The sequence below is a fragment of the Polynucleobacter necessarius genome, from assembly GCF_900095175.1.
Classification (GTDB): Bacteria; Pseudomonadota; Gammaproteobacteria; order Burkholderiales; family Burkholderiaceae; genus Polynucleobacter; species Polynucleobacter necessarius_I.
Window position 1 is genome coordinate 512,660 of record NZ_LT606946.1, and the last position, 57,195, is coordinate 569,854.

General features: G+C 45.3%; 58 protein-coding genes, 3 tRNA genes and 5 pseudogenes (1 of these 66 running past the window's edge). 38 read left to right on the forward strand and 28 right to left on the reverse strand.

Going from position 1 to position 57,195, the window contains the following annotated elements; all coding sequences use genetic code 11:
• Positions 1-49 precede the first annotated feature (49 nt).
• Positions 50-349, forward strand: a complete 300-nt coding sequence (locus DXE44_RS02730; protein ID WP_114652461.1) for a helix-turn-helix domain-containing protein — start codon at positions 50-52, stop codon at positions 347-349.
• A gap of 26 nt (positions 350-375) precedes the next feature.
• Here the strand turns inward: DXE44_RS02730 and DXE44_RS02735 are convergent, their stop codons facing one another.
• The 3 genes from DXE44_RS02735 to DXE44_RS02745 all read right to left on the reverse strand — a co-directional run bounded on the left by DXE44_RS02735 (position 376) and on the right by DXE44_RS02745 (position 2,000).
• Entirely contained in the window at positions 376-612 is a 237-nt protein-coding gene (locus DXE44_RS02735) for a hypothetical protein (RefSeq protein ID WP_114652463.1), read from the reverse strand.
• Positions 613-681: 69 nt separating this feature from the next.
• Positions 682-1,107, reverse strand: a complete 426-nt coding sequence (locus DXE44_RS02740) for a universal stress protein (RefSeq protein ID WP_114652465.1) — start codon at positions 1,105-1,107, stop codon at positions 682-684.
• A gap of 119 nt (positions 1,108-1,226) precedes the next feature.
• On the reverse strand, positions 1,227-2,000 hold the full coding sequence (locus tag DXE44_RS02745; protein WP_114652467.1) for a sulfite exporter TauE/SafE family protein: 774 nt from the start codon (positions 1,998-2,000) through the stop codon (positions 1,227-1,229).
• A 115-nt stretch (positions 2,001-2,115) separates the two neighbouring features.
• Between DXE44_RS02745 and DXE44_RS02750 the strand changes: the two genes are divergently transcribed.
• From DXE44_RS02750 to DXE44_RS10915, 5 genes are all read left to right on the forward strand, one after another.
• Positions 2,116-3,009, forward strand: a complete 894-nt coding sequence (locus DXE44_RS02750; RefSeq protein WP_114652469.1) for a pseudouridine synthase — start codon at positions 2,116-2,118, stop codon at positions 3,007-3,009.
• A gap of 7 nt (positions 3,010-3,016) precedes the next feature.
• Entirely contained in the window at positions 3,017-4,099 is a 1,083-nt protein-coding gene (gene dusA, locus DXE44_RS02755; RefSeq protein WP_114652471.1) for a tRNA dihydrouridine(20/20a) synthase DusA, read from the forward strand.
• A gap of 64 nt (positions 4,100-4,163) precedes the next feature.
• Positions 4,164-4,239, forward strand: a tRNA-His gene (locus DXE44_RS02760).
• Positions 4,240-4,301: 62 nt separating this feature from the next.
• The gene (locus DXE44_RS02765; protein ID WP_114652473.1) at positions 4,302-5,072 is read left to right on the forward strand and encodes an SUMF1/EgtB/PvdO family nonheme iron enzyme; all 771 of its coding nucleotides are present in this window, start codon (positions 4,302-4,304) and stop codon (positions 5,070-5,072) included.
• Between the two features lie 19 nt (positions 5,073-5,091).
• Positions 5,092-6,417 (forward strand): ATP-dependent DNA helicase, encoded by a 1,326-nt coding sequence (locus DXE44_RS10915; RefSeq protein WP_114652475.1) that lies wholly within the window; start codon positions 5,092-5,094, stop codon positions 6,415-6,417.
• Here DXE44_RS10915 and DXE44_RS02775 read toward each other — a convergent pair.
• The 10 genes and pseudogenes from DXE44_RS02775 to DXE44_RS02815 form a co-directional block, all read right to left on the reverse strand.
• Complete coding sequence (locus DXE44_RS02775; protein ID WP_114652477.1) at positions 6,414-6,758, reverse strand: hypothetical protein; 345 nt, start codon at positions 6,756-6,758, stop codon at positions 6,414-6,416. The genes DXE44_RS10915 and DXE44_RS02775 overlap by 4 nt on opposite strands.
• A 55-nt stretch (positions 6,759-6,813) precedes the next feature.
• The gene (locus DXE44_RS02780; protein ID WP_231970553.1) at positions 6,814-7,107 is read right to left on the reverse strand and encodes an ADP-ribosyl-(dinitrogen reductase) hydrolase; all 294 of its coding nucleotides are present in this window, start codon (positions 7,105-7,107) and stop codon (positions 6,814-6,816) included.
• Between the two features lie 332 nt (positions 7,108-7,439).
• Complete coding sequence (locus DXE44_RS02785; protein ID WP_114652479.1) at positions 7,440-9,029, reverse strand: gamma-glutamyltransferase family protein; 1,590 nt, start codon at positions 9,027-9,029, stop codon at positions 7,440-7,442.
• A 13-nt stretch (positions 9,030-9,042) separates the two neighbouring features.
• Positions 9,043-9,767: pseudogene (locus DXE44_RS02790) on the reverse strand (LrgB family protein).
• Positions 9,764-10,117, reverse strand: a complete 354-nt coding sequence (locus tag DXE44_RS02795; protein ID WP_114652481.1) for a CidA/LrgA family protein — start codon at positions 10,115-10,117, stop codon at positions 9,764-9,766. Before DXE44_RS02795 ends, DXE44_RS02790 begins: the two are co-directional and overlap by 4 nt.
• 23 nt (positions 10,118-10,140) lie before the next feature.
• Positions 10,141-10,995, reverse strand: a complete 855-nt coding sequence (gene purU / locus DXE44_RS02800; RefSeq protein WP_114652483.1) for a formyltetrahydrofolate deformylase — start codon at positions 10,993-10,995, stop codon at positions 10,141-10,143.
• A 45-nt stretch (positions 10,996-11,040) separates the two neighbouring features.
• Positions 11,041-11,346, reverse strand: coding sequence for a hypothetical protein (locus tag DXE44_RS02805; RefSeq protein ID WP_162785861.1), 306 nt, complete (start codon positions 11,344-11,346; stop codon positions 11,041-11,043).
• Positions 11,347-11,452: 106 nt separating this feature from the next.
• Positions 11,453-11,860 carry a surface-adhesin E family protein gene (locus tag DXE44_RS02810; protein WP_114652487.1) on the reverse strand — a complete coding sequence of 136 codons (408 nt, stop codon included), beginning with the start codon at positions 11,858-11,860 and terminating at the stop codon, positions 11,453-11,455.
• Positions 11,861-11,935: 75 nt separating this feature from the next.
• On the reverse strand, positions 11,936-12,226 hold the full coding sequence (locus DXE44_RS10535) for a penicillin acylase family protein (protein WP_231970554.1): 291 nt from the start codon (positions 12,224-12,226) through the stop codon (positions 11,936-11,938).
• Positions 12,223-14,229 carry a penicillin acylase family protein gene (locus DXE44_RS02815; protein WP_331851852.1) on the reverse strand — a complete coding sequence of 669 codons (2,007 nt, stop codon included), beginning with the start codon at positions 14,227-14,229 and terminating at the stop codon, positions 12,223-12,225. The genes DXE44_RS10535 and DXE44_RS02815 overlap by 4 nt, the downstream gene beginning before the upstream one ends.
• 304 nt (positions 14,230-14,533) lie before the next feature.
• Between DXE44_RS02815 and DXE44_RS02820 the strand changes: the two genes are divergently transcribed.
• Positions 14,534-14,621 (forward strand) — tRNA-Leu (locus DXE44_RS02820).
• Between the two features lie 21 nt (positions 14,622-14,642).
• On the forward strand, positions 14,643-15,089 hold the full coding sequence (locus DXE44_RS02825; RefSeq protein WP_231970555.1) for a hypothetical protein: 447 nt from the start codon (positions 14,643-14,645) through the stop codon (positions 15,087-15,089).
• On the opposite strand, the gene DXE44_RS02830 is transcribed toward DXE44_RS02825, so the two are convergent.
• The 6 genes from DXE44_RS02830 to DXE44_RS02850 are packed head-to-tail and all read right to left on the reverse strand — an operon-like array spanning position 15,086 to position 19,263.
• Complete coding sequence (locus DXE44_RS02830; RefSeq protein ID WP_114652489.1) at positions 15,086-15,499, reverse strand: ExbD/TolR family protein; 414 nt, start codon at positions 15,497-15,499, stop codon at positions 15,086-15,088. The genes DXE44_RS02825 and DXE44_RS02830 overlap by 4 nt on opposite strands.
• Before the next feature lie 2 nt (positions 15,500-15,501).
• The gene (locus tag DXE44_RS02835; RefSeq protein ID WP_231970556.1) at positions 15,502-16,068 is read right to left on the reverse strand and encodes a MotA/TolQ/ExbB proton channel family protein; all 567 of its coding nucleotides are present in this window, start codon (positions 16,066-16,068) and stop codon (positions 15,502-15,504) included.
• A gap of 3 nt (positions 16,069-16,071) precedes the next feature.
• Positions 16,072-16,194, reverse strand: coding sequence for a hypothetical protein (locus DXE44_RS10920; RefSeq protein ID WP_269460666.1), 123 nt, complete (start codon positions 16,192-16,194; stop codon positions 16,072-16,074).
• 4 nt (positions 16,195-16,198) lie between these two features.
• Complete coding sequence (locus DXE44_RS02840) at positions 16,199-16,894, reverse strand: energy transducer TonB (protein WP_114652492.1); 696 nt, start codon at positions 16,892-16,894, stop codon at positions 16,199-16,201.
• On the reverse strand, positions 16,891-17,697 hold the full coding sequence (gene murI, locus DXE44_RS02845) for a glutamate racemase (protein ID WP_114652494.1): 807 nt from the start codon (positions 17,695-17,697) through the stop codon (positions 16,891-16,893). Before murI ends, DXE44_RS02840 begins: the two co-directional genes overlap by 4 nt.
• 42 nt (positions 17,698-17,739) lie before the next feature.
• Entirely contained in the window at positions 17,740-19,263 is a 1,524-nt protein-coding gene (locus tag DXE44_RS02850; RefSeq protein ID WP_114652495.1) for a fumarate hydratase, read from the reverse strand.
• A gap of 242 nt (positions 19,264-19,505) precedes the next feature.
• Here DXE44_RS02850 and acs point away from each other — a divergent pair.
• The 8 genes and pseudogenes from acs to DXE44_RS11335 all read left to right on the forward strand — a co-directional run.
• A pseudogene (gene acs / locus DXE44_RS02855) lies at positions 19,506-21,179 on the forward strand (acetate--CoA ligase); the annotation flags it as partial.
• Positions 21,180-21,462: 283 nt separating this feature from the next.
• Positions 21,463-21,553, forward strand: a tRNA-Ser gene (locus DXE44_RS02860).
• Between the two features lie 165 nt (positions 21,554-21,718).
• Positions 21,719-21,883 carry a hypothetical protein gene (locus tag DXE44_RS11315; protein WP_415065073.1) on the forward strand — a complete coding sequence of 55 codons (165 nt, stop codon included), beginning with the start codon at positions 21,719-21,721 and terminating at the stop codon, positions 21,881-21,883.
• Entirely contained in the window at positions 21,826-22,050 is a 225-nt protein-coding gene (locus DXE44_RS11320) for an acyltransferase family protein (RefSeq protein WP_415065075.1), read from the forward strand. The genes DXE44_RS11315 and DXE44_RS11320 overlap by 58 nt, the downstream gene beginning before the upstream one ends.
• A complete protein-coding gene (locus DXE44_RS11325) occupies positions 21,998-22,219 on the forward strand; it encodes a hypothetical protein (RefSeq protein ID WP_415065561.1) in 222 nt (73 codons plus the stop codon). Before DXE44_RS11320 ends, DXE44_RS11325 begins: the two co-directional genes overlap by 53 nt.
• Before the next feature lie 12 nt (positions 22,220-22,231).
• Positions 22,232-22,498 carry a hypothetical protein gene (locus tag DXE44_RS11330; protein WP_415065077.1) on the forward strand — a complete coding sequence of 89 codons (267 nt, stop codon included), beginning with the start codon at positions 22,232-22,234 and terminating at the stop codon, positions 22,496-22,498.
• Positions 22,499-22,736: 238 nt separating this feature from the next.
• On the forward strand, positions 22,737-23,111 hold the full coding sequence (locus tag DXE44_RS02870; RefSeq protein ID WP_114652496.1) for a hypothetical protein: 375 nt from the start codon (positions 22,737-22,739) through the stop codon (positions 23,109-23,111).
• A complete protein-coding gene (locus DXE44_RS11335) occupies positions 23,099-23,389 on the forward strand; it encodes a hypothetical protein (protein ID WP_415065518.1) in 291 nt (96 codons plus the stop codon). The genes DXE44_RS02870 and DXE44_RS11335 overlap by 13 nt, the downstream gene beginning before the upstream one ends.
• A gap of 509 nt (positions 23,390-23,898) precedes the next feature.
• Here DXE44_RS11335 and DXE44_RS02885 read toward each other — a convergent pair.
• The 4 genes from DXE44_RS02885 to DXE44_RS10250 all read right to left on the reverse strand — a co-directional run bounded on the left by DXE44_RS02885 (position 23,899) and on the right by DXE44_RS10250 (position 26,565).
• Complete coding sequence (locus tag DXE44_RS02885; protein WP_114652499.1) at positions 23,899-24,474, reverse strand: hypothetical protein; 576 nt, start codon at positions 24,472-24,474, stop codon at positions 23,899-23,901.
• 240 nt (positions 24,475-24,714) lie between these two features.
• Positions 24,715-25,329: a hypothetical protein gene (locus DXE44_RS02895; protein ID WP_114652500.1), complete on the reverse strand. Its 615-nt coding sequence runs from the start codon at positions 25,327-25,329 to the stop codon at positions 24,715-24,717.
• Between the two features lie 24 nt (positions 25,330-25,353).
• Complete coding sequence (locus DXE44_RS02900) at positions 25,354-25,998, reverse strand: tyrosine-type recombinase/integrase (RefSeq protein WP_197712814.1); 645 nt, start codon at positions 25,996-25,998, stop codon at positions 25,354-25,356.
• 87 nt (positions 25,999-26,085) lie between these two features.
• The gene (locus DXE44_RS10250; protein ID WP_197712815.1) at positions 26,086-26,565 is read right to left on the reverse strand and encodes a tyrosine-type recombinase/integrase; all 480 of its coding nucleotides are present in this window, start codon (positions 26,563-26,565) and stop codon (positions 26,086-26,088) included.
• 429 nt (positions 26,566-26,994) lie between these two features.
• Here DXE44_RS10250 and DXE44_RS02910 point away from each other — a divergent pair, with 429 nt between their 5' ends.
• From DXE44_RS02910 to DXE44_RS02945, 9 genes and pseudogenes are all read left to right on the forward strand, one after another.
• Entirely contained in the window at positions 26,995-27,567 is a 573-nt protein-coding gene (locus tag DXE44_RS02910) for a phasin family protein (RefSeq protein WP_114652501.1), read from the forward strand.
• 97 nt (positions 27,568-27,664) lie between these two features.
• Positions 27,665-27,970, forward strand: coding sequence for a YciI family protein (locus tag DXE44_RS02915; protein ID WP_114652503.1), 306 nt, complete (start codon positions 27,665-27,667; stop codon positions 27,968-27,970).
• Positions 27,971-28,037: 67 nt separating this feature from the next.
• A complete protein-coding gene (locus tag DXE44_RS02920; protein ID WP_231970557.1) occupies positions 28,038-30,416 on the forward strand; it encodes a DUF748 domain-containing protein in 2,379 nt (792 codons plus the stop codon).
• Positions 30,417-30,490: 74 nt separating this feature from the next.
• Positions 30,491-30,652 carry a hypothetical protein gene (locus DXE44_RS10070; protein WP_162785862.1) on the forward strand — a complete coding sequence of 54 codons (162 nt, stop codon included), beginning with the start codon at positions 30,491-30,493 and terminating at the stop codon, positions 30,650-30,652.
• 201 nt (positions 30,653-30,853) lie between these two features.
• Positions 30,854-32,656 (forward strand): annotated as a pseudogene (locus DXE44_RS02925) (NADH-ubiquinone oxidoreductase-F iron-sulfur binding region domain-containing protein).
• A 36-nt stretch (positions 32,657-32,692) separates the two neighbouring features.
• Positions 32,693-35,587 (forward strand): annotated as a pseudogene (fdhF, locus tag DXE44_RS02930) (formate dehydrogenase subunit alpha).
• A 214-nt stretch (positions 35,588-35,801) separates the two neighbouring features.
• On the forward strand, positions 35,802-36,731 hold the full coding sequence (locus DXE44_RS02935) for a DctP family TRAP transporter solute-binding subunit (protein ID WP_269460667.1): 930 nt from the start codon (positions 35,802-35,804) through the stop codon (positions 36,729-36,731).
• Positions 36,732-36,836: 105 nt separating this feature from the next.
• Positions 36,837-37,376, forward strand: coding sequence for a TRAP transporter small permease (locus DXE44_RS02940; RefSeq protein ID WP_114652507.1), 540 nt, complete (start codon positions 36,837-36,839; stop codon positions 37,374-37,376).
• Positions 37,373-38,662, forward strand: a pseudogene (locus DXE44_RS02945) (TRAP transporter large permease). Before DXE44_RS02940 ends, DXE44_RS02945 begins: the two are co-directional and overlap by 4 nt.
• A gap of 62 nt (positions 38,663-38,724) precedes the next feature.
• On the opposite strand, the gene DXE44_RS02950 reads toward DXE44_RS02945, so the two are convergent.
• Positions 38,725-40,278: a rhodanese-like domain-containing protein gene (locus DXE44_RS02950; protein WP_114652509.1), complete on the reverse strand. Its 1,554-nt coding sequence runs from the start codon at positions 40,276-40,278 to the stop codon at positions 38,725-38,727.
• Between the two features lie 9 nt (positions 40,279-40,287).
• Positions 40,288-40,791, reverse strand: coding sequence for a hypothetical protein (locus tag DXE44_RS02955; protein ID WP_114652511.1), 504 nt, complete (start codon positions 40,789-40,791; stop codon positions 40,288-40,290).
• Between the two features lie 135 nt (positions 40,792-40,926).
• Here DXE44_RS02955 and nadB point away from each other — a divergent pair, with 135 nt between their 5' ends.
• A complete protein-coding gene (nadB, locus tag DXE44_RS02960) occupies positions 40,927-42,588 on the forward strand; it encodes an L-aspartate oxidase (protein WP_114652513.1) in 1,662 nt (553 codons plus the stop codon).
• Positions 42,589-42,592: 4 nt separating this feature from the next.
• Here nadB and DXE44_RS11340 read toward each other — a convergent pair whose 3' ends face one another.
• Complete coding sequence (locus DXE44_RS11340; RefSeq protein WP_415065520.1) at positions 42,593-42,754, reverse strand: BrnA antitoxin family protein; 162 nt, start codon at positions 42,752-42,754, stop codon at positions 42,593-42,595.
• Positions 42,755-43,146: 392 nt separating this feature from the next.
• Between DXE44_RS11340 and DXE44_RS10540 the strand changes: the two genes are divergently transcribed.
• Together DXE44_RS10540 and DXE44_RS02975 are read left to right on the forward strand one after the other, a co-directional pair.
• Positions 43,147-43,377, forward strand: coding sequence for a type II toxin-antitoxin system RelE/ParE family toxin (locus DXE44_RS10540; protein ID WP_231970660.1), 231 nt, complete (start codon positions 43,147-43,149; stop codon positions 43,375-43,377).
• On the forward strand, positions 43,370-43,708 hold the full coding sequence (locus tag DXE44_RS02975) for a helix-turn-helix domain-containing protein (protein ID WP_114652515.1): 339 nt from the start codon (positions 43,370-43,372) through the stop codon (positions 43,706-43,708). Before DXE44_RS10540 ends, DXE44_RS02975 begins: the two co-directional genes overlap by 8 nt.
• A 4-nt stretch (positions 43,709-43,712) precedes the next feature.
• Here DXE44_RS02975 and nadC read toward each other — a convergent pair whose 3' ends face one another.
• Entirely contained in the window at positions 43,713-44,567 is an 855-nt protein-coding gene (gene nadC / locus DXE44_RS02980) for a carboxylating nicotinate-nucleotide diphosphorylase (protein ID WP_114652517.1), read from the reverse strand.
• A 49-nt stretch (positions 44,568-44,616) separates the two neighbouring features.
• Positions 44,617-45,744, reverse strand: a complete 1,128-nt coding sequence (gene nadA / locus DXE44_RS02985) for a quinolinate synthase NadA (RefSeq protein ID WP_114652519.1) — start codon at positions 45,742-45,744, stop codon at positions 44,617-44,619.
• A gap of 151 nt (positions 45,745-45,895) precedes the next feature.
• Here nadA and DXE44_RS02990 point away from each other — a divergent pair, with 151 nt between their 5' ends.
• The 10 genes from DXE44_RS02990 to DXE44_RS03040 form a co-directional block, all read left to right on the forward strand.
• Complete coding sequence (locus DXE44_RS02990; RefSeq protein WP_162785863.1) at positions 45,896-46,348, forward strand: ShlB/FhaC/HecB family protein; 453 nt, start codon at positions 45,896-45,898, stop codon at positions 46,346-46,348.
• A complete protein-coding gene (locus tag DXE44_RS10925) occupies positions 46,315-46,971 on the forward strand; it encodes a ShlB/FhaC/HecB family hemolysin secretion/activation protein (RefSeq protein ID WP_162785864.1) in 657 nt (218 codons plus the stop codon). The genes DXE44_RS02990 and DXE44_RS10925 overlap by 34 nt, the downstream gene beginning before the upstream one ends.
• A 4-nt stretch (positions 46,972-46,975) precedes the next feature.
• Positions 46,976-47,659, forward strand: coding sequence for a ShlB/FhaC/HecB family hemolysin secretion/activation protein (locus DXE44_RS10930; RefSeq protein ID WP_114652525.1), 684 nt, complete (start codon positions 46,976-46,978; stop codon positions 47,657-47,659).
• A gap of 41 nt (positions 47,660-47,700) precedes the next feature.
• Positions 47,701-48,537: a peptidylprolyl isomerase gene (locus tag DXE44_RS03005; RefSeq protein ID WP_162785865.1), complete on the forward strand. Its 837-nt coding sequence runs from the start codon at positions 47,701-47,703 to the stop codon at positions 48,535-48,537.
• A 1,560-nt stretch (positions 48,538-50,097) separates the two neighbouring features.
• Positions 50,098-50,904 carry a two-partner secretion domain-containing protein gene (locus DXE44_RS03015; RefSeq protein WP_114652531.1) on the forward strand — a complete coding sequence of 269 codons (807 nt, stop codon included), beginning with the start codon at positions 50,098-50,100 and terminating at the stop codon, positions 50,902-50,904.
• Positions 50,901-51,992: a hypothetical protein gene (locus tag DXE44_RS03020; RefSeq protein ID WP_114652533.1), complete on the forward strand. Its 1,092-nt coding sequence runs from the start codon at positions 50,901-50,903 to the stop codon at positions 51,990-51,992. The genes DXE44_RS03015 and DXE44_RS03020 overlap by 4 nt, the downstream gene beginning before the upstream one ends.
• 6 nt (positions 51,993-51,998) lie before the next feature.
• Entirely contained in the window at positions 51,999-53,222 is a 1,224-nt protein-coding gene (locus DXE44_RS03025) for a hypothetical protein (RefSeq protein ID WP_114652535.1), read from the forward strand.
• Between the two features lie 33 nt (positions 53,223-53,255).
• Entirely contained in the window at positions 53,256-54,530 is a 1,275-nt protein-coding gene (locus DXE44_RS03030; protein WP_114652537.1) for a hypothetical protein, read from the forward strand.
• Positions 54,531-54,659: 129 nt separating this feature from the next.
• The gene (locus DXE44_RS03035) at positions 54,660-55,628 is read left to right on the forward strand and encodes an autotransporter-associated beta strand repeat-containing protein (protein ID WP_114652539.1); all 969 of its coding nucleotides are present in this window, start codon (positions 54,660-54,662) and stop codon (positions 55,626-55,628) included.
• Positions 55,618-57,195, forward strand: the 5' portion of a protein-coding gene (locus DXE44_RS03040) for an autotransporter-associated beta strand repeat-containing protein (protein WP_114652541.1). The gene runs 5,646 nt beyond the window's last position; only the first 1,578 of its 7,224 coding nucleotides appear in the window; the start codon lies at positions 55,618-55,620; its stop codon lies off the right edge, out of view. The genes DXE44_RS03035 and DXE44_RS03040 overlap by 11 nt, the downstream gene beginning before the upstream one ends.

Below are 57,195 nucleotides of genomic sequence, written 5' to 3' on the forward strand. Positions count from 1 at the left end.
CCGATAAAGAACTAAGGCTAGCCAAGTTGAGAATGAGGGAAGTGAAATTATGAAGACAAAGACATTGACCCATAAACAAGCAGTTAGCAAGATGTTAAAAAATCCAGCAGTCAAGGCTGAGGTTGAGCGCTTAAATAAAGAGGAGTTTGCGATTCTTGATGAAATACTGCAGGCTCGTAAAGCCGCAGGTTTATCTCAGGCTGAAGTGGCTCGCAGAATGGGTACACAAGCTCCTGCAATAGCCAGACTCGAAAGCTCTTTGGCAACTGGAAAGCACTCCCCAAGTTTAAGTACGCTGCGAAAGTATGCTGCTGCCTTAGGTAAGAGGGTCGAATTACATCTAGTCTGATCCGACTAATTTTGGGCTATTGTTTGTTATGCCTTAAATGGCCTAACGAGATTCTCTAAAGCAAATGCATCATTAGTTTGCCGAAGTTCATCAATTGATACACGGAGTTTCTTGAGCTCTTTGCATGACAACTTACGCAATTTTTTGCGATCCATCCCATAGGTATCTACTAGATAGCGGACCCTGGATAGGCAGATCTGCAGGCGGATGAGCCAGACCAGGGCAAATAAGCCGGGTGCAAACAATAGAAGCAAAATACTCATTTATAAATCCATAAAAAGGCCGTCACACGGACGGCCTATTGAAGTTAATCCGATGATTAACCTTTGTGCTTATTTAACCAATAAAACAGGCTGCTTGACTGCATTGCTTACCTTTTGGGCGACAGAGCCCATGATGGCATCAACAATGCCGCTACGACCTTTTGACCCCATTACCACTAGATCAAATTTCTCTTTATTGGCCAAGGCAATAATTTCATTGGCAACATTACCGCGCTTAATTACCATGTTGTGTTTTACAGCCGCTGTATCAAGGGCTTTCTGAGCTGCCTTGAGCTCTTTTTCGCTGACTTCACGAAGGTAATCATCGATTACGCTATTGGCGACAAATTGCTTTACATGACCAAGCCCAATATCGTCATGAACGCTGATCAATGTGACTGTGCACTTGCTGCGTAAATCCTTAGCTAACTTTCCAACATACTTGGCCGCATTGAGCGAAGATTTGGAGCCGTCAACTGGTAATAAAATTTTCATTTGCCCCTCTATTTTTGTAGTTAATAAACTGCACCTGCATATGTCTAATTTACTATGAAAATCGCCATAAATCTACGAAAAAATGCCATATCCACTAAGGCTGTTGTCTAGAGCTTGATTTACTTCAGAAAGGCATCGTAGAAGGTTTTGATAATCAGTATGGTGACCAGAATGAAAAAGCCTTTGCGGATAAAGGTATTGCCGTGTTTGATGGCAATCTTAGTGCCAATTTGGCCGCCTACGAGATTAGCGCTAGCCATCAATAAGCCAAGCTGCCAGTCAAAAAAACCGAGATAGAAAAAGACGCAGAGTGCCCCTAAATTGGAGGCAATATTGAGGTACTTCGCAGGCGCTGCAGATCGTAAAAAATCAAATCCCAATACTCGGGTGTAGAAGAGTTTGTAAAACGCACCAGCTCCAGGCCCCAGAAAGCCATCATAAAAACCAATGATGCCTGCACCGGTAGAGGCGATTGCTTTTTGTTTGTGATGCTGACGCTTAGGTGCATGCACTAGACCGGCACTGGATTTGATATTAAAGATCAGCAGCGCAAGCAATAAAAAAGGTAGGGCGCCTCTGAGCCATTCAGTTGGTAATTGAGTGACGAGGTAAGCGCCTGCAACTGAGGCAAAAAATGCAAATGATGAAGAAATAATGACTAGGCCCCAAGGGCTTTTATTGGCCCGACTGTACTGAATGGCTGAACCAATAGTCCCCACAATCGAACCAAACTTATTAACTGAGAGCAGGGTGGCTGGCGGATAGCCTGGTAAAGCAGCAAAAAGGGCTGGCACTTGAATCATTCCTCCGCCACCAATAATGGAATCGACCAAGCCTGCAAATAAAGCGCACGCGAGCAATAAGCCAAGGTCAAATGCGGAGAGTTCAAGCATGTTGTCTATTATTTTCTAGTTCTTATGGGTGTTGCTGGCTCATTTTAGAGGGGTTTCTGGATAGTCGTATTGAGATTCTTTTATTTCTCCGGGTGGAGTGGATAATCTAGTCCAAATGAAAGTCAATTCTGAAGGAGTCTCCTCATCCAAGGTGTATTTGCCTGCCGGACAGGATTACGCCTGTCTGTTGGATTTCTTTATTGCCAATTTCCCGCATATTGATAGAGGTGAGTGGGAAGCTCGTTTTGAGGAAGGCCTGGTATTTAACCAAGAGGGTGAGGCGCTTGCTGCAGGCGATGCCTATCTTCCTAATACACATTTACTGTATTTCAGACGCCTGGCTCGAGAACCAGAAATTCCATTTGAGGAGAGCATTCTTTTTCAGGACGAACATATTCTGGTTGCAGATAAACCCCATTTTTTACCGGTGACGCCAAGCGGTCTTTATTTACATCAAACCTTGCTTAATCGGCTGAAGAAAAAAACTGGGATTCAGGACTTGAGTCCGATTCATCGGATTGATCGCGATACGGCAGGCCTAGTGATTTTTTCTGTGAATCGGCAAGAGCGAGCCCAATACCAAAATTTATTTAGAGATCGCGCAGTCAAGAAAGTCTATGAAGCAATCGCACCCTATTCAGAAGGTCTGATCAATCAATTGCCAATGACTTATCAAAGTAGATTGGAAGAGTCTGAACACTTTCTGCAAATGCAGGAAGTGGAGGGTATTGCCAATGCTGATACCTTGATTGAATTGCTTGAGACAAAAAAACCTTGGGCTAAATATCGCTTAACCCCTGGTAGCGGCAAGAAGCATCAATTGCGTTGTCATCTCAATAGCCTAGGCATCCCCATTCAGTATGACCAGATCTATCCCATCCTGACGCCTTATCAAGAGTATGATTTGGACTTTTCCAAACCTCTGCAGCTTTTAGCAAAAGAGATTTATTTCAAAGACCCGGTAACGGGAAAAGAGCGATCTTTTGTGACCCAGAGAGTATTGGCTTGATATTGGTATGACTGTAAAAACACCCAAACGCTTAGCGGTTGCCCCGATGATGGAGTGGACAGATCGTCACTGCCGTTCTTTCCATCGCACGCTCACCAAAGAAGCGGTTCTCTATACCGAGATGGTGACTACCGGCGCTCTTATTCATGGGGATGTGCCACGTCATTTGGATTATTCACAAGACCAGCATCCTGTTGTCCTTCAATTGGGTGGCTCTGAACCTTCTGATTTAGCTAAGGCTGCGGAGTTGGCGCAGCAGTGGGGCTACGATGAGATTGATCTTAATTGCGGTTGCCCTTCAGAGCGCGTTCAACGTGGCGCCTTCGGTGCTTGCCTCATGGCTGAGCCACAACTCGTTGCAGATTGCGTCAAAGCAATGAAAGCCGCTGTGGATACTCCCATCACGGTAAAGCATCGTCTTGGCTTAGATTCGATGGATGCCGCCAACTCTGAGGCGGACTATCAATTTACATTGAACTTTATTCTTGCTGTAGCAGATGTAGGCGCAAGCCAGGTAACCATTCATGCGCGCAATGCAGTGCTGAAGGGTTTATCTCCCAAAGAGAACCGCAGCAAACCACCATTACGTTATGAAGTAGCTGCAAAGCTTCGCTTGGATGCTCAAAAGCAATTTCCTGATCTCAAAGTATTGCTCAACGGTGGCCTGGAAACGAATGATCAAATTGCCGGTCATTGGGATAACTTTGATGGCTTTATGGTTGGAAGGGCGGCCTATCATTTCCCGGCATTGCTTTTGGGTTGGGATGACATGATTCATACCGATGGCGATGCGGCTGGCTACCTCTTTAGTGAAACTGAATGGCATCGCATTCAGATTGCACTGGTTAAGCAAGTACAAGCTTGGTTTGATGAGTGCCAAGCCAAAGGAAAGCCTTTTTATATTGGTGCATTCACCCGCCACATTCTGGGCCTGGCTCATGGCAGGGCAGACTCTCGCTACTGGCGTCAGCGTCTTTCTGATCACCATGCTCTAGCTAAAGTTCAAAGTAAAGCGGCCATTTTGGACTTCTTTATTGATGCTAGTCTGACCCTGGGTGATTGGGCAGCATTTGACTTTGAAAGCACCTAAACCCTGCATCTAAGCCATTTTTGACAGGGTTTTGGCTCAAAAGCTATAATCTAAGTCTTCAGTGGCGGACGTAGCTCAGTTGGTAGAGTCCCAGATTGTGATTCTGGTTGTCGCGGGTTCGAGCCCCGTCGTTCGCCCCACCGAATATTGCATTATCCTAAGGCTCCCTTCGTGGAGCCTTTTATTTTTTGAGATCATTCTGATGAAAAAATTCGATATTCTCCCAATTCTGTTTGGCTTGGCGCTATCAGCTATTGCTGCGTACTTTATGTTGCGATCTACGCCCGCCAATAGTGCGCCTGCATCAACTATTCTTGTAGTTAAAGTCGGATCTGTATCTTGGGATCAAACCGAGATGACTATTGCCGATGTCAAAACTTTTGCTGATGCCACTGGTTTTGTAAGTCAGGCCGAGAAGAATGGCGGTGGACTTTCTTATGAGTCTGGCTTTGTCAAAAAACCTGGCTGGACTTGGAAAACCCCCTATGGCCTTACCCCCAAATCCAGCGAGCCTGCGGTACATCTCAATCAATCTGAAGCCGCTTCTGTTTGTCGCTTCTATGAGAAGCGTTTGCCTACTGATGCTGAGTGGACCTCTGCAGCATTTGTGGAACAAAGAGAGGCTCCTCCAGTTGGCTATACCAAAGGTCAACATTATCCGTTTCCAGGTGGAACAACTCCGGTTGTCTCCCATTGCTTGAATGGTTGTGGTGATTACAAGGGTGTAGCACCACTAGGTGCATTAAATCGCGGTACTGGTCATGTTCCTGCTGGCACTACTAAGCCTGGCGTCAATGGCTTATTGGATATGGGTGGCAATGTTTGGGAGTGGACTGCAACTGAGCGCAATGGCGGTTTCATTACTCGAGGTGCTTCGTGGTGGTATGGCCCAGAGAGACAAAAAGAGTCTGATGTGGAGTCCAAGTCAGCAGATATCGGTGTGGTGTATATCGGCTTTCGCTGCGTTAGTTGATCCCATGAAACAATAGGGGATGACCAATCCCGTAGTAGACCCATCCGCCATTGAAATTACCCCTGAATACCAGGAGGTAATCGACGCCATTGAGCGTCACGACCCTTATATTTTTGTGAGTGGTAAAGCGGGTACCGGCAAGACCACCTTAATTGGCTATCTGCGCGAGAACATCCCAGGTAATGTCGTGGTGGTGGCACCAACCGGTGTAGCTGCATTACAAGTGAAGGGTGTCACGATTCACTCCTTCTTTCGCTTGCCGCCACGCTTGATCTTTCCAGAGAAGGATATCAAGCCTTTAAAAGATAAGCGCCTCTATAAAGATATCCGACTACTCATCATTGATGAGATCTCCATGGTGAGAGCAGACGTGATTGATGCAATGGATTTATTTCTGCGTGCCAATGGCCCTCATAAGAGCCAACCCTTTGGCGGCATTCAAGTGATGTTTGTGGGGGACTTATTTCAGTTGCCGCCAGTAGTATCTCAGGCGGATATGCAGGTGCTATCTGAGCGCGGCTATGAAGGTCCTTATTTCTTCTGTGCGATGGCTTTGCATCGTAAAGATGTGACGATGGTGGAGTTGTCTAAGATCTTCCGTCAGAAGGATGCCCACTTTGCAGGACTTCTCAATCAGATCCGTATTAATCAAGATATTGGTGAGGCACTCAATATTCTGAATGAGCAGTGTTTTGAAAATGCACCAGAGGTAGATGATCAAACAATTACGCTGACTACAACCAATGCGCGTGCCGATCAAATTAATAATGCAGGCCTGCGTGCATTAACTACTGATGCCAAAGTCTACGCCGGTAATAGCACCGGCAAGTTTAATGTTGACGACCGTAATTTGCCTTCACCCAATCATCTGACTTTGAAGGTGGGTGCAAAGGTCATGTTTACCGCGACTGATAGCAACTTTCCTAAGTGTTGGGTCAACGGCACAATCGGAGTAGTGCGTGAATTGTTACCCAATAGCGTGAAAGTCATGGTGCAGAATGGTCCTTACTCCAATACGGTTGAAGTAAAGGGCCATCAGTGGGAATCCTATCGCTATGACCATGACATGATATCTGGAAAGATTTCACCCAACATCATTGGTACCTTTGTGCAGATCCCATTAATGCTAGCTTGGGCTGTCACCATTCATAAGAGCCAGGGCAAAACCCTCGATAAGATTAAAGTAGATCTCTCATCGGGAGCATTTGCATCAGGGCAGGTCTATGTGGCCCTGAGTCGCTGCACCTCAATTGAAGGGATCACCCTAGAGCAACCCATACAGCCCAGGGATGTGAGCTGCGACCAAGAGGTGAAGCGTTTCTATTTGAATTGTTTGCTTGGCTAAGCCGCTTTTGTCATTCTCTTATTGCTTTTTTGCTTCTCGGCCCGCTGTTTTTCTAGTGCTTCGCTGGCAATTAGCTTAAATTCGCCCTCAATGAATCTTTTTAAGGCTTCGCGCATGAGAGGTTGATAGCCTATATCGTATTTAGCGCCCAAGAGCTTATAGGACTCAATTAAGTCTTGCTCTAGTCTGATGGAGATCATTTGTAATCCCAGTGCCTCATCAATTTGGCCCCCAATTTTTTTATCGACGGCTCTTGCATGCTTAAGGTCGTTGCCAAATTCGCCACGCTCCCAAGCTTCAGCCGAATTCTCAATTTTTATCTTCTTATTTTTTGCGATCATCGCTTCCCCCGCTTTTGAGTTTTAATATTTTGTCACTTTCTCAGAAATGACACTTTTAGTAAGGTATTGATATTGTATTGTATATACGAATTTCAGTTGAATTAGGTGGAAATGCGCTTTTTAAGTAGATCAGTCCATCATCAAAGATAAAAACTACTTTTATTAGAATTCCCCGATCATTTTCTGCGATAAACCATTCTGTGGGAGGCTCTGTTTGGTGATCAAGTCTATTATCTAGAAGATAAGAGCGAGTTCTGTTAATGAAACACTGCTCAACATCCTGGCGGGTAATTTGATGTTTGATATTTAATTTTTCTTCAATTGCTGGGATAATCATCAGATTTTTCACACTCTCTCCCCCCTGTGTTGTATATACACATTTTATCAAATTGATTAATCCATGATTGAAAGATTGGAATGTATTTAAAGGAGATTGAGTGGGAGCCCTCATTAAAATTCTTCATGTTGCTACTCTGTGCTCATCAAATGAAAAAAAGATCTTGGCGGAAGCGATGAGTTCACTGGCTCGACGAGCAGCGCTTCGAAGTTGCGGCATCAGGGCAAGGGGATGACCAGAGCTGATTGAGATGAGAGTTAAAAAATCATCGCCAGGGGCGGCGATGATTTTATTTTTAGTGAACTCCAGAATCTAGAAGATGAGAAACCAGAGTGGTTAACTGCTTAGAAGCCCGCTGCTAATCCATCGCGGCGATGATCGCTACCAGCAATATAGGCATCTTTAGTTTCTTCGCCGAGCAGTGCAATTGCTTGGGCGCTACCAAAATCCAAGCTGTTTGCTGGCATTACAGTCACTTCATGCCCCATCGCCTTTAAGCCTTCAACCACCGCTGTGGGCATAGAAGCTTCTACCGTGAGTTTGCCAAGATCATCAATTCTCCAGCGGGGCGCATCAGAGCAAGCTTGGGGATTGAGATACTCATCAACAAATCGCATGACAAACTGAATGTGTCCTTGTGGCTGCATATTGCCACCCATCACACCAAACGCCATAGTGGGTTGATTGCCCTTTGTTAGGAATGCAGAAATGATGGAGTGAAAAGGGCGCTTACCTGGCGCTAGTTGATTGGGGTGGCCATCTTTCAGGCTAAAGCTCATGCCGCGGTTATGGAGTGCAATGCCGCCGGGGGCAACAACTCCCGAGCCAAAGCCCTTAAAGTTCGACTGAGTGTAAAAAATCATCATGCCGGATTCATCTGCAGCACAAAGGTAAACGGTCCCACCAGCATGAGGATCCCCCGCACCATAGCTACCCGCTTGATTGTGATTAATGAGTGCAGCACGGCTAGCTAGATAATCTCTGTCTAATAAAGCACTAGCTTCCACCGTCATCGAGCTGGCATCAGATACGTAGGCATAGGCATCGGCAAAAGCAATGCGCATTGCTTCTACTTGAAGATGAATGCGTTGCGCAGAATTTGCAGGATATTGTTTTACATTGGCTGCCTGCAAAATACCCAGTGCCATTTGCGCAGCGATGCCCGAGCCATTGGGTGGAATTTCATGGAGAGTGTATTCGCCGTAATCAAATGCTAAAGGCTCAACCCATTCGGTTTGATTGTTTGCAAAGTCAGTCATGGTGAAACAACCACCAGTACTTTGTGCGAAGTCAACCATGCTTTGCGCTAACTTACCGGTATAAAAAGATTCACCTTCAGTATCAGCAATTTCACGAAGTGTTTTTGCTTGAGCCGGGTAGCGCCATATTTGGCCGGCAACCGGGGCTTTGCCATCGATCAAAAAAGATTCACTAAAGCCCGGTTGATTCTTTAGAATCGGAACTGCTTCGCGCCATTGGCGAGCAATCACCGGTGAAACTGGAAAACCATTCTCAGCATAATCAATTGCGCGCTTAAAGAGTTGCGCAAAAGGTAGCTTGCCAAATTTACGAGATAACTCAATCCATCCTGACACCATGCCTGGTACGGTTACGGTATTCCAGCCAATCAAATCCATTGCAGCTTTGCCTGAAAAATAGTCTGGCGTCCATGCTCCTGGTGCGCGACCAGAGGCGTTCATGCCATGGAGTTTTTTGCCATCCCAAATCAATGCGAAGCCATCCCCACCGAGACCATTCATGGTCGGCTCAACTACGGTGAGTGTGATTGCTGTTGCTAAAGCCGCATCAACCGCATTTCCTCCATGTTGAAGAACTTCAATACCAGCTTGGGTTGCTAAAGGCTGTGAGCTAGCAACAGCATTCTTAGCTAACGCTGGGGCGCGGGCGCCACTATAAGGAGGAGAAATCAACATAATTGCAATTTTCTTAATTAAAGATGTGATACAAAATCGGAATAGCTACCGCACTAATCACGCCATTCATGCCCATAGCGAGACTGGCATATGTGCCTGCTTCAGGATGAATACTAAATGCTCTCGAGGTGCCAATATCGTGAGCACCAATGCCAATGGCAAAGCCGCGCTGCCACCATGCTTTCATCCCCAATGCATTCAGAATAAAGGGCGCCAAAATAGCCCCCAGAATTCCGGTGGTGACGGCAAAGATAGCGGTGAGAGTTGGGGATACACTAATACGCTCAGCGATACCCATGCGATTGGTGCAGTCACCGACTTGGGATACATGGCATCAGTGATGCTGGAATCGGCACCGAATAGCTTGGCGATATTGACGGCGCTGATGATAGATACCAAGCCACCCACAACTAAAGACGCCAGCAAAGGAAAAGATCGACCCTTAAGACTGCTGAGTCCTCTATATATTGGTATTGCCAATGACACAGTGGCCGAGCCTAATAAGAAGTGAATAAATTGCGCACCTTCAAAATAGGTGGAATAGGGCATCTCAATGAATTGAATCATGCTGGCCACCAAGATGATGGCAATAGCTACTGGGTTCGCTAGGGGATTCTGTTTGGTGGCTTTATAGATCAAGAGGCCAATTTGATAGGCTGCCAAAGTAATAAAGAGGGCAAATAAGGGGCTAGCCGAAAGGTAAACCCAAATCTCTACGATGGAGTGCTTTTCACTCATGATTCAGTGCTCTGATGTTTTGCGCTTAAAAAGTGGACAACAATTGCCGTTGTGGCGATTGTCAGAATAACGCTACCCACTAAGGCGCTCACAATAGCCAGTGCATTGGCTTTGAGTTGGGGTAAAAATAGGACCACACCTACTGCTGCCGGTACGAATAAGAGTCCAAGGTATTGGCTAAAGCCGTCTGCGACCATCGCGAGATCGTCGTTAATTCCTTTACGTAGTACCAGCCAAACAATCAAAAGGACCAAGCCAATCACAGGACCGGGAAGAGTCGGCAAAGCGAACTTGGATACGAGCTCGCCTAGACTCTGGAATAACAGTATTTGAACAAGGCCGGAGATCATAAATAAGGCCTCAGAGATTCAACTTAATCGGAGAAGACAACCGAAGTGGCGCCGTTAATCAAGACGCGGTCATGCAAGTAATAACGAAAAGCACGTGAAAGCACAGTGCGCTCTAAATCTCGACCTTTGCGAACCAAGTCTTCAGGTGTATCGCCATGGGTGACGCGAGTCACGTCTTGTTCAATGATTGGACCTTCATCCAAATCGCTAGTAACAAAGTGTGCTGTAGCGCCAATCAACTTAATACCACGAGCATGAGCCTGGTGGTAAGGCTTTGCACCTTTGAAGCTAGGCAAGAATGAGTGATGAACGTTAATACAGCGTCCAGATAATTTGGTGGACAAGTCATCCGACAGAATTTGCATATAGCGCGCCAAAATAACCATATCCACTTTTGAATTAGCAACAATCTCTAGCGGCTTTGCTTCTTGAGTTGGTTTAGTTTCTGGTGTTACTGGCAGGTGATAAAACGGAATGTCAGCAAAATCAATGCTGGAGTACACCTCGCGCGGATGATTGGAAACAATTCCGCAAATAAGCATTGGTAATTCACCGATACGCCAGCGATAGAGTGGATCCACCAGGCAATGACCTAACTTGGATGCCATGATCAATACACGTTTTAAATCTTTGACAGCACGCAAGTCCCAAGTGAGATCAAAACGGTCAGCGATCTCTACAAAGCCAGTTCTCAAAGTGTTGCTATCAGCGCTACAGCTAAAGCTCACACGCATAAAGAAGCGTTTAGAAGCTTTGTCATCGAATTGTTGAGCCTCTTCAATGTCACCACCCAATTCAAAGATGTAGGTTGAAACTGCGGCAACAATGCCTGGTCGATTAGGGCAGGTAAGTGTGAGGTAGTAATTTTCTGTGGTCATGGCTTTAGTAGAGGGAATTGCTTATAAAGTCTGATTTTAGACTGCTTATTTAGAAGTAGTCAGGCTATCTGCAGGGCCTGGATAAGGCTCACTCATATCTTTGATAGTGGGAACGGGAATATCGTTACAAATGGGTTTAGGCCCCAAAGCATTGAGGAAATTGCAATCTTGTTTGGTGGCTGCAGAAGCAGCATGCTCCAAAGGGGATTTTCCGGTGGTTGCGGTAGAGATAGCGCTCGCCGCTGTTGAAGGATTTGCTACTGCTACCGAGACAGCGGCAGTTTCAACAGAGCTAGCTACACCAGTTGCTGAACTACCTAGGGCTAAAAGAGGGGCTGCGCAACCCATCATACCGAGGCAAAGGGCAGCTCCTCCAAGACTGATGCTTAGATAAAAGCAAAAAGCAGACCAGCCCGAAGGTTTTGGTCTGCTTAGGCAAGCACTCAAAGAAATGTAATTATTTGCGCTGGCAGACAACGTTAAACACTCCTGCTGCCCATGATTCATTTACAACAGGTTCAAATTCACTATCTGGAGTCTTGTTATCTGAAACTACTGCGCCGCTACCTTTATTGCCAGCAAACTCTTTGTATTCGATTGGGCGATAGCTAATAGCTGGGCAGTTATATTCATTGATCCCAATGATTGAGCTAACCGGCTGCTTTGTTTTGGGATTTACGCCAGGTTTTTTAAAATCTAACATCGACATAATCTGCGCTTTTTCGCCGGAAGCACTAACAGTATCTGGGTCTATATAAACCACCATTAACTCATTTGATCCCAATTCTTTCCACTCAGCGAAGCTGCTAGAGAACGGTAGTAAGGAGAGGGTGGCAAAAATAGTGAGTGCGTGTAATTTTTTCATATTCAATAGCGTTATCAATCAATCAATCAGCTAAACCCGAATCGGGCCTTTAGGCCCTATTCTAAACTCCCCGGCTTATTTTTCCTTAATATTCAGATCCAGTTGCTGGCTAATTTTTTTGGGCTTCATTTGCAGCGGGAGATATTCATTTTGAGCCCAAAGTCCACTCATATTCCGATAGAGCTTGCTTTGCACCCAGCCAGATTGACCAGTTTGATAAATAAAGAGAGATTGCTCTAAATCAGATAAATCAAAGAGCGTCCGAAGGCTTGGAGCCTGCTTAGTTTCAAAAGGATTATCGGCCCTGAGAAGTTCTAGGCGCCCCACATTGATGCTAAAGCTATCTCCAGGAAAAGACTGCGTCAAATTGAAGGGCTTCCCAAGAGCGGGACCTTGCTTAAGGGGCGATGCTCTGAGACGGCAATATGTGCATTGCCCCAAGTCCATTTTTTGGGGTTATTACCAAATTGGATGCTCAGTTGTTCTAGTGCTTTATCAAGCGCCGCATTGGAAGCGTCCGCACAACTTTCAATTTGTTCAGTATTGGGATCATTGCACCAAGGGCTATCGGGATTTTGCAATTGCAAAATCAAAGGCTGTCTAAAGTTGCGTGCCCCATAATTTTCTGTGAACAAATATCCCAAACGAGAAAAAAGTTTTCTTGATAGCTGATCAGCCCAGGCGTTGAATATGAGTGCACCAGCACTATCTATTTTCATATCACCATCAAAGCTTCTGCTCAGCTCAATGGCTTGTTGAGCTAAAGGATGTTTTGATTGAGCGGACTTACATAATTCTAATAATGGTGTAGCGCCCAAAGAGAGGGTATCTGCTTGCATTGATTTCATGGAGGCAAGATCATGCACAGATTTGCCTTTGATGAGGTCTACGATTCTGTCGTAGCGGGTTGGTAAATCCCAGTCGCCAGTCAGTGGGTTGGGATCGTTACTAGACAATATTCTTTGGTTCGCTGTGGCTATCCAGTTTGCGTCTGGGTTATTACTACTGGGCAGTTGATCAAATGGAACGTATCCAGCCCAGTCATATTGCTTCTCCCAGCCGAGTGCGGGTGCTACTCCATATAGCCCTTGGTGCAGGGTGCGCTTAGGGGCAACACCAGCCACCTGAAGTGAAATCTTTCCATCGACATCTGCCATCACCACGTTTTGCATGGGAGCATAGTTTTTACGCAGCGCTTGCTTAAATGCATTGATGTCTTTGGCGTGATTCATCTCCAGCAAACCGGCAACAGATTGATTTTCAATATCCAGGGCAGTCCAGCGTAAGCTGAGGGCAAAGCGATCGGTATCAATCGCTCTTTTGGCTCGTGCATATGATTCTGAAATCACGGGGCCATGTCGTGTCTCTTTAACCAAAAAGCGCAGAGGGGGCTGACCCTTGATGTCGATGATTTCTTGGCGAACTTTAAAAGGGAGCGAGCCCTCTGGGCCTCGATAGACACCAGGATTTTTTGGGTCTAATTGCTCAATATATAAATCCTGAACATCTGGGCCGGGATTCGTAAAGCTCCAAGCGAACTTATCAGTTCTACCTAGCACCACCACCGGAATACCAGGCAGGGTAGCGCCAATGACATTGAGGCCTGGTGCCTCCATATGAGCCATGTACCAAATCGCCGGTGCTGATAAGCCGAGATGTGGGTCATTCGCAAGTAAAGGTTTGCCAGAGGCTGTGAGCTGCCCGCTCAGCGCCCAGTTATTAGACCCAAGGCCATCCTTGCCGCCTGGCACTTCATTGATAGCTAATTCAGTTGCAGGTAGCTTCTTCGACTTTTGATCGCGTGTGAGTGGATTCGGATTAAATACATTGATGTCCCGATACATTTTGGCAAAGTCAACATTGCTCACAGGGTCGCCTGGCGTATATGCTGGCATCACTTCCCATACTTGCTTCGTAGTTAAAAATTGCGAGAGCTCAAGTCGCTGCAATTCTTTATGCCAGTTACCACCCAGATCTAGTGCCATCATCAACATCCATGTCACGCTGTCCGTAGGGGACCAATGACCTGGTTTAGATCCAGTTAAAAAATATTCAACTGGTAGGACCCAGCCTAAGTGAGCATTGCCAGCGTTAACTCCATCTGCATAGGATTGCAGTAATCGCTTGGTGGCAATAGGGTAGCGATCAAACTGTTTTTCGGCTGCATGCTTAATACCTAGAGTCCGAATAAAACGATCAATCGCTACAGTTTCTTTGCCAATAATTTCAGAGAGTCGACCGCTGGATAGGCGGCGGTTAATTTCCATTTGCCAGGAGCGTTCGCTAGCATGTAAATAGCCCAAAGCAAAGAGTGCATCGCTCGAGCTCTTTGCCTGAATATGAGGGATATCTGTCTCATCAAAGCTAATTGCAACGAATCCCCAAGGGTTTTAATGATCCGCTTACCGGAGGGGTTAGTTTGAGCTGAAACGAGGTAGATTATTCCCGCTGTAATGATCAATATTAGGGCTGCAGAACCAAGCCAAAAGACGGCTTTGAATAGAGCCTTAAGAGCTGGGCTTGGAGCGGAGATTTTCATGGGAATAGTTTAGTGGGTTTGCCTTAGCTGCCAGACCAACCCAGATGATTGAGGGCTTCCCGCCCCCAATGAGCCTCGCATGCTAAAATTTTGCTTGTCTTGATTTATTTAGTACGGCTTTATTGCTCGTGCGAGCCCGAGTGGTGAAATCGGTAGACACACAGGACTTAAAATTCTGCGACCTAAACAGTCGTGCCGGTTCGATTCCGGCCTCGGGCACCAATCGATTGATTTCAGGCATCCTTGAAATACCTTCCTATTCTTCTACTATTTCTATTTGCCACTCCCTGTTTAGCAGTAGAGCCTCTGGTTTTTACTTGTGAGCGCACAGAAAAGAATTACACCGAAACCTACGATCTCAAGCTTATTCCTGTTTCAAAAAATCAAAAGGCAAAAGTCTTTGTTGATGATCGAGATTTAGATCAATCAGATGAGTTTGGTCGGCAAATAGTTAAGAACGTGCTTATCACCGAATCCACAGTACTGATTTCGATGGAGGCTCACTTTCCACCAGAGAGTTTTGACGGTGTTCAATATGGCGCTGGTTCAGTCACCACTGCGATCACCATTAATCGCGCTACAGGCCAGTTGAGAAAAGCGGAGACCATAAAAGGTGGAATTCTCTCGGCAAGCCTCGGTGAGGGTACAAAGACTTACCAAGAACAGTGCACGGCTACTAAAAAACCTTAGTTAGGTTCAGTTACAAATCCGAGCTTAGTTAAACCAGCTCTGCGCGATGCTGCTAGCACTTGAGCAACATACTCATACTTCACAGACTTATCAGCGCGCAAATTGATTTCCGGTTGTGGTTCTTTCTGAGCAGCCTTTTCTGCATAGCCGTCAAAAGTCTTTAAATCAATCGGCGTGCTATTCCAGAATATTTGACCTTGAGCATCAATCGAGAGTTGAACTGATTCTGACTTTACTTCATTGCGTACGCTGTTAGCCTTCGGCAGCTCCACTTTGACTGCTTGCTGAATGACCGGCAAGGTAATGATGAAGATAATTAACAGTACCAACATGACGTCCACCATCGGAGTCATGTTGATTTCGGCCATGATGCCGCTTTCTTCTTGATCGTTCTGAAGATTAAAAGACATCTTTATTCTCCGGACTTCACGCGGGCACCAGTTACAAAATAGGCGAGTAGATCATTACCAAAGCGATTGAGGTCGGCGACCAATAATTTATTGGCGCGATTAATAGCATTAAATCCGAGCACCGCAGGAATTGCGACCGCTAGGCCTAGGGCGGTCATGATGAGAGCTTCACCAATAGGGCCGGCAACCTGATCAATCTGTGCGCTACCTGAGCTACTGATTGCGATTAAGGTATGGTAGATACCCCATACCGTTCCAAATAGGCCCACAAACGGTGATATTGCACCAGTAGAACCTAAGAAGGTGAGACCTTTTTGGAATTGCGCTGCTACACCATCAATACTGTTCTTGAGGCTTCTCGCCATCCACTCAGAGTAGTTAAGGGTTTGCAGAAGCTCGCGATGATTGGTGGACTGGCTTTGATGGTGGATGGAGGCACCACTTGCTGCCTTGGCAATCTGATAGTAAGGATTGCTTGCATGGCTAGTAAATGCGTTCAGACCTTGATCATATGAGGTAGCACGCCAAAATTGATCAACCTCTACCTTCAATTTATTCAGAGTGCGCAAATCCTAAAAGCGTGACAGGAGAATGACCCAGGTCACGACAGAGCATGTGAGTAGGATGATTGCTACAAAGCGGGTAACGGCATCGCCTTCAAGCCAGAGATTTGCTAAGCCAAATGGTGTATTCATAATATTAATTCTTTAAATTAAATTTAATTAAAAGGTTAGTAGAAATTCTTTGCGGTGAGCCGTTGACTAAAAAAGGTTTAAAGCGATAACGTCGACCAATCTCTGTTGCTGCGCGGTCTAACCTTGGAAAGGAGCTGGAGCGTAATAAAGCCACATCCTCAACACTGCCAGGCTCATCAATGATTAATCGAACCACGACTTCACCTTGTTCGCCAGATCGCTTGGAGAAGGAAGGGTGGTAGGCATCTGCATCAGGCTGATAGACCACAACCAGTTTACCAATGTCGGTCTGGATCGGTGTACCGCTTGAACCAGGGCTGGTGGCAGGTGCAACCGTGACATTTGGGGTCTGTGATTCACTGCTAGATTGCTGTGGTGTTGGTGGGGTAGCCGTTTGTTGCTGAGTTTGAGGTGGCGTAGGTGCCTGCGTGGATTTCTCATCCACGGTTTTCTTGTTCTGTTCCTTCTTTGGTTTTGGAGGTGGGGTGGTCGGAGTAGCTTGAGGCTGCTTGGCGGCCTCGGGACTCACCAGGTTTGCCATCACTCGTGCATCGTCGAGATTATTTTCATTATCAGGTTTCATGCCACTCTGAAAACCAATCAAAAAGAGGAAATGCAAACCAAGAACGATGCCAATAATGAAGCGTTCGCTTGTATTGAATGGCAGGTGCGCACTCACTCGGCTGAAGAAGGCACTCATCTAAAGGTGCTCACTAACTGAGATTGAGAGCTGCGCTCAGTGAGATCCGATTGCATCAGCTCATGTGCCATTTGATGCAAAAGCTCGGCATCTTTGCTGCTAATGAATTGAATAGAGCCCTGATCGCCATCATTCAATTGCTTGCATTGTGCCTCTAATTTTCTTTTAAGCTGACGCACTACTGCATTGCTGGTATCAATTAAGTTGATTGAGTCTCCCAGCAGTTTACGAATAGCTTTTCGTAGAAAAGGGTAGTGCGTGCATCCCAACACTAGGGTGTCTGCTCCCGCATCTTGAATGGGCTCTAGATGCTCGGCGAGCAACTCCAAAGTTTCTTCACCATTGGCTTGGCCTGCTTCTATTAGAGGGACTAAACCAGCGCCAGCTTGTTTCACAAATTTGCAGTTCGGAAGTGTTGCCAGCAAAGCGCTAAATTTATCGCTCTTGAGCGTAGCTTCAGTTGCGAGTACACCAACGATGCCATTGGCTGACTGCATTGCTGCAGGCTTGATGCCAGGCTCAACGCCGATGATCGGAATATTGCTAAGCTCATTGCGAATATGTGCAATAGCTTCAGCAGTAGCAGTGTTGCACGCAACCATAATTGCATCACACCCCCGTGCTGCTAGGTATTGGCACAATTCCATACTACGCGAAGCTACCCAATCGCTAGACTTTTCTCCATAAGGTGCATTGATAGAGTCTGCTAGATAAATATAGTCATGCTCGGGAAGCTGGCGCAAAGCCTCATCCAAAATGGATAAGCCTCCAACGCCAGAATCAAATACCCCGATGAGTGCCAAGTAAAGGTCGCTTAACTAACGGTAGTCAATTGAATAAATAACTTAAGCAATCTTGACTGGAATGCCACCAATCTTTGCTTGCCACTCTTTTGGACCTGTCTCATGCATCGAGATTCCGGCGGAGCTGACAGCTACTGTCACTGGCATATCTTTGACATCAAACTCATAAATCGCTTCCATGCCAAGGTCAGCAAAGCCAACTACCTTTGCTGTCTGAATTGTCTTGGAGACCAAGTAAGCAGCACCGCCAACGGCCATGAGATAAGCAGACTTATGTTTCTTGATTGCCTCAATTGCAGTAGGACCGCGTTCTGCTTTACCAATCATGGAGATCAAGCCAGTCTTAGCCAACATCATCTCAGTGAACTTATCCATACGTGTTGATGTGGTTGGGCCAGCTGGACCAACTGCTTCATCACCAACTGGGTCTACTGGACCAACGTAATAGATCACGCGATTCTTAAAGCTCACTGGCAACTCTTCACCCTTAGCGAGCATGTCCTGAATGCGCTTATGTGCTGCATCACGACCAGTCAAAATTTTGCCGTTCAGAAGTAGTGTTTCACCTTCTTTCCAGCCAGCTACTTCCTCGGCAGTCAAAGTATCTAAGTTCACGCGCTTGGATTTTTTGGTGTCTGGAGTCCAAGTCACATCTGGCCAATCGGATAAGGAAGGCTTTTCTAATACTGCTGGACCATCGCCATGCAAGTGGAAATGCACGTGACGGGTCGCGGCACAGTTCGGAATCATTGCTACTGGCAATGAAGCCGCATGCGTTGGGTACTCCATGATCTTGATATCAAGAACGATAGCTAAACCACCGAGACCTTGTGCACCAATCCCGAGCTGATTAACTTTTTCATATAGCTCTAAGCGCAATTCTTCAGCGCGAGTCTTCGCACCGCGTGCGATCAGTTCTTGAATATCAACTGGACCCATTAATGACTCTTTTGCCATCAACATGGCTTTTTCTGGGGTTCCGCCAATACCAATACCCAAGATACCGGGAGGGCACCAGCCCGCACCCATGGTTGGAACAGTCTTGAGTACCCAGTCTACGATCGAGTCAGACGGATTGAGCATGACCATCTTGGCCTTGTTTTCAGAGCCACCACCTTTGGCGGCACAGATGACTTCAACATCGTCGCCTGGAACAATTTCGTAATGAACAACAGCAGGGGTGTTGTCACCCGTGTTTTTGCGTTTACCGGCGGGATCTGTCAGAACTGAGGCACGTAGAGGGTTATCTGGGTTCATGTAAGCGCGACGCACACCCTCATTGACCATCTCGATCACACTCATCGTGGCATCGCCCCATTGGACGTTCATGCCAATTTTGAGGAAAACGACCGCAATACCGGTGTCCTGGCACATTGGGCGATGACCTTCAGCACACATGCGGCTATTGGTCAAAATCTGAGCAATCGCATCTTTGGCTGCAGCGCCCTGTTCAAGCTTGTAAGCCTTGCCCATGGCGGAAATGAAGTCTTTTGGGTGATAGTAGGAGATGAACTGGAATGCATCTGCAACGCTTTGAATAAGGTCGTTTTGTTTGATATTTGTCATGGTTTTGAGCTTAATTTTGTAAGGTTTCTTGTATTTTAAGGGTTTGCCATAGAGCAAATCTAGCGTGTTTTCACTTATCTTATTAGCTCTTGGGGATGTATTGCCCTAACTCTGCGCTATTTTCGCGGAAAAAGACGACTGATTATTGAATAGAAGGGCTGTGAAGCATGGAACCATTGATGCAAGAAAACCGCGTATTTAACCCACCTGCTGACTTTGTTAAAGCGGCAGCCATTCCTGGAATGGAAGCTTACAACAAGCTTTGTGCTGAGGCTGAAAAAGATTATGACGGTTTTTGGGGTCGTCTTGCTAAAGAAAACATTTACTGGAAAAAACCATTCACCAAAGTTTTAGATGAATCTAAGGCGCCTTTCTATAAATGGTTCGAAGATGGCACAACGAATGCTTCATACAATTGCTTAGATCGACAAGTTGAAAATGGTCTCGGAAATAAGGCTGCACTGATTTTTGAAGCTGATGATGGTTCCGTTACAAACGTAACTTACCAAGATTTGCTCGAGCGCGTTTGCAAAATGGCAAATGCACTTCGCAAGATGGGCATCAAGTCTGGTGATAGCGTCATCATTTATATGGCGATGACTATTGAAGGCATCGTTGCTATGCAAGCCTATGCCCGTATTGGTGCAATTCACTCTGTGGTGTTTGGCGGCTTCTCTGCACAAGCTTTGCGTGACTGAATCATTGACGTAGGCGCCGTTGCAGTGATTACTGCTGATGGCCAATTCCGTGGTGGTAAATCTCTGCCATTAAAGGCGATTTGTGATGAAGCCCTTTCTACCGGTGAGTGCGGCAAAGTCAAGCACGCCATCGTAAACAAGCGTACAGGCTCTGAAGTCACGATGACTGCAGGTCGTGATGTATGGATGCAAGAAATTGTTGCTAACGAATCTGCTACATGCGAGCCAGAGTGGGTTAGTGCTGAGCACCCACCGTTTATTTTGTACACATCTGGATCAACAGGTAAGCCAAAAGGTGTACAGCACTCTACTGGTGGTTACCTCTTGTGGGCAATCCTCACAATGAAGTGGACCTTTGACATTAAGCCAGATGATGTGTTCTGGTGCACGGCGGATATCGGTTGGGTAACAGGCCACTCCTATATTACTTACGGCCCTTTAGCTGTAGGCGCTACTGAGATCGTGTTTGAGGGTGTTCCAACCTATCTAAATGCTGGTCGTTTCTGGGACATGATCCAAAAACACAAAGCTACTATTTTCTACACAGCACCAACAGCTATTCGTTCACTGATCAAAGCATCTAGCAATGATTCAGCAGTACATCCAAAGAGCTATGACCTATCTTCATTGCGCCTCTTGGGTTCAGTCGGCGAGCCGATTAATCCAGAAGCTTGGATGTGGTATTACGAGAATGTTGGTGGTTCACGCTGCCCAATCGCAGACACCTTCTGGCAAACAGAAACTGGTGGACACATGATTTCACCATTGCCAGGCGCAACACCAATGGTTCCAGGTTCATGCACATTGCCATTGCCAGGTATTCAGGCAGCAATTGTGGATGAGGCTGGCGTTGATGTTCCAAATGGCCAAGGCGGCATCTTAGTTGTGAAGCGCCCATGGCCCTCCATGATTCGTAAGATTTGGGGTGACCCAGATCGTTTCGTGAAGTCTTATTTCCCAGAAGAATTGGGTGGCACTTTATACCTTGCTGGTGACGGCGCAATTCGCAATAAAGAAACTGGTTACTTCACCATTACAGGTCGTATCGATGACGTGCTAAACGTTTCTGGTCACCGCATGGGCACGATGGAAATTGAGTCTTGCTTAGTTGCTAATCCACTGGTTGCTGAAGCAGCGGTAGTAGGTCGTCCAGATGATATGACTGGCGAAGCCATCTGTGTATTCGTGGTTCTCAAAGGTGGTCCCCAATTGGCGATGATGCTAAGAAGATCGCGACAGAGTTGCGTAACTGGGTGGGTAAAGAGATTGGCTCAATTGCTAAACCTAAGGACGTTCGTTTTGGTGATAACTTGCCCAAGACCCGTTCCGGCAAGATTATGCATCGCTTGTTGCGTGTGATTGCTAAAGGTGAAGAAGTGACTCAAGATACTTCTACCCTAGAAAATCCAGCGATTTTGGATCAGTTGAAAGAGTCTGTATAAGTAGCTAATACGCTTTTAGAGGCAAACCCTTCTGGCAAACGTATAATCAATGGCTGTACGGAAGGGTGGATGAGCGGTTTAAGTCACACGCCTGGAAAGCGTGCGTAGGTTAATAGCCTACCGCGGGTTCGAATCCCGCCTCTTCCGCCACGTTGTCAAGTAAAAAGGGGCTTAATTGCCCCTTTTTCTATTTATTCCCACAGATATTCCCACGCAAGCGTAACAGTACTCATAAATTAATGACCCTGGTTTTTCTTAACATCAGTCGGGTTATCTAATTTGCTTACTTAGATGGCTTTGGTATATACTAATCAAATGCCTTCAAATAGCCCGCATCTTTCACACCCCAAATACCGTGCTGATATTGATGGCTTGCGTGCTATTGCTGTTTTGGCGGTAGTGGCGTTTCATGCCTTCCCAGCTTGGCTCAAGGGTGGCTTATTGGTGTTGACGTATTTTTTGTCATCTCGGGTTATTTAATATCCACGATTATTTTTGAGAGCCTGGATAAAGGGGTGTTTAGCTTCTCGGAATTTTACGCCCGCAGAATAAAGCGTATTTTCCCAGCACTCATTTTGGTTCTAATTACTTGTTTTGCATTTGGTTGGTTTGCTTTGCTTGCCGGTGGAATACAAGCAGCTGGGTAAACACATGACTGCTGGGGCAGGTTTTGTATCTAACCTAATGCTATGGAGCGAGTCAGGCTACTTTGATAATGCTGCAGACATTAAGCCACTCTTGCACTTATGGAGCCTAGGCATTGAAGAGCAGTTTTATATCGTTTGGCCATTATTGCTGTGGCTTGCTTGGAAGTGAAACTTTAATCTATTGACCATTACCGTTTTAGTCGCTATTGCCTCATTTGTTCTCAATCTGAAGGGTGTTAGTAAAGACCAAGTAGCTACCTTTTATTCCCCTCAAACCCGTTTTTGGGAATTACTTGGCGGCAGTCTATTAGCTTGCGGCACTCTTTATCAGCAAAGTTTTTTCGCTAACCTTGCCAAGAGAGTAAACCAATACCTTTGTATTTTGCTGTACAAAAATAAGCGGGATGCCAATGCTCAGACCCTAGCGAACCTACTTGCATTTGTATAGGCCTGCTATCACTAGCTTATGGGTTTTGGCGAATTAACAAAGACCTTATTTACCCCGGCAAATGGGCTTTAGTGCCAGTTGTGGGAACTATATTGTTGCTGATGGCTGGCCCTAAGGCGTGGATTAATCACACTCAAATAGAGTTTTTGTTGGAATTGGATTAATTAGCTATCCACTTTACCTGTGGCACTGGCCGCTACTGTCATTTGCTCGAATAGTAGGGGGTGGGGTTCCCACTATGACCATCCGCATCTTGGCAGTTGCCTTATCAATTTTGCTAGCTTGGCTTACCTACCTCGCTATAGAGCGTCCAATACGATTTGGGCAAATAGGGAAAAAGTTTTCCGCTGTCGGCATCCTTGTTTTAATCATGCTTGGCGTTGGGTGTGCTGGGTATTATGTTGTTTATTTACAAGGCATTCCGGAGAGAATTCCAATGCAATTGAAAATTGCTGCTCTCGGTAGCGATGAGTTTATCCGAACTCCAGCGCCTTATATTTGGCGATACCACACTTGTTTTTTGGAGCATACTGATTTCCCAAAATTATTTTACTTGGCCCAGTTCCACAATGGAATGGTAGTCTTGCTCAAAATACTTATATCTATTTTCTAAGGAAACGCTTCAGCCTTGATTTTTCTTTGCCTGATTACATGAATTTTGGGCTTGCTGGAGAAAAATTTTATCCAATAGATGCGGAACTAAGGGATTTTTCTAGGCAGATGAGGGTTGAATATATTTCCCCAATCGACTTTATGTGCATAGATTCTGGGTGCAAAATTTTTGTCGATAATCAAATGATATTTACAACGATGGATAGAGTTCATTTGACCCCTGAGATGTCTATTGAACTGTTAAATAAAATTGATAATAAATTTAAGATATTTCGTTAATTTTCCATYTTAAGTTACTCTATTTACCTGGTTCTCAAAATTATTCAAACCAAAGAAACTGTTTTTTAGTGGCTTGGTAAACTCTGCTACAGAAGTCTTCTTTAGATTCACCGTCTTGTCTAAACAGGCCCTCTGATTCGGACCAAGTGCAGTCCGCCCAACCCATATAGTAAATTTTCACCTCTTCAGACTTTAGCCCATTGGTTAACGTTTGTAAGCGAGCTTTAAGCGTCATTTACTGCCCTCTAAATTGGCTAACTCGAGGTCTGTAAGACGTTTCTCAATTTCGGTGACTTCAGCCTTGAGGATATTAATCAGCATATAGACAAGTTTTGTACCGTTGCTGGGCAATATTTTGTTGCACCGTGTTTCTCGATAAACTTTAGCCATCTCCCGCCTAATATCTTCGGATGTTGCTAAATTGATACGAGGGGTAAGATTATCAAGAACTTAAGTTCTGACTTGATTTATAGGCAGATGTTCTATGCGATGTTCTGTCATTTGAATTATCAATTTCTTAATGTAGATGGTAGTTCTAGATGGTTTCCGTCTAAAGGAATAGGCAAGTAGTAATTATTGGGCTTGATAGTTCCGCCTAAAGGAGTAGGAGGTAATGCTTTTATTCCGTTAGCAGGTCCAATGGGCTGTCCCTTTATGCCGTTAGGCGGAATAAGAGCAGTATTTTTGTACCCACTTCGTGCATGCTTCCATCCCTCCCATGCTCCAGCATCGTAGCGACTGTCTTTATCTAGGTTCTGCCATGTGATTGCATACCAGCTAGCCTTATTTGGGCGATGACCTTTAACGGTTTCATAAATAAGACCAGCTTCCACTAATTCAAGTTTTGCCCTGTGAATGACATCTGCACTGTTCCAGCCACGAGTCTTTAGAAATCTAGTTGATGCAAGCAGTCGACCATTGTTGTCTCTTACATACTGCCTAGCAAATTCCATTAGCAATGAACGAGCGGGGTGCGATAGACCCTTATATGCGTTGCAATCAAGTACAGACCACGGCATTGCAGCAAAACCACCGCCATCTCGTCCGCCACCCTTTGCAGCTCTTTGTGTCTTATCTCGAGCCATTAGAGATTACTGATTAATGTCTGAAAATCTACTTTCAATCCAAGCATCAATCTCCGATTCTTTCTATACATTGACTGCTGATGAAAGTTTGGTTGGTCGTGGAAAGTTACTCTGCGAAATTTTTAACCAAATAGTGCTTTTTGCAAGCGTTGTTTTTTTGAAACATCTGCTATGCGAAGCAGTTTTATATTTACATCCATTTGAACCCCTTAATGATTAGTTGAGTACAACTGAATCGTATTAAACATGGGTCATTTTTTCATTCGTATCACTTATGTGTTGTGAGTTTTTTTTACCGTAGACTTCAGGCCTGTGATTTCTAAAAAAGTATCCCCTTAAGGTGCTTGGTGATAGTTTTGTATCCGGAAATTTCGCACGCATCTTTTTACCGAATAACTCGAAGTCCTTATCCTGTATGCTTTCAAGCACCTGTACTGCAGTACGCTTAATCAAAACATGCTTTTGATTCATTTTGGCTCTTCCAGCGGATTTGCTAGCAGCATTACTTACTCTTTTTTCCAAAGTCCTGTTGTAGGAGGCTTCTAGGAATTGCTTTTGTTTATAAGTTTCATCGTACAAAAATAGGGCGGTTTCAAGGTGTAACTCTGTGGCGGCTAATTTCATCAACATTTCGAAAGGTTGCAAGTCGGCCAAATTAATTGCACGTTCGATAATTTTTTTGTTTCTTGCAACTTCATTCAGAAAATCGTCAGCAATATTTTCTTGTGACAAGTTATATTTCATCAGGAGCAGAGCATACTTTTTTGCCAAAACTGATTGCTCAAGAGTTTGTCGTTTTGGATTTTTCGGTTTAGGCGTATGCGGCTTGCCGTCTTTGAATTGCCGTCCAGACATCGTCCGCTCCTTTCTAAAACTATCTTATGCAGCTAATAGGGTTGTTACATTATTAAACTGCTGGGAGTTGCAGAAGTCGAGCCAATCATGCATGAGGATGCGTCTACGGTCTAAAAGGTCCTTCCTGCGATATGCTGCTTCAACCTTATTTTTGATGGTGTGTGCCAGAGCCATTTCAGCAACTTCAGGGGAGTGCTCGGTTTCTTCAGATACCCAGTCCCTAAATGTAGAGCGAAAGCCATGAACAGTAATATTTTGATTAAGCCGTCTTAATAGCTTTGGCATTGCCATATTGCTTAGGGGCTTACCGTTTCTTGAAAATAGATACTGGCTGCCTTCATCCATAACTTTTGCAATTGCTAAAATTTCCGATGAGCGACTTGTAAGCGGCACTCGATGCTCTTTGCGTGCCTTCATGCGACTTGCTGAAATAGTCCAGATGCCATCATCAACTTCCGACCGAAGGCCGCCTAGCACTTCACCAGTTCTTGACGCATTAAGGATGGCAAATTCAAGTGCAAGTGCTACAACACCATCTGTATTGCGTAAGCGTATTAAAAATTCAGGCAAGGCCCGGTAGGCTAGTGCAGAGTGATGCCGAACTTCCATCATCCTTTTTGGTGCTGGCAAGATTGTTTGTAGATGGCCACGCCAGGGGGCAGGATTCATACCATCTCGAAGTTTTCTTGTACAGGCGGCAGCTAGAATCCATTCCAATCGACCACACAGTCTAGATGCTGTTTCAGTCTTGGATTTTCATATTGAGGTCAATATCTTCAAAATGTCGTCTGTATCAATTTCATCGAGTGCCATATCACCAATAACTGGATACGCAAACTTTTCTAGCGAGTAGGTCCATTGTGCTGCGTGCTTATCGCTTGACCACTCGGATTGCTTGTCTTCAATGCATGTAAGAGCAAAGTCTTTAAAGGTTACTTTTTTGCTTTCAAGAGCCTTACGCTGGGCTTTTTGAGCAAGTCTACTTGTTAGCGGATTTTCGCCTTTGGCTATCAAGGTTCTTGCTTCTTGAGCAATTTCTCGAGCCTCTTTAGGTAAAAGGCCAGGGAATGGGCCAATTCCAAGTTCATGACGCTTGCCATTGAAGGCGAATCTCAAAAGCCAATATTTCGTTCCGGATGGCTTATAAAGTAATTGCAGCCCTCTTGTAACCGAATCGGTATAGCGACCATGCTTTTTTAGGTTCAGGGCGGTACGGTAATCTAGGTTTGTTGGCATTTTGTTTCCTTTCTATACCCCACAGTTGTTCCCACCACAAATGCTTGGAACAAGCTGGATGGGGCTAGTGACCAATGTAGGGATTTAGAGATGGTGATGCACTTACAACACTTAAGTGATGTAAGTTATCTTTGGAAAATAAGGTGGTTTTGGGCATCCATCTGCCCATATTCCTACGCATAACCGTCTAAAGCCTACATAGTGGTGATTTGACGCCTCTTCCGCCAGTAGTTTGAAACCACCTTCGGGTGGTTTTTTCATTGTTTTTGCCTGATTTTTTTCAAAATCGGCCTCAGGAAGCAATTTATTTAGTCCCTCAACCCGCTGTTTTTAATCAAAAAATGGTGTTTTTGATCGTTTTGTTGCGTTGCCGCAAATAATTGTTGCATCGCAACAAATTTAACCCATTTATTTATTAAGGAAAACATCATGTTCCAGAATCAATTAAACAACCAAATCTCACAAGCTCAAGCTAAAGCTGTTGAAAACGCTAAGTACTTGGCTCAAGTAGCTGTTGAAAGTGCAAAAGAATTAGCTGAAATCAACCAAGCTGCCGCTAAAGATGCTTTAGTAGTTGCTCAAGATGCAAGCGCACAATTGTTGGCAGTTAAAGATGCACAACAGTTGGCAAAATTGGCTCAGCCAGAAACTGCTCAAGAAGCTGCTAAGTACACTGCTGCTTACCAAGCTAAGGTAAACAAAGTTGTACGTAACGGTAACAAAGAAGTTGCTCAAGTAGTTGAGGCTTCTATTGATGACGCACGTGCTGACATGGTTAAGTTTGTTAAAGAAGCTACTAAGACAGCTCCTGCTGGTTCTGAGGCATTTGTATCTGCATTCAAAACTGCATTCGAAACTTCACTCCAACAGTTTGACCAAGTTCGCGCTTCAGCAACTGACGCTTTAGCAAACTTTGAGAAAAGTGTTGACGCTGCATTGGCTAACATTCAAGGCCAATACGCTGTAGCTAAGCCAGCTGCAAAAAGCCGTAAAGCTGCTTAATTCGTTTTAACTGCTTCAAGTGAGAAACCGCCTTCGGGCGGTTTTTCTTTTTCCGCTTGCCGTAAGATTGCTGTTTAGGAACTCTTTGGGAGAAAACATGATCTTTGCAATCCTTTTAATGGATCGGCCCGGCACCGCAGAGCTTCGTATTCAGGTGCGACCAGAACATCGCGCTTATTTGGGTAAGCTCGCAGACAGGATGGCCTTTGCTGGCCCCCTGACATCTGAGGATGGCAAGAGCACAGTGGGTAGTTTGCTAGTGATGGATTTTCCAAGCAAGGCGGATGTTGAGGCTTGGTTAGCGGATGAGCCATTTACAAGGGCGGGTGTCTATGAAAAGCCAATCATTCATGCATTTAATAATGGTTGGCAGCAAAAGGTAGGATTTCCTCCAGCAGTCTAAATAGACTCTGATACTTTCATTCAAGATTCAAATTACTCTAACAATGATTTCTTTCAATCTTTCAATCATGCGAACCTGGTTACTACGAATTACCGGGGGCTTACTTGCGCTCACTTTTTTGTTCTGGTGTGCAGCACATCTTTGGGTTCCTAGCGCCATCAAGAGTGCAGTAGAGACTTATGGTAATAAGATTGGCTATCAAATCACCTATAGGGACCTCAGCATCTCTTCCTTGCGATTGCGTATGGAGATTGATGGTTTGCGATTGGTCAATAAGCAACAAGGACAATTGCTTGACTTAAAGAAATCGGTAGTAATGCTGAAGTGGTCTCACGTCATTATTGGGGAATTGGGATTCGATGAGATCTTGTTGGATGGGCTCAGCATTAAGCTCGAAAAGACAGCCTCTAAAGGTGCGGCAGGGCCATGGAATTGGCAGGAGTTGATAGCCGCGATTACACGTAATTTACCTCCAGTGGATTCAACTGCGCCCAAGAAGGACATCAAAATTTCAGTTGATGAATTCAAGGTCTCAAACGGTTCTTTTGAGGTGTCCGATCCTCATACCAATTTGCGCGAGCGATTTAAGTCGCTTTCTATCGAGCTGCGTGATATTGCGAACTACGATAAGCGGGGCGATGTAAATGGTGTGCGTGGCCAGTATGGTCTCAATCTAGGTGCACTGAGTTTCACTTTGCCAGGCTTGAATAAAAAGATTGCCCTTAAACATGTGGCCATAAAGGGCGCATTAGATAATCCAGCGCCAGATACGCTGGGCGCACAGATTGACCTGGAGGTTGATGATGGGCGCATCAGCTCTCATTGGGATTTCAAAGCGGATAAATCAATCGTAGGCAGGGTTCAGATCAACAATATTTCAATTGCACCTTTTGTTACATTGCTTCCGGTCAATAAAGAGCTATTGACTCAGGGCGGAGCTATTCAGTCTGTTATGGATGTCAGCCTGAAAGATGATGCGCTTGCTATCTCGGGAGATTTGCACTTGCTGGGCTTGGATTTACTTGAGCAAGGACAAAAGCAATCACTCATGAAGTGGAATTCTGGTGATGTGAGTCGATTTGTTTATCAGAGCTCAAAAAGATCTGGTGCAAGTCTGAGTATTGAGGAATTATCGGTTTCTCAACCAGTGCTCCAGTTTGAAATTGATGAAAAAGGCTTCTCTAATTTCAGACGTTTATTTTCTAAACAGGAGAGTGATCTGAAGCTTGATCCATCTGTTGTGGAGTCAAAAGAAAAGCAGTCGTTTGCCTTGGATATCAAATCATTGCGCTTGCGTGATGGCGAGGTGCAGTTTTCCGACTTAGCGATGAAGCCAAACTTCAAGGTCAATCTTAGAAAATTTAATGCCAGGCTCACAAATGTCAACAATCTCCCAGGCCATTCATCAACCATGACCTTAGATGGTATGTTGGCCAGATCTGGATCGATTCGGGGTAAGGGTCAAATTTCATTTGATGACCCGCGTCGTAATAACGATGTGACACTGAACTTCAAAAATGTGCCACTCAACGCCTTTAATCCAGCAGTAATGACTTTTGCCGGATACCAAATCGCAAGCGGTCGGATCAATTTGAATTTGCATTACAGCGCTAAGGATGGAGATCTAAAGGGAAGCAATCAAATCATCATTAAGAAGATTGGGCTTGGCGAAGAGGTGGCTGATTTTCGGGGTAAAAAATTACCACTGGGTTTAGCAATTACACTTTTAGAAGATTCTGACGATACGATTGATGTCACCATTAATATTGTTGGCAATGTGGACTCACCTGAGTTCAGTGCAGGCGGTCTAGTGTGGCAGGCAATCAGCAATGTCTTAACTAATGTCGCCACTGCACCATTTAGAGCTTTAGGCGCGCTCCTCGGAATGGGGGCTAATGAAGGTGTGAATGCGGTCTTGGGCGAGGCTGTGTATTTGCCTCCAGATCAGGATCGCCTGGAAAAATTTGGCGACTTTTTAGTTCAGAAGCCCCATGCTACATTGGAACTGGTAGGTACTTATGACCCCAATGTAGACAAAACTGCCTTAGCGCGGGCCACTGCAGATTTGGCTATTCTGAAGGCGGCTGGAATCAATATCTCTCCGAATGATCCCATTCCCACGCCTGATTTTTCTGATCCCAAGGTGCAATCTGGGCTGAAGTCAGCCTATGCTCAATACGTTGGCAGAATCAAACTGGGCCAACGTTTAATTGCCCTACCAGATGGGGTGGAGCGCAATGAGCAATTACATGCGGAGCTGATTGCCGGCATTCCCGTGACAGAGGAAGATATGAAGAGTCTGGCTAAAAATCGGGCTAAGCTAGCGCAAAGCTTGATGGTGAAAACTAACCCAGGGCTAAATGATCGGATTAGTTTGGGTGAGGTCAAAACCGTTAGCGCAGCTAAGGAGGGCGTTCCTCTCGAAGTAGAAGTCAGAATCAAGTAGACTTGAGGTATGAATTTACCTACATTGCGCCCCTTAGTTATTCTTGTCTCTTTTGCTGCCATTACTCTGGTTGGATGTGGGGCTCCATTGAGTCTGCAGCCCAAGATGACTGTACTTCGATAGGCTGGCAAATTGGTAGCAAGGGATACAACGAGTGCTTTAAGGCGCGTGTTTATGAGCGCAAGTCGGACTACTCACTTCCACCTGGCGAGCAGCCGTCCCCATCAGCTATTTAACCTAGAGTTTACCCTGAATATATTCGCTTGAGCTCCGTCAAGGACTTGAGTGTAGAAATAACCCAAAATCATTCGTGATTTTGGGAATTTCCTATATATAGCGCGGCAAATCATTGCTCGTTATTTCAGGTGTTCTCGAGCCAGGCTTTATGTACATAAAAACAGCATCATTATTGCGACAAGAAATTAGAGACTAAAACTATGAATCACCCAAAACCCTCTGGAGAAATCAAGGCTGTTGCTATCGCAACTGCGGATGATTTAAGGGAAACCATTCGTCGCAAAAGCAAGCTCAAAGGCCGTCAAGCAGACGATGTGTCTCTAGCAGAAGTTCGTCAGTTGATTGGTGATGCACCTCATCGCCGTGATTTATTAATAGAAAATTTACATAAGCTCAATGATGAATATCGTGCTTTGCATGACCGTCATTTAGTTGCCCTGGCAAAAGAAATGAATTTGCCGATGGCTGAAGTCTACGAAGTTGCTACTTTCTATCATCACTTTGAAGTGGTGCGTGGCAATGATCCCGTTGCTGACATCACGGTACGCGTGTGTGATGGCATTGCTTGTGAATTAGCTGGCGCACAAAACCTATTGGCAAAGTTACCAACAATTTTGGGTAATCCTAAAGTCAAAGTAGTTGCAGCCCCATGTGTAGGCCGTTGTGAGTAGGCGCCTGTAGCGGTAGTGCACCAGTACCCAGTATTGTTTGCGGCCACCGATAAAGTAAGTGCTGCCGTCAAAAATAATCTGACGACCCAGCCAATGGCTAAGGACAGCGCCAACTTTGATCCAGCAGCTTTGGCTGAAAAAGGCGTATCTCCTCAAGGTGAAAATCAGGCAGTCTCCCCAGATTATGTTGGCTATGAGTCTTATCGCGCGCAAGGTGGATATGCTTTAGCCAAAGAAATTATTGACAACAAAAAAGATGCTGAGAGCATCATTAAGGCCATGGAAAACTCTGGTCTTCGAGGTCTTGGTGGTGCAGGTTTTCCGGCGGGGCGTAAGTGGCGGATTGTGAAGGATCAAGCTGCGCCTAAGTTGATGGCGGTAAATATTGATGAAGGTGAGCCAGGTACATTTAAAGACCGTACTTACTTAGAGCATGACCCACATCGTTTCTTGGAAGGTTTACTGATTGCAGCCAATGTAGTGGGCATTGATACTTGCTATATTTATTTGCGTGATGAGTATCACGGTTGCCGTAAATTACTCGAAGCAGAGTTGGCTAAGCTTAAGGCTAACCCCCCATTTAAGTTGCCATTGATCGAGTTGCGTCGTGGTGCTGGTGCTTACATTTGCGGTGAAGAATCTGCCATGATTGAAAGCATTGAAGGTAAGCGTGGCGAACCTCGTATGCGTCCCCCATACATTGCTCAAGTTGGATTGTTTGGTCGTCCAACACTGGAGCACAACTTTGAAACTCTCTACTGGGTACGCGATATTGTTCAGCGTGGCCCAGAGTGGTTTAGCTCTTTTGGTCGCCATGATCGCAAAGGCTTGCGTAGCTATAGCGTCAGCGGCCGAGTCAAGAACCCTGGCGTGAAGCTTGCTCCTGCTGGCATCACTATTCAGGAATTGATTGATGAGTACTGTGGTGGCATGCAGGATGGCCACACCTTCTATGGCTATCTACCAGGTGGCGCATCAGGCGGTATCTTGCCAGCAACCATGAATGACATCCCGCTTGACTTTGACACTTTGCAACCTTATGGATGCTTTATTGGTTCGGCTGCGGTGATGGTGTTTGGTGACAAAGACAAAGCGCGCGATATGGCGCTCAACGTCATGCATTTCTTTGAGCATGAAAGTTGTGGTCAGTGCACACCATGTCGTGTGGGTACGAGTAAAGCTGCCAAGCTCATGCAGTCCAAGTCTTGGGATAAAGAAACTTTAGAAGACTTAGCAACTGTGATGGTCGATGCCTCCATCTGCGGTCTAGGCCAAGCTGCACCAAACCCCATTCGCTGTATTGCTAAATATTTCCCGCAAGAAGTTGCTTAATCAGCAACAAATCACTAAGGGAAAAACGAGACAAATATGAACGCACCAGTAAATCCTAAAGAACTTGAGTTGCAAACCGTAGAGTTCAAGCTAGATGGTCAAACCATCATTTCGTACGAAGGTGAGACCCTTCTCAAGGCGGCTAAACGCCATGGCATTGATATTCCACATCTGTACTTCAAAGATGGCTATCGTCCTGACGGTAACTGCCGCGCCTGTGTTGTGGAGATTAATGGTGAGCGTACTTTAGCGCCAAGTTGCTGCCGAAGTGCCACTCCAGGAATGGATGTCAAAGCCAATAGCGAGCGTGCATTGAAGAGTCAAAAGCTCGTGCTGGAAATGCTCTTATCCGATATGCCTGATGAGGGATTCAAGTGGGTTGGAGATAGCAAGGAAGAGGAGTAAAAAAATCAACATGGTGAGCTCAGTACTTGGGCTGCTCGTATGGATGTTACGGTGCGCCCTGAGCTCAAGGCATTGCGCCGTGAAAAAGTGAGCAATGACGTATCTCACCCAGCGATGGCGGTGAATTTAGATGCGTGCATTCAATGTAACCGTTGCGTGCGTGCTTGCCGCGAAGAGCAGGTGAATGATGTGATCGGCTATGCAATGCGTGGTGCGCATAGTGAGATCGTATTTGATCTGAATGACCCAATGGGCGATAGTACTTGCGTTGCCTGTGGAGAGTGTGTGCAGGCTTGCCCAACAGGCGCATTAATGCCTAAGGGTTTAATCGGCTCCCAAACAGTAGATCGCAAAGTGGATTCAGTATGTCCTTTCTGCGGCGTAGGTTGCCAGATTACTTACAACGTTAAAGATGAAAAGATCGTTAGCGTTGAAGGTTGTAACGGCCCAGCCAACCACAATCGTCTTTATGTTAAAGGTCGCTTTGGTATGGACTACATCCATAATCCTCAGCGCTTAACTAAGCCGCTGATTCGTAAGGCTGGCGTTGCTAAAGATGAAACCTTGCTTGAAGGCAATCAAGATTGGTCAAACATCTTCCGTGAAGCAACTTGGGAAGAGGCTTTGGAAGTTGCCGGTGGTGGCCTCAAGAAGCTTAAAGATCAATACGGCAATAAGGTATTGGCTGGCTTTGGCTCTGCTAAAGGCAGCAATGAGGAAGCGTATTTGTTCCAGAAGCTGGTACGTACTGGTTTTGGTAGCAATAACGTGGACCACTGCACCCGTCTATGTCACGCCTCATCCGTTGCTGCGCTATTAGAAGGTGTGGGTTCTGGTGCTGTTAGCAATCAAGTGAATGATGTAGAGCACTCTAGTTTGATTATGTTGATTGGCTCTAATCCAACCGCCAATCACCCGGTAGCTGCCACCTGGTTCAAGAACGCTGCTAAGCGTGGCGCGAAGATTGTGTTGTGCGATCCACGCAAGACCGATATTGCTAAGTATGCCTGGCGCACGATGCAATTCAAGCCAGATACTGATGTTGCCATGCTCAATGCCATGATTTACACGGTCATTGAGGAAGGCCTTGCTGATAAGGAATTTATTGCCAATCGCGCGAATAACTTTGAGGCTCTCAAAGAAAATATCAAGGGCTATAGCCCAGAAGCAATGGCACCAATCTGCGGTATTCCTGCGGAGACCTTGCGTGAAGTAGCACGCGAGTTCGCTACAACTAAGTCTGCAATGATTTTGTGGGGCATGGGTGTAAGCCAACACGTTCATGGAGCTGATAATGCCCGTTGCTTAATTGCATTAGTCAGCATCACAGGTCAAATAGGTAAGCCTGGTTCTGGTTTGCATCCATTGCGCGGTCAGAACAATGTCCAAGGTGCTAGTGATGTTGGTTTGATTCCGATGATGTTCCCGAATTACCAGCGCGTAGATAACTCAGAAGCGCATGCTTGGTTTGAGAAGTTCTGGGATACGCCGTTAGATAAGAAGCCAGGTTACACCGTTGTAGAGATCATGCATAAGATCACTGCTCCGGATAGTGACCCCGACAAGATTCGCGGCATGTATATTGAGGGTGAGAACCCTGCGATGAGTGATCCTGATTTGAATCATGCCCGCCATGCTTTAGCTTCATTAGATCTCTTAGTTGTACAGGACATCTTTATGACTGAGACAGCATTGCTGGCGGACGTAGTATTGCCTGCAAGCGCATGGCCAGAGAAGGTTGGTACTGCAAGCAATACCGACCGTATGGTGCAAATGGGTAAGAAGGCAATTAATCCACCGGGTGATGCGAAGCCTGATTTATGGATCATTCAAGAGATTGCTAAACGCATGGGTCTCAATTGGAATTACCAGGGTCCAGATGATGGTGTTGCAGCGGTCTATGACGAGATGCGTCAAGCCATGCATGCAGCTATTAACGGCATTACTTGGGAGCGCCTGGAAAAAGAATCCAGCGTGACCTACCCATGCTTATCTGCTGAGGATCCAGGTCGCCCGATTGTGTTTGATGATCAGTTTGCAACACCTGATGGTAAGGTAAAGTTGGTTCCTGCCGATATCATTCCTGCGAATGAGCGCCCAGATGCGGAGTATCCATTTGTGCTGATTACTGGTCGTCAGTTAGAGCATTGGCATACCGGCAGTATGACGCGCCGTGCAACCGCACTAGATGCGATTGAGCCTATGGCTACCATCTCTATGAATGGCGAAGATATGACTCAGCTAGGCGTTTCTGCTGGTGATGTCATTACCGTTCAGTCTCGCCGTGGTGAGGTAGGTATTCATGTGTGTAGGGATGACGGCACACCTCGTGGCGTGATCTTTATTCCATTTGCTTACTTTGAGGCAGCCGCCAATCTGATTACTAATCCTGCATTAGATCCATTTGGCAAGATTCCGGAGTTTAAGTACTGCGCAGTGAAACTTACCAAAGGCGGCCAAGCTTCAGTGTTCATGGGGTACGGTACCAATGATTCCTCAAGGCAATTGGGGAGTGCTACCTCTTAATAACCTCTTGCCTGTGTAAAAAAGGTTCCGATTGATGGAGCCTTTTTTATTTCTTAATGCCAAATTGATCATGCCCATTATTGGTGATGCTGCAGTGCATGATAAAAAATTGAAAAAAATGAGGGGAAATAAGTTTATATAAGGGATTGTAGCTATTGCAATCGCTGATGAAATGACTAAACTACAACAACTATTAAAAATATGAAGATAGTGCATGTTAAAGATTCTTGTACCGCTATTTGCGTCAGCAGTATTGGCTGCCAATGTTTATGCGGCTGATCCCGTTACCATTAAATTCAGTCATGTGGTCGCTGAAAATACGCCAAAAGGTCAGGCTGCTTTGAAATTCAAAGAGCTTGCTGAGAAGAAATTACCCGATTTAGTCAAAATTGAAGTGTTCCCAAATTCACAACTATTTAGCGACGGCAAAGAAATGGAAGCCCTGTTATTGGGTGACGTACAAATCATTGCACCTTCTTTGTCTAAATTTGACCGCTTTAGCAAACAGGTTCAGGTGTTTGATTTGCCTTTCATCTTTAAGGATCCTGAAGCAGTGGATCGTTTCCAGTCTAGCGCAGACGGCCAGGCTTTGCTGAAGTCTATGGAGAAAAAAGGGATTCTTGGTTTGGCTTATTGGCACAATGGTATGAAACAGTTGTCTGCTAACAAACCTATTTTGTTGCCAGACTCTGTTAAGGGTCTCAAGTTCCGCATTCAGCCATCCGCTGCCTTGGAAGCTGAAATCAAAGCACTTGGAGCAAGCCCTCAAAAAATGGCCTTCTCTGAGGTTTATCAAGCATTGCAAACTGGTGTAGTAGATGGCCAGCAAAATGCTTGGTCTAACATTTATTCTAAGAAGTTTTACGAAGCTCAAAACACGATTTTGGAAACCAATCATGGTGTGGTTGACTATATGGTTGTTGTGAATCCTGCTTTCTGGAATAAGTTGCAACCCAATGTTCGTGATGGCCTAAATTCTGCAATGAGTGAGGCTACCACCTACGGAAATGCTTTGGCTTCTATCAAAAACATGGAAGCTAGATCCAAAATTGTTGCCGCTAATAAAGCCAAGGTTGTAGCCTTGAATAAAGAGCAATTGGGGCCTTTGGAAGGCAAAAATGCAGCCAGTGTGGAAGCAATTTGAGCCTCAGATTGGTGCTGGTTTAATTAAAGCTGCAGCTGCAGCTAGCAATTAAGCAGTTCTCTAATCTGAAGAAATATGGAGGGACATTGAGTTGCCCCTTTTTCTATGAAAAATCTATTCAATAACTTTGAGGCATATCTCATCTCGATTCTGCTGGCGTTGATGACGACCTTAACTTGTATCAACGTATTTTTTCGTTACGTCCTCACTCAAAGTATCGACTGGGTCTTTGAACTCAATACTTTTTTGTTTGCTTGGGTGATTTTCCTTGGGGCAGCTTGGGGAATTCGGATTGGCTCGCATATTGGTGTTGACATCATCGTGAAGAACTTGCCTCAAGAAAAAAAGCGGATTGTGGCGATTATTGCTACCTTAGCTTGCATTTTGTATTCCGGCATTGTTCTCTATGGTGCAAGCATCTATGTTCATAAAATGTTCGATATCGGTATTGTTTGTCAAGATATTGAATGGCTGCCTCAATGGGTTCCTCGGATGGCGCTTCCCATAGGCTATCTCTTTATTTTGATTCGTTTTGTAGAGATTTTGTTCAAACTCATTAAGCGTGAGCAATATAACTTTGGACTGGCTGATGAAGCCGCTGATGCTTTGAAAAATTTCAAGGCTGATGGGGAGGCTGCATCATGAGCGCGGCTATATTGGTTATCTTGTTATTTGCCTTGATGTTCTTGGGGGTACCTATCGCGATTGCATTGGGCTTATCGAGCTTGCTGACCATTATTATGTTTGGCCAAGATTCTTGGCCTCCTTAGCACTCAAGCTCTTTGAGACGTCTGAGCATTACACCTTGATGGCCATACCTTACTTTATTTTAGGCGGCGCCTTAATGTCGACAGGTGGGGTAGCAAAGCGTTTAATCCGTTTTGCGATTGCTTGCGTTGGCCATATCCGTGGGGGTTTGGCAATTGCAGCCGTTTTGGCGTGTACATTCTTCGCGGCTGTTTCTGGATCTTCGCCGGCCACTGTAGTGGCAATTGGTTCGATCATGATTGCTGGCATGGTCAAAGCGGGTTACGGAAAAGATTACGCTGCGGGGATTTTATGTAATGCTGGAACACTTGGTATTTTGATGCCGCCCCTCGATTGTGATGGTCGTGTATTATTCCGTGATAGAGTTGTCAGTGGGCCGCATCTTTATTGCTGGTGTCATCCCGGCGGTTCTATTGGCAGTTGCGTTAATGGTGGCAATTTACATTAGTGCTCGAGTTATGAATATTCCTGCTGCACAAAAGGCTTCTGCGAAGGAGTTTTTTGAGTCTGGTAAGGACGCTATTTGGGGTTTCTTATTGCTAGTTATCATCATGAGCGGCATTTATGGTGGCGTCTTTACCCCAACAGAAGCAGCAGTTGCGGCTTTATACGCTTTGCTGGTATCGGTATTTATATACCGAGACATCAAATGGAAGAATATTCCAGAGGTGTTTAAGGATGCTTCGAAAACAACAGTGATGCTGATGTTTATCATCGCCAATGCTATGTTGTTTGCCCATGTATTGACGACCGAGCGAATTCCGCAAATTATGGCAGAGCAGATTTTGGCTTATGGCATGCCACCCTGGGCTTTCTTGATTGCGATGAATATCATTCTCTTGATTGCAGGTAACTTTATGGAGCCAACGGCCATCATTTTGATTTTAGGCCCCTTGTTCTTCTATATAGCTACTCAGCTTGGCATTGATCCAATTCACTTAGGCATCATCATGGTGGTGAATATGGAGATTGGAATGATCACGCCATCAGTTGGACTGAACTTGTTCGTAACTTCGGGAATTACGGGTATGCCTCTAACGAAGGTGGTGCGCGCTGCAATGCCTTGGTTAGGAGTATTGTTCTTATTCTTGATTGTGATTACCTACGTTCCATCAATCTCCACTTATCTACCGAATTTAATTATGGGTAAGGAGCTGTCTTAGCTGCTTAGCTTAGACTCAAAAAAAGTCCCGCAATGCGGGACTTTTTACTTTGTTAATGACGATTAACCAATCAAAAACATATTTTTTTCTTGTTCATCTAGTTGCGCCACCAAGCCAGTTTCCCATTCTAGGTATCGCCTTGCTGCCTCCTTGTTGCCATCATGGCGGTCGTGTACAAAGAATAGGTAATCAATGCACTCAGAATCTGCTGGCACTGTTGGGGTAGAGACGATATCTAAAGACTCGGGGAAGAGATTGTTTTTGCACAAATAGATTTGAGGATTTTGTCCGCTAGTGGCTAGTTGAGCATAAGCACCTTGCGCAACGATGCGATCTTCAGCAATACACACAATGGGGCCTTTATGATCTTGGATGGATTTCAGAAGGTGAGGTCGAATTGTCCAAACTGCCCCTGCAATATGCCCTTTACGATATTGCATGCTTGATCGTAGATCTAGAAAAAGAGCATCGCCTTGCGCATGTGCGCTGACTAATTCGGAGTCGGTCAGTATGTGAGTACCCGTGAGGTTGGCGCCAACAATTTGCGGTAGGGACACCTTGCTTTGAATTCCATCCTTTAAAACAGATACATCATGCCCCATTTGTTTAAGCCAGCTAGCTACGGTAATTGCTCGTGTCCCATCTGAGTCATATAAGACTATTCTGGCATTGCGCACCCCGATAAACTGATCGGTTGCTTGAATCAATTGGCCGCCTGGTGTGTGCTGCGCTCCTGGCAGAGATTTTTGTTTGAATTCTTCCGCAGTACGCACATCACATAGATAGAGTGACCGATCCATTTCTGTTGCCCATTCATTAAATTGAGCATCGCTAATGATGGGAACTTGGAAGCGGTTTGCCAATGCGGCGATATTGACTAACCACTGATCATCAACCTTTGCTTGTGGGTAAGGGTGGGATTTGCCGCGTTCAAGCGGAAAGTCTTCTAGGTACCAGTCTTGGGTGCCATTTTCCAGGGCAAATACAGGATTACGAATGCCTAGATTAATTAAGGTTTGCGCACCAATGATGCTCCGTGTTCGGCCTGCGCAATTTATCACAATAGGGGTGTTTGAATTGCTGACTATGCTTTGAATGCGATAGCTTAGTTCACCATTAGGACAGCATGATGCCCCTGGAATACTCATCTTCTTAAACTCACTTTGAGGTCTGCCATCTAAGATGATGACATCCTCAGAAGATTGAATTTTTTTCATTAATGCTGTGGCTGTAATACGCGGCGTCTGAAAATGATGCTCGATTAATTCACCAAAGGTTTTCGACGGCAGGTTTACACCCGCAAATAAGGTAAAGCCGGCATCAGACCATCCTTTTGTGCCGCCATCCAATATAAAGAGATTGCTGTAAGCTATTGCATCTAAAGCTTTAGCAGCTTGTTGGCAAATACCTTTCCCATCATCATCGTATAAAACAACCTTGACATCTTTGCGGGGAACTAAGCGAGTGATCTCACCCTCGAGCCGACTAAAAGGTAAGGACGTAGCTAGAAATAAATGGGATTCGCCGTATTGACCGTGCTCACGAACATCGAGAACTGCCAGCTCTTGAGTGCTATGCAGCCATTGTTTTAAGGTCTTAGCGTCGATATATTGCATCGCGATGCATTATTCAATTAAAGTAAATCGGTCTCGGGTCACATGAGCCATATTCGTGCCCTCAATGCGAATGAGGCTGGTTGGCTCTACTCGCGTTGGCGAGTGGATATCACCCTCGTTATAAACATGGGCAACTCCTGGTGTTAGGCGATAGGTGTCCGTCATGCGTACTATTCCGAGCTTTTCACCATGCGCTTTTTCTACTAAGACGTAATCATGCATTTGTGTCTCACCACTAGCTTGACCATAGATTGCCCAAGAATGTGCATGGTCATGTGGTTCAGATGTTTTGGGGCCGGTATAGCGATATGCCACGATACAAAAACCTAGCTCAGGATCTTCATAGAGTACTGCGCGTTCGGGAGTGTCTGGGCCAAGATAGCTTTTGACGGCCTCAGCATCTTGTAGCACTTGGCGTAAGAGATTAGCCACTTCAATTCGACCCTTAGGCCCACCATCTTTTTTGAGGATAGCATGGCATTGTGCGGCAAAGCTTTTTAGGCTCAAATCCATTAAATTGTCCCCATTAATTGGTTTATATTTATGAGCATTATTCTACAAGGGCGCTGGGTTTTGCCGCTAAGTCATCCTCTACGATAGGGCTCGAAATTCGAGCCTTGACTCATTTGCCCTTAGAATGAGTTCTCCATGGCTAGTTCAAAACCCTCAATACCCCAAGCTGATAGCAAAGCAGAGCTTCCTGTTCTCATTATTGGCGCAGGCTTAGCGGGTCTCACTGTTGCCCTTCACATGGCCGAGTCCCAGCCGGTCATTCTCATGGCCAAACGTGGCCTTGGCGAAGCAGCAACGGCTTGGGCACAAGGTGGCATTGTGGGGGTAGTGGATAAAGAGCATGACAGTATTGATTCTCATGTAGCTGATACCTTAGATGCAGGTGCAGGTCTCGTAGTGGAATCAACTGCACGTTATATTGCTGAAGAAAGTGCCGAAGCCATTCGTTGGTTGGTAGAGCAGGGTGTCCCGTTTACTGCTGATGAGTCAGGGCCAATGGGTTTGCATTTAACTCGTGAGGGCGGTCATAGCCACCGTCGTATTGCGCATGCTGCAGATGCTACTGGTAAAGCCATCCATGAGGTTCTTCTGGATAAAGCTAGGGCACATAAAAATATTCAGATCTTGGAGCATTGGATTGCTTTGGATCTCATTACCAATCGCCATCTAGATGCCAAGACGCAGCGCACTAAGCCCAATCGTTGCTACGGTGTGTATGCCTTAGATATTCAAAACAATCGTGTAGAAATGATTGAAGCCAAGTCAGTGGTATTGGCTACTGGTGGCGTGGGTAAGGTCTATCGCTACACAAGTAATCCTGATACTGCTACTGGCGATGGTATTGCTATGGCTTGGCGTGCGGGTTGTCGTGTCGGCAATATGGAATTTATTCAGCTTCATCCAACGTGCTTGTATCACCCGAGTGATCGCACCTTCCTGATTACCGAAGCGATGCGGGGTGAGGGCGGCTTACTCAAACTGCCAAACGGCACGCGCTTTATGCCTGAGCACGATGAGCGCAATGAGTTAGCTCCCCGTGACATTGTTGCCCGAGCCATTGACTTTGAGATGAAGAAGCACGGCTTGGATTATGTTCATCTTGATGCCACTCATTTAGGTGAAGCATTTATTAAAGAGCATTTCCCGATGATCTATGCCCGTTGCATGACTCTGGGTCTAGACATTACTAAAGAGCCAATACCAGTCGTGCCTGCAGCGCATTACACCTGTGGCGGTGTGGTGACAGATCTCAAAGGAAGAACGGACTTGCCAGGCTTATATGCCGTTGGTGAGGCTGCTTACACTGGCTTGCATGGGGCCAATCGTTTAGCCAGTAACTCATTGTTAGAGTGCGTGGTGATTAGCAAGGCTGCTGCTGAAGATATTTCTCAACTCAAAACACCATTAATGCAAAAACTGCCGCTCTGGGATGAGAGTCAGGTAGAGGATGCGGATGAGCAAGTCGTGATTGCCCATAACTGGGATGAACTGCGTTCGTTAATGTGGAACTACGTTGGTATTGTGAGAACCAATCGACGCTTAGAGCGTGCACTGCATCGTATTAAGCTCCTCAGATATGAGGTGCAAGAGTATTACGCCAACTTTAAAGTCACGCGCGACTTGATCGAGTTACGCAACCTCCTGGAATGTGCAGAGCTGATTGTGAGATCAGCGCTCATGCGTAGAGAGAGCAGGGGCTTGCATTACAGTCGCGATTACCCAGGCACTTGGGCGGTTTCTTATCCAACCATTCTGACGCCTCAGGCTGAAGGCACTTCAGAAAATCCTGAGACCTAAAAAATTACAAATCGCCTTTCAAAACAGCATCTTTAATATATTTGTTGAGGCGGGTTTGCCAGCCTTTACCGCTTGCTCGTAGTTTCTCCAGCACATCGAAGTCCATTCTGAGGCTTAACATTTCTTTAGTATTTTTAATGGGTGGTCTCCTGACACCTCTTTTGATTAGAGTGTCGCCAACATAGACATGTGCATCTTTTTAAACCATTGTTCATCTAACTCTGGTGCATCATCTGGATCAACCCATTCTTCCTGCGTACTTTTTAATTTCTTCATCGATTTTGACCTCGGAGTTTGTGATTTGCAGCCATCTCCTATTATTGTATATACAAATATTGGGTTCTAAACAACCCTAATCCATTGTCAATTACAATGTTATAGCACTGAGTGCAATAGTTTAAAATTTTGACCATGAAAATAGTCATGAAAACAAAAACATTTGATCGCTGGGCAAAGAAGATTATTGCGGTCAGCGCACTGTGTAATGCCGCAAGAGAGATTGATTGAGGTATTTATGAGGCGGACTTAGGTGATGGCGTTTGTAAGAAAAGGGTACCTATTGCAGGTCAAGGTAAGAGCGGGGGTATTCGTACGTTAGTGGCGAAGAAAAATAGATACGCAATTATTTTTATTGTTGGTAGAGAGAAAAGTAGTCCTGGGTCAGACTTTACGGAGAGGGAGCAAGAAGCGGCGGGAATTATTGCCAGGTCTTTTGGGAAAGCAGATGTAAAAACACTACGAGAGTTAGCCTTTTTGGGGGCGTTAAAGGAGTTAAATTGCAATGAGTAAGAAAATAATTACTGAAGAAAATCGAGTGCTGGATGAATTGCTTGAAATGGCTTTGGCCTTGGATGACCATGGCCTTCTAACAAAGCATGACCTCGTGAAGATGAAGACACTTTGCTTAGAGAAGCCACCAGTTTTTACACCAAAAAAGGTGACAGATCTCCGAATTCATCGCGCCAAAATGAGTCAATCTATTTTTGCCGCTTTACTCAATGTCAGTGTTTCGACTGTTCAGAAATGGGAATCTACGGGGTCTGGAAAGCACCCTAGTGGAGCTGCAGCTAAATTACTTCAAATCATTGATATGAAGGGAATTCAGTCTGTACCGTTGTGAATTCTTATTGGATTCTCATCGAAAAATCCACTGCCTTAATGTTTTTAGTCAGCTTTCCAAGAGAAATGCGATCAACGCCGGTAGCAGCAATCGCACGCATCTGATCTAAGTCGATTCCACCAGATGCCTCAAGTAGTGCGCGTCCTTTGGTAAAGGCAACGGCTTCCTTCATCTGTTCGGTGGTGAAGTTATCAATCAGAATACTTTTGGCGCCAGCATTTAAAGCTTCTTCTAATTCAGAAAAATTCTCCACTTCCACCTGAATATCTACTCCTGAGTTGAGGGCTTGTGCAGCTTTAATGGCAGCAGCAACACCGCCTGCTGCGGCAATGTGATTTTCTTTAATGAGGATGCCATGCCACAAAGCAAGGCGTTGATTTTGACCGCCGCCCACTAACACTGCGTACTTCTGAGCGCGACGTAAGCCCGGAATAGTTTTACGAGTATCTAGTACTGCGCAGCCTTTAGGATTGGGGCTCACACCCTGAATCGCATCCACATGCTGACGCGCAATACTCGCAGTCCAAGAGAGGGTTTGTAGGAAGTTGATACAGGGACGCTCTGCAGAGAGCAGGGCACGCGAGTCAGCCTCGATATCGCAGACTTTGGTATCGGCCTTCATGAGATCGCCCTCCAAATAATGCCAGGTGACTTTTGCATTGGGATCTAGTTTCTTGAGTGTGCCCTCAAACCAATCTACTCCACATAGCACCGCCTCTTGGCGAACAATGAGCTGAGCATGAACAGGCTTACTGGGAGCCAACATCGCAGTCCAGTCACCGGTGCCAATATCCTCCATCAAAGCATCATGAATATTGCGTTGACGGGCTTGCTCTAAGGTCTCGTTGTACTCAAACATGAATAAATCGATCTACATTAAGAAAAAATCAAAAGATAACAACAAGCAACTAAGCCACACCGATATTCTTGACAAAGCCATGCTGTGCTTTGGCCAAGAGATCGGGATGATTTGTAGTGAAGTCGAGCATGCGTTCGATACAGTCCAAAGCTTCCACCCGAATAGCTTCATCAACAAAGATTTCACCAGAAGCATTCTCTAAACACTCCAAAATTCCCTGCAAGCCATTCATGGCCATCCAAGGACAGTGGGCGCAACTCTTGCAGGTGGCGCTATTGCCAGCAGTAGGGGCTTCAATCAATACTTTATTGGGTGCTAGCTGGCGTATGCGATGCAAGATGCCATTGTCCGTGGCCACAATATATTCGGTGGCAGAACCTTCTACTACAGCCTTAATCATGGTAGAGGTAGAGCCGACAACGTCTGCAAGGTCGACCACTGCTTTGGGGGATTCTGGGTGAACCAGAACCATGGCATTGGGATGTACGGCCATCAATATTTCCAATTCAACCGCTTTAAATTCGTCATGAACAATGCATGCGCCATTCCAGAGCAGCATATCAGCGCCAGTTTGCTCCTGAATATAACGACCTAAATGACGATCAGGTGCCCAGAGAATTTTCTTACCTTCAAGATTTAATTGATGCACGATCGCTAAGGCGCAAGAGCTAGTGACCATCCAATCAGCCTGTGCTTTAACAGCGGCGCTGGTGTTTGCGTAGACAACGACGGTACGATCTGGATGTAATGCTTTAAAAGCAGCAAAGTCAGAAGCATTGCAACCCAAATCGAGCGAGCAGGTTGCCTCCAGATCCGGCATAAAGACACGCTTCTCAGGGCTGAGGATTTTGGCAGATTCGCCCATGAAGCGAACACCAGCAACAATCAAATTCTTGGCTGAATGATTCTTGCCAAAGCGTGCCATCTCTAAAGAGTCAGAAACAAAGCCACCGGTTGATAAAGCCAAATCTTGAATATCACCATCGACATAGTAGTGAGCCACCAATGCAGCATCTTTCTCAACCAGCAATTGCTTAATACGAGCAATCACCACAGATTTATGTTCTCCATGCAATGGAGGGGGTGTTTTAGCCCAGGCTTGGGCCGTGCAGGTCACACCAGCAGCATTTTGCTGGAGGTAGTCAAAAGCAATCGGGGCGCTAGCAGTAAAGGTCATGCGCAATTTTAGCCTTCTTGGGCGGCTCGCTATTAAGGTAATTTCTATAGTTTTTTCTGCGCTCAGTTAGCTCTAGAGCCAATCTAACTTTTATTCGTGCTTATAAAACCCATATAAAATGACGCAATTACTTGAATTTATTGATAAAAGAATGAAACTTCAACCAATTATGAATGTATTTGAAATAAAGGCACTTCGCCTCACATTCGCATTTCTGAGTGTGGCTTTTGGGGGTGTGGCTATAGCTCAGACTCCGCCACCCTCTACAGGCGAAATTGATGCCGGTGCATTGCAGCAGGGACTCGAAAGACAGCTCCCAAGCCCATCCCCATTGACATTGCTTGAGCCAACAGAAAGAGATTCGCAGCGTGCAGCTCCTACGTCTCAGAGTGCGGTGACGTTTGAGGTGAAGCCATTTGTATTGGAGGGCGTGAGTATTTTGCCGGCAGATACGGTGCAGGCTGTTTTGAAATCTTGGCTTGATCGCGCGGTGAGTTTTGATGACCTACAAAAAGCCTGTGATGCGGTTGTTGAGCTCTACCGTAAAATGGCTACACAGTCCAAGCTATATTGCCCCCACAAAAAATTGCCAATGGTGTTGTGAAGATTTTGGTAACAGGGGCAAAGCTGAGTAGTGTTTTTGTTGATACACCCAGTGGACCAACTCGTTTTAGCAAAGAAACTGCTGCTGAATACATTGCTTACGCCAATCCTATTGGCGAGCCTTTAAATACCCGGGCAATTGAGCGCGCCCTGATCATTCTGAATGAAACCCCGGGCGTAATGGTTTCGAGCCAACTCGAGCCAGGGCAAAAAGATGGGGAAACTGCGCTGCGTTTACAGCTTACCCAGCCACAGTGGTATCAGGGAAAAGTAGAGGCTAATAACTACGGAAGCCGATCTACTGGTGCAAATCAAGGTGTTATTGCTCTTAGCGCCATTAATCCGACTGGCATTGGAGATTCTGCATCTGTTAATAGCATCTACTCAGAGGGTTCTCAATACGTGCAAGGCGCTTATTCCCTGCCAGGGTCTAAAGATGGATTGCGCCTAGGTTTGTCTAGCACGTTTTTGAACTACAAAAACGTCAGCAACTATGCAACTAACGCTGGTGGTGGTTATGGTGATGCATGGACGGGTGGTGTTAGCGCAGCTTATCCCTTAATTCGTCAGCAGGGCACTAACGTGAACGTGACGGCGAACTATGATGTGAAGAGCTACCAATAAAAACATGTTGACCTTATCAACAATAAGCGCTTACACAATCAATAATGCCTCTCTTGGAATTTCTGGCAATCATTATGATACTTTTGGAGGTGGCGGTGTCAGTGCTGGCTCTGCGACTCTCGTGCTGGGTAACTTGAACATTGCTTCAACTAGCGTAGAGGGTTATGGCGAGTACACCCCGCAAAGCTTTACGAAATTTACGTTTGCAGGTAATCGTACGCAGCAACTATCAGAAGATGGCACAACCACAGCATTTGTATCCGTGAGCGGCCAGCTTGCTTCTGTCAATCTAAACTCTGCTGAGCAAATTTATATGGGTGGTCCCTATGCAGTCCGAGCTTATCCAGTAGCACAAGGTGGTGGCTCGCAAGGGGGTATTGGAACTGTTGAATTACGTCAGCAATTTCCAGAGCGCATTATTGCAAGTATGTTCTTTGATGTGGGCGTTGTACAGCAATATAAGAATCCGTATCCTAACTGGCAAGGTCAAACCAATGCCAACAATACCTATTCTTTGATGGGTGCAGGTTTTGGCTTAAAGTGGGATTGGGAAGGCTGGAACTTAGGTGGTATGGTTGCTTGGCAAGCAGGAAAGAACCCTTTGTATAGCACTTCCGGGCAAGTAGTTAATACCGATGGAACTACAACAAATCCGCGTGGATGGTTAACTGCAAGCTACCAGTTTTAACTCTAATAAATTGATCTTTTGAGATAGGCTTACTGATGCAAATGAAACGCTTTTTACCCGCTACATTTATTGCATTAGTTGGCTTAGGTCATTTCAATGCAGCTCTAGCCCAATCGAAGCTGGATGCCAAAGATGCTAAGCTTGATTATGAGTTTGTAGCAACCGTCAATGGGGCTGCAATCACTCAAGGATTGCTCAATCTTAATATTCGCGCATTAGTTGCGCAAGGTCAGCGTGATACACCAGAGTTGCGCCAAGCAATCAAAGAAGATTTGATAAATAAGGAACTTATCGCTCAAGAGGCCACAAAGCAAAGCCTTGCGAAAGAAATTGATTTTCCAGATCAGATCACACAATTAAAGCAAAATTTACTCCTGCAGGCTTTTTTAGAGGATCACTTTAAGAAAAATCCCATCTCTGACGCAAAGTTACGTGAAGAGTATGACCGTCAGCGCAAACTCATGGGTGAGGGTGCAGCAACCAATCAATATCGCCTCAGTCAGATTGTGGTTTCCACAGAAACCGATGCGCTGGATTTGATCCGCAGAATACAAAAAGGCGAGTTATTTGGTAAGTTGGCACAAGAGTACTCCATTGATCAAGGATTCAAGGCTCAGGGTGGTGCATTAGGCTGGGTTATGCCGGGGCAGGTGATACCCGCTGTCGCCAATGTATTGCCAGGTATGGCAAAGGGCTCTGTTACTGTAGCGCCTATCCAGACTTCATCCGGCTGGGTAATCTTGAAGTTAGATGACAAACGTCCATTCAAGGTTCCTGGTTTTGAAGAAGTCAAACCGCAACTTAGGCAGGCAATTGTGCAGCAATACTTAGCTGAGGCAGTTAAAACCCTAAGAGCTAATGCGAGGATTGTGCAATGAGACTCATTAAAGCGCTGGGAGTAATCTGTCTGTTATGTATAGCTATCACGGTTAATGCGGAAAGATTGACCTCTCAAAATTGGGCTGTCGACCTGAATGGTCAAACAAATGAGGCTCATACCGCTAATGACTCTAAATCCTCTTTTGGGATCTTCTGCTCTGGTGAAAAATGCCTTTTTACTTGCATCAAGGCCTTAATTGCACTCCAGGGACCAAATACTCAGTTTTGGTCAATAGTCAGACGGTTTCTACCGCTCTAAGCATGGAATGCACCCAGATTGGGGGGGTAACTTATTCCAGATTTTGGACCCCTTTGAGGCGGTTTTAAGGGCTACCCAAACCGGGGAAATGATCGGTTTTGCGGTTGCCCTCCAGTCAGGCGCTTTTGCCGTCAATCGCTTCAGTTTGGTGGGGGCAAAACCGGCTATCGAAAGGGTGCTTTTGGAGGCCACTAAAAGCAAATTTAGAGAGCAAAAACGAGCACCAGAAAGTGCTCCAAAAACACAGCTAAAAGATATCCAAATTTAAACATTCAAATTGCATTACTAGCGAGTTCTTACGAGGTAAATTATCTGTCCTTCATCTGCAACAATTTCTTAATTTTTTAATGCAATCAACTACATTGCAACGTGATGCAATGCATAGTTCATGTAACAAATGAAATATAAAGTGCGATATTTACACACACTTAAAGTAATGCATGAACATATAAATTAGTTAAATCACAAATATTTTTAACTCTTAATCGATCGAAAAATACAAAGAAAAGATCGCTCAAGGCCGGCAAGAGTAAAGCTCAAAATAGTGCTACTGGCGTAGAAAAAAGCATCGCAAAATTGCACCAAAAAAGAGCGTATTTTCAGGGGGTAAAAATTGAAAAATATTGCCATGTTTGAGACATCAAAAAATCTCGATTTCCAATAAAAATGAACTCAGATTTTGAGGTCAAAAAGGACCAACATTAGCTCCAAAAAATGCTGAAATTATGACGTCAAAAAATAGCGCATTTGCCAATCAAATACCGTCAATGAAATAGCGATGAAGCGACCTTCAAAATGCGTAAAAAAGATCAGATTTTGGTCAAAATTTAGCATTAAGAAATGAAAAATCAGGCGTAAAAAAGCGCTCAATTTGAGCAAATTTTGGGCCTAGTTTTGTGCCTACTGGTGTGGTCAAAATTTCACAAAAAACGATAAATCACAGAAGTCAATAACCCCATTAATTCACTCAAATGGAATTGGGTTTCTCTAAACCCTTGAATTTACAGGGCTCAAATTGCACCAAAAAAGAACATAAAAGAAGGTTGGCTTTAGGGCTAATTGTTGGGCATACTACCTGACCCGAAGCCATATAAACAAAGGGTTTCAGGGAAAAAAATAAAAGTAAGAGAGACAATTTTTAGTAATCATTTCGCCGCAGTAAACGTAGTAACAGTGCGAAAAAATAAAACGTAATTTTTTTGAAAAAAGAGCCGCAAAAATTCTTCAGCAGTTTGCATTTTCGTTTGCAAAAACGAAGGGGATTTTTGTCGTCAAAAAATCGCAAATCTTTGCTGGATTTATGGTTCTTAGCCAATGCAATTTTGTAGTCGCGCAGACTGCAGCAAATGCACCCCCAACTGGTGGAAATGTTGTCGCTGGAAGCGCGACAATTTCGCAGACTCAAACAGCGAATTCTGCGACGATGAACATCAACCAAACTTCACAACGTGCAGTCGTGAATTGGAATGGTTTTAACGTCGGAAAAAATGCCCAAGTCAATTTCAATCAACCAAATGCACAGGCGGTAACTCTCAATCGCGTAACTAGCGCTAGCGCATCGATGATCGATGGCGCAGTGCGAGCAAATGGACAAGTCGTACTCGTAAATCCGAATGGAGTGACCTTCGGTAAGGGTGCAGATATCAATGCAGCGGCTGTAGTTGCTACCACCATGAACATTGCAAATAAAGATTTCATGGAAGGTAAATCAACCTACCGTGGCAATGGCAAAGGGGCAGTTGTAAACGAGGGAAAAATCAGCGTAAATGACCCCAATGGATACATTGCCCTTTGGCCCCAGAAATTCGTAATGAAGGCTACCTTTTGGCCAGAAAAGGACCCAATAATGGGGTGGCTTTGGCGGCAGGGGGGTAGATTACCCTCGATTTCCGGGGTGACCAGCTCATTTCGGTCAATGTGGACAAGGCGACCTAACGGGGCCCTGATCGAAAATAAGCGGGTAGTAGAGGTAAATGGGAGTCTGATTGTGGTGGCTGCCGGATCCGCTAACCAGCTCATGGGGTCCGTTATTAAGAACACAGGCCGTATTTCAGCCTCCACCATAGTGAACAACGGCGGCGTTATCGAATTGGTCGCCGCTAAGTGACCCAGGCCGGCACAGTGGCTGCAAATGGCAATGGAGCCAATTCCAAGGGTGGCCAGGTCAATATCGTGGGTGAGAACATCACCTTGGCAGCCAATTCCACAACTGCGGCCACGGGTAAAGCGGGTGGTGGTAGCGTTCAGGTGGGCCTAGGAAGAACTCAGGCTACCAACACAAATCAAGCGCCAGTACAGGAAGTGGCAAAAGTGGCTAGCGCACTCACAACGACAGCAAGCATGGATGCTCGTCAAGCGGTAGCAAAGCAAGTTGCTAGCGTGGCCAGTCAGCAGAAACAATTAGCAAAGACAGTAACTGTCGAGAGCAATGCATTAGTAGACACTTCAGCAACACAAACTGGTGATGCTGGAAATATTGTGATTTGGTCAGAAGTAAAAACGGCTGTTAATGGGATTTTAAAATCCGTTGGCGGTTTGCTCTCGGGTAATGGCGGCTTTGTTGAAACTAGTTCCAAAGGGACTGTTGCTCTTGGTAAGCAATTTACTGTCGATACCAGTGCAACAAATAAAAATAATGGCAAGTCTGGTTTGTGGTTCTTAGATCCAATTGATTTAACCATTGATGCAGATGCGGCCAACATCATTGCTGCCGCTCTCTCGAACAATAACGTGACGATTGAAGTCAATGGCAATACTTGCCCAAGCCTTGGTGGCTGTACTCAGAACGGCAGTGGCAGCTTGACAATTGCAAGTGGCGCCGACATCTTGAAGCAGGGCAATACACTGACAACATTGAAATTAAATTCTTCAGGAATCTTTAATCTCAATGCAAATATTTCTGGTGAAAATCTTAACGTCATCATCAATAGTTCCATTGCATTCTTGAACGTTGGTACAACGATTAGCGCGTCGCAAGTAACAGTACAAGTGCAAACGGTTTTTGCGAACGGCACGATCAATGCGTACGGTGCAAGTAATGCATCAACACCATTAGGTGCAGCGATTCAATTACTTGCACAAGCACCCTATGTTTCTGGAAGATTGAATGTTGTAAGAAATGTAAATACAAGCAACAACACAAACACGAGCACAAACAGCAACACAATTACCTATAACGGTAGTGTGATTCGTTAAGAAGACTTGCCAACGTTCTTAACAGCGCAAAATAATTCAAGTAACAACGCAAACAACACAACAAATGCACTCGATTTAGTGTATTCAAGTACTGCAGCAAATGATGCAGTGGCGGATCGCGCCAATACACAGACAAATATCATCTATTCGAATGCAGTAAATGACATCACCCTCTATAGCACTGCAGAAATCAAGGCAAATGGCACCAATGGTGGCTATGTCAACATCACTGCACAGGCCTTCAATGCACAAAGTGGTTCATTAATTCAAGCCAACGGCAACAATGGCCCCGGTGGCGTAATCACCCTAACAACTAGTGATGTACACCTTTCGGGAGCGATCAGCGCCAATGGCGCAAATGGTGGCTCTTTTGCGCTTTCTGCCCAAATCGCACAAATTGACGCTCAAGCAGTTATTCAGACCAATGGCTCGAACGGCCCTGGAGGCCATATAGATATTTATGTTTCACAAGATATTGATTTTGTCAATAGTGGTTTATACGCAAACGGCACAACGGACGGCGGCAGCATCCGAATCCTCTCTCGTGCGGGGAATTTGAGCCTCTTTAACTCAATTATTCAGACGAATGGCGGCAATGGTCGCGGTGGCAGTATCGGTATTTCAGCATTCAATAACACGACCCTCACAAACACAGCAGTAGAAGCAACGGGTTATAACCAAGGCGGGCACATCCTCATTGGTAATGATGCCCAAAACCACGCGCTCCCGTTCTCGATCTTCACGAACTTAGATACCAACAGCATCATCAGCGCAAATCAAACCAATGCGCTAAAGACCACCGGCGGTGGTTTTATTGAAACCTCCGGACAAACCATCAACCTACTATCAAGTATTAATGCTGGTAGAGGCGGGATGTGGTTGATTGATCCGGTGGATATCACGATTGATGCAACTTTTGCAGCTGCTATCGTAAGTGGGTTGAGTAGTAGTAACGTCGTTGTGTCTACAACATCGAACGAATGCAGTGGAGTAACGTGCCCAAGCGGCTCTGGCTCAAGCGGAAATATTTACATAACTAATAGCATTACTACGAACACAAACAACAGCCTCTATATACAAGCCGCTGGTGCAATTGTTGTGAATGGTGGAGTGAAGATCTGGCTCAACCATTTCAACGATTCTGATCCAGGAACCTATCAAGCATCATCTGGTACAGGCTCGCTTTATATGGGCGGTGCCAATATTTCAAGTATCACTAGTTCGAATTAGAATTCTGCATGCAGCGGTTGTTTTGCTTCGGCAGTGCAGGGTGGCGCTAATGGTTCAAATTATTCTGGGATTAATCTAGGAACGCTGAATGCAGGTACCTCTGCAGTGGACATTCGTGTTGGTGGAGATGTGGTGATGGCGGGGCAAAATGCCACTTCATCCAATGGCTACGCAGGTATAACGCTTTACTCTGGGTCGAAAGTATACGGCCGTAATCTCTCTTTCTATGGGGTTAGTTCTGCTGGTGTCGGTATGCAGTTAGGATGGGGCAGCTCTGTCGCTGTTGATCTCCGGGCTACATCCTCTACAGGAACCCTATTAATAGCTGGATCCTCCAGCTTTATTGATGGTGGTGCGACTGGTTCTGGTGGATATGGTGTTTTTGCAAACGGCTCTGTGCTGAGAGCGCCAACAATACAAATCATAGGCCTAAACACCAATGTATCTTGTGTGCAAAATATTGCCTGTGCTGGAATTGGTCTTGGTTGGTATACACGTTCTTCGCAAACTACCAATATCTACACCAACAATTTCAAGTTGGTTTCTGACAAGGTGGTGCTCGGCCTAAGTCCAGTTGCTGTAAGTTTGTGTGATTCAAATTGTGGCGGTGGCTCAGGTAGTTCATTTGGGATCGACTTTTCAAGCTATAACTCATCAAGTCCACTGACTTTTTATTACCCAAGCACATCGTCAACAGCAATAGCTCGTTTAGGAAGTAATTACGGTGGCTATCTGGTAATGCCGTCTACTGGCACCACTTTGAGTTCTTATACATACAGTCACAATGCCGATATCACCATCGGCTCAGATCTGCAGATAACGGGATCCATTTATTTGTCAGGGGCTACAGTTACATTTGGCGCCAATTTAACCACTACTGTTGCAGGTGGTGATATAACCGTCCTGGCAACTAATCACATACAACAAACTAACGCTACAACAATTACAACTGCTGGTGGAGATGTTTTATTTTCATCCAATAGCGATGGTGGGGTAGATGGTCGCATCAATCTTTCGAATGGTTTGACTGTGACCACCAATGGAGGAAATATTACTCTCGGTGGTGGTAATTCACTTGGCTCTGGATATGCTCAAGGTGTAGGGACCTCGGGTTTATCTGAAGGGCTCCGCATTGATGGCATCGTCAATCTTTCATCGGGCAATGGAAATATTTCTCTTCGCGGTAAATCAGGCGCAGTCGCAGAGTGGATTGATAATGGCGCATGGGGAGTGGGTTTTTATAATGTTTCGCCCGGTGTAGTAATCAATAGTGGAACAGGCGCTGTACTTATTGATGGCTACAGCTAAACTACTGGAAGTTATTACTCTTCTGGTATTCATGTTCATCAGGCAATAACAATAACCTCGGCCAATACCACCGCTGACGCTATTAAATTAATCGGTAGGGCAACTGGTACGTCGGGCGATGCATGGGGTATGAGGTTTGTTTCAAGTCTGAAGCTGTATGCAACAGGTGCTGGCGGCGGCATTACCCTGAATTCATCCCAAAATCTTTCCTCTGGCACATACTATGATGTGTATGTAGGTAGTGGTTTTGAAATTCTCGCTAATGGTGGTGCTATACAGCTGCTTGGTGGTCAAAACAGCGGAACTAGAAATGGATTGCTTTACACAGGAGCCACTTCCTATTTAGGATCGAAAGCATCATCTAGTGTGGCCACTTCATCAAGCAACATCACAATTTCTTATGATGAGTATGAATTTAATTTTTATACGCCAAAAGTTGCAACTACTGGACAGGTAGCTTGGAAAGCAGTTGGGGCGGACTTCAAAAGGGCTATGAATACTAGCTGGTTCGACTGGAACCAGAACGGTCAAACGATGACCGGCTTAACTATCGGTAGTGAGACAAACTCTAAAACAATTACAGTTGGTGCAGCAATATCTGTAAATGGCCCAATCACTTTGAATGGTCCAGTGGTTCTTACCTATGGATTAACAACTAGCAATACAGCTACGGGGGATATCACAATTGCTGGTTCAACGGTAACTGGCTCGGGAGCAATCTCAATTGCACCTGGAAAAAACCTGACCTTTAATCTTTCAGGAAATGATACTTTTGGCGGAATCATTTCTGGATCTAGTTCAACCTTTACAAAGCAGGGCGTCGGCTCACTCTATTTAACAGATGTCAGCACCTACACCGGAGGCACAACGATTAGTGGCGGCTATTTAGAGCTAAACACAACTGGAGGACTGTATAGCTCTGGCAACATTGTTAATGATTCACAACTGGGCTTTAATCAAAATGCAGATATAACATTTAGCGGTACCATCAGTGGCACAGGATCCATAATCAAATATGCCACGAACACTCTCACGCTTTCTGGCCTCAATACATATGCTGGCTTAACCACTATTTCTGCTGGAACTCTTGCTTGGTAATACAGCCGCCTTGGGAGCTACTGCAGCAGGTACTTCTGTTACTGCTGGTGCAGTACTTGATCTAAACGGTCAGACAATTTCAAGTGAAGAAGCCTTAACCATTAACGGCACTGGTATTAGTAGCGGTGGTGCTGTGATTAATAGCAGTTCTACAGCAGCCTCTTATGCCGGCCTTGTCACCTTAGGCAGTTCAAGCTCTATTGTCGGCGGTAGTGGCACGATTGCTTTAACAAATATCGGAACCATTGCCGGCGGGAATTATCTATTAACACTTGGCGGTTCAGCTGGTGGCTCTATTTCCTCCATCGTTGGCAATGGTTCCGGTGGCCTTACTAAATCAGAATCTGGAGCTTGGACCCTATCTGGTGTCAATACATACACTGGTAATACAACTGTTAGCGCAGGTACTTTGACTATTGGTGGTTCTGGTTCTTTAGCATCTGGTGCATATACAGGCACGCTTGCTGTTAGCTCTGGCGCCACCTTCCAATATTCAAGTTCTGCTGATCAGGTCTTTGGATCTGGTGCAACCGGAATACTTGGCTCAGGGGCTGGAACAGTGTTGCTAAATGGCTCAGGAGTGGTAACGATTAATGGCAATAATGCTTTTACTGGAACCTTGAATGTTGCTCAAGAAGTGACGATACAGAATGGAACAAATGATCAATATTCTGGATTGGGTTACGCAACTACTATTGAAATATTGAATGGCGGAACTATTTCTATTGCGGGTACGACTTCCAATATATTTATTGGAGTTTCATCTTCTACTAATATCATTATCAACACAGGTGGTAAATTAACCAGCACTGCTTCAACGAATGCTACGTTCCACTTAAAAACTATTACCTTAGCTGGCGGTGAATTAGCCTGGGCTAATCCAACTTGTATGTCAAGCGGGGAGTGTGCACAGTATGGCACTTGGATGCTTGATTCCACAGTGACCCTTACCCAAGACTCTACAATCAGCGCACAAGGCATCACTCTCAACGGATCTGGTGGCAATACGTTCAATGTAGCCTCCGGAAAAGAGCTTACCATGACCGGTAGTTTCTATAAGGCTGGCTACGGAAATGACAATGGATTTACGAAGTCTGGCTCTGGAACAATGGTTCTCAATCCTACGGGTAGCTACCATACGTACGTCGGAAATACTGTAGTAGCCGCTGGTACCCTGAAGCTTGCTACTGCAAATGCATTGGGCTCTACAGCGGGTAATACCTCGATTACATCTGGCGCTGTACTCGATCTCAATGGTCAAACAATTGTTAATGCTGAGGCATTAACAATTAATGGCACTGGTATCAGTAGCGGTGGTGCCGTGATCAATAGTAGCTCTACAGCAGCCTCTTATGCAGGCCTTGTTACTTTGGGTAGCGCAAGTTCTATCGTTGGTGGTGCAGGATCAATTGCCTTAACTCATAGCGGCACCATTTCAGGCACCTACGGCTTAACTTTAGGTGGTGCGGCGGGCGGATCTATCGCTTCAATTATTGGCACTAGTACTGGCACCTTAACGAAAGTAGACGCAGGTACCTGGACTTTGACTGGCGTAAATACCTTCACG

Excerpts from the sequence above, each read along its gene's own strand:
- DXE44_RS02730 (WP_114652461.1), top strand. The coding sequence starts at position 50 with ATGAAGACAAAGACATTGACCCATAAACAAGCAGTTAGCAAGATGTTA.
- DXE44_RS02870 (WP_114652496.1), top strand. The coding sequence starts at position 22,737 with ATGACCATCCGCATCTTGGCAGTTGCCTTATCAATTTTGCTAGCTTGG.
- DXE44_RS02775 (WP_114652477.1), bottom strand. The coding sequence starts at position 6,758 with ATGATCGCAAAAAATAAGAAGATAAAAATTGAGAATTCGGCTGAAGCT.
- DXE44_RS02940 (WP_114652507.1), top strand. The coding sequence starts at position 36,837 with ATGAAAAATCTATTCAATAACTTTGAGGCATATCTCATCTCGATTCTG.
- nadB (WP_114652513.1), top strand. The coding sequence starts at position 40,927 with ATGGCTAGTTCAAAACCCTCAATACCCCAAGCTGATAGCAAAGCAGAG.
- DXE44_RS03035 (WP_114652539.1), top strand. The coding sequence starts at position 54,660 with ATGAGGTTTGTTTCAAGTCTGAAGCTGTATGCAACAGGTGCTGGCGGC.
- DXE44_RS02975 (WP_114652515.1), top strand. The coding sequence starts at position 43,370 with ATGAGTAAGAAAATAATTACTGAAGAAAATCGAGTGCTGGATGAATTG.
- nadA (WP_114652519.1), bottom strand. The coding sequence starts at position 45,744 with ATGACCTTTACTGCTAGCGCCCCGATTGCTTTTGACTACCTCCAGCAA.
- DXE44_RS02850 (WP_114652495.1), bottom strand. The coding sequence starts at position 19,263 with ATGACAAATATCAAACAAAACGACCTTATTCAAAGCGTTGCAGATGCA.
- DXE44_RS02950 (WP_114652509.1), bottom strand. The coding sequence starts at position 40,278 with ATGCAATATATCGACGCTAAGACCTTAAAACAATGGCTGCATAGCACT.
- dusA (WP_114652471.1), top strand. The coding sequence starts at position 3,017 with ATGACTGTAAAAACACCCAAACGCTTAGCGGTTGCCCCGATGATGGAG.
- DXE44_RS03015 (WP_114652531.1), top strand. The coding sequence starts at position 50,098 with ATGGTTCTTAGCCAATGCAATTTTGTAGTCGCGCAGACTGCAGCAAAT.
- DXE44_RS02735 (WP_114652463.1), bottom strand. The coding sequence starts at position 612 with ATGAGTATTTTGCTTCTATTGTTTGCACCCGGCTTATTTGCCCTGGTC.
- DXE44_RS02915 (WP_114652503.1), top strand. The coding sequence starts at position 27,665 with ATGATCTTTGCAATCCTTTTAATGGATCGGCCCGGCACCGCAGAGCTT.
- DXE44_RS02805 (WP_162785861.1), bottom strand. The coding sequence starts at position 11,346 with ATGATGGGTTGCGCAGCCCCTCTTTTAGCCCTAGGTAGTTCAGCAACT.
- DXE44_RS02895 (WP_114652500.1), bottom strand. The coding sequence starts at position 25,329 with ATGTCTGGACGGCAATTCAAAGACGGCAAGCCGCATACGCCTAAACCG.
- DXE44_RS02840 (WP_114652492.1), bottom strand. The coding sequence starts at position 16,894 with ATGAGTGCCTTCTTCAGCCGAGTGAGTGCGCACCTGCCATTCAATACA.
- DXE44_RS02935 (WP_269460667.1), top strand. The coding sequence starts at position 35,802 with ATGTTAAAGATTCTTGTACCGCTATTTGCGTCAGCAGTATTGGCTGCC.
- DXE44_RS02795 (WP_114652481.1), bottom strand. The coding sequence starts at position 10,117 with ATGATCTCCGGCCTTGTTCAAATACTGTTATTCCAGAGTCTAGGCGAG.
- DXE44_RS02745 (WP_114652467.1), bottom strand. The coding sequence starts at position 2,000 with ATGCTTGAACTCTCCGCATTTGACCTTGGCTTATTGCTCGCGTGCGCT.
- DXE44_RS02885 (WP_114652499.1), bottom strand. The coding sequence starts at position 24,474 with ATGGCTCGAGATAAGACACAAAGAGCTGCAAAGGGTGGCGGACGAGAT.
- DXE44_RS02830 (WP_114652489.1), bottom strand. The coding sequence starts at position 15,499 with ATGTCTTTTAATCTTCAGAACGATCAAGAAGAAAGCGGCATCATGGCC.
- DXE44_RS02785 (WP_114652479.1), bottom strand. The coding sequence starts at position 9,029 with ATGTTGATTTCTCCTCCTTATAGTGGCGCCCGCGCCCCAGCGTTAGCT.
- DXE44_RS10930 (WP_114652525.1), top strand. The coding sequence starts at position 46,976 with ATGTTGACCTTATCAACAATAAGCGCTTACACAATCAATAATGCCTCT.
- DXE44_RS02910 (WP_114652501.1), top strand. The coding sequence starts at position 26,995 with ATGTTCCAGAATCAATTAAACAACCAAATCTCACAAGCTCAAGCTAAA.
- DXE44_RS02740 (WP_114652465.1), bottom strand. The coding sequence starts at position 1,107 with ATGAAAATTTTATTACCAGTTGACGGCTCCAAATCTTCGCTCAATGCG.
- DXE44_RS10920 (WP_269460666.1), bottom strand. The coding sequence starts at position 16,194 with ATGAATACACCATTTGGCTTAGCAAATCTCTGGCTTGAAGGCGATGCC.
- DXE44_RS02765 (WP_114652473.1), top strand. The coding sequence starts at position 4,302 with ATGAAAAAATTCGATATTCTCCCAATTCTGTTTGGCTTGGCGCTATCA.
- DXE44_RS02750 (WP_114652469.1), top strand. The coding sequence starts at position 2,116 with ATGAAAGTCAATTCTGAAGGAGTCTCCTCATCCAAGGTGTATTTGCCT.
- DXE44_RS02810 (WP_114652487.1), bottom strand. The coding sequence starts at position 11,860 with ATGAAAAAATTACACGCACTCACTATTTTTGCCACCCTCTCCTTACTA.
- purU (WP_114652483.1), bottom strand. The coding sequence starts at position 10,995 with ATGACCACAGAAAATTACTACCTCACACTTACCTGCCCTAATCGACCA.
- DXE44_RS02920 (WP_231970557.1), top strand. The coding sequence starts at position 28,038 with ATGCGAACCTGGTTACTACGAATTACCGGGGGCTTACTTGCGCTCACT.
- DXE44_RS02900 (WP_197712814.1), bottom strand. The coding sequence starts at position 25,998 with ATGAATCCTGCCCCCTGGCGTGGCCATCTACAAACAATCTTGCCAGCA.
- DXE44_RS03005 (WP_162785865.1), top strand. The coding sequence starts at position 47,701 with ATGAAACGCTTTTTACCCGCTACATTTATTGCATTAGTTGGCTTAGGT.
- DXE44_RS02990 (WP_162785863.1), top strand. The coding sequence starts at position 45,896 with ATGAAACTTCAACCAATTATGAATGTATTTGAAATAAAGGCACTTCGC.
- DXE44_RS02955 (WP_114652511.1), bottom strand. The coding sequence starts at position 40,791 with ATGGATTTGAGCCTAAAAAGCTTTGCCGCACAATGCCATGCTATCCTC.
- DXE44_RS10915 (WP_114652475.1), top strand. The coding sequence starts at position 5,092 with ATGACCAATCCCGTAGTAGACCCATCCGCCATTGAAATTACCCCTGAA.
- nadC (WP_114652517.1), bottom strand. The coding sequence starts at position 44,567 with ATGTTTGAGTACAACGAGACCTTAGAGCAAGCCCGTCAACGCAATATT.
- DXE44_RS10070 (WP_162785862.1), top strand. The coding sequence starts at position 30,491 with ATGTGGGGCTCCATTGAGTCTGCAGCCCAAGATGACTGTACTTCGATA.
- DXE44_RS11315 (WP_415065073.1), top strand. The coding sequence starts at position 21,719 with ATGCCTTCAAATAGCCCGCATCTTTCACACCCCAAATACCGTGCTGAT.
- DXE44_RS10250 (WP_197712815.1), bottom strand. The coding sequence starts at position 26,565 with ATGCCAACAAACCTAGATTACCGTACCGCCCTGAACCTAAAAAAGCAT.